A 55,363-nucleotide genomic window follows, 5' to 3' on the forward strand; every position below is an offset into this window, starting at 1 on the left:
GTAGTGTTTCGGTGGTTATAGCGTCAGGGAAACGCCCGGTCCCATTCCGAACCCGGAAGCTAAGCCTGACAGCGCCGATGGTACTGCAACCGAAGGGTTGTGGGAGAGTAGGACACCGCCGAACTTAATTCAGGAAAAGGGCCTGGGCCCGGTCGAGACCAACAGTCTCCCGGCCCAGGCCCTTTTCCTATCCGCAGAGCAAGCCGTGTCGACCCCCCAATCACAGGTGTCGACCCTTCAATCACAGGTGTCGACCTCCGGATCACGAGTGTCGTCCATCCGGGCACGCAAGTCGTCCACTCGGGTACGCGAGCAGACCATCGCGGTACGCGAGTTCCGCCCGCAACCACGCGAGTCACGGGCCCCGTCACGCGAACCCCGAATCGCCCGGCGCCGCGCCGGATCACGCGTCCGCTCGGGCCGGCCGCTGTGATGCCCGGCCAACCCACGTGATGCCCCCTGATCACAAGGGATGCTTTCGAGGCACGCGTGATGCCGCCTGGAGCACCCGAGATGCCTCGCCTCGCCGCGGCGGTGCTCCCGAGATCGCCCTCGCACGCGCCAAGGTGTACTAGGACTCGGCACCCGCGCAACCCAAGCCCGTTCTCGCGTGACTGAAGGCGAAACTTACGTTCCTCGACGGGCGACACGCGTACCCAGGCGGACGACACGCGTACCTGGATGGACGACACGGTGCCTGGAGGGTCGACACGCGTGATTGGAAGGTCAACTCGCGTGATTGAGGGGTCGACACGGGTGGTTGGAGGGGCGGAGGGCTGGCGGGGGTATGAGGAAGGGGGTCAGGAGCGGAGCTCCTGACCCCCGGACGAGGATTGGGGTTACTTGATTGCGGAGCCGGCTTGCCAGTCGGGCCAGGACTTGGACCAGTCGCCGTACAGGTCCCAGACCGGGAGCTGGGGGCCGCCCGAGTTGGTGACCTCCACGACGTCACCCAGGCCCATGTTCTGGAAGAACCACTGGGCGTTCGCGTCGTTCAGGTTGATGCACCCGTGCGACACGTTCGAACTGCCCTGCTGGCTCACGCTGTTCGGGTTCTCGTGGACGAACTCGCCGTCGTTCGAAATCCGCTCCGACCACTTCTCATTGGACCGGTACGCCTTCGGGTCCGGCGGGCAGACGCCGTACGTGCAGGAATCCATCGTGTAATTGGCCTGCTTGTCCGAAATCACGTGCGCGCCCAGGTGGGTCGGCGTCGCGTCCTTGCCCATCGAAATCGGCATGGACTTCACCATCTGGCCGTTGTGGAAGATCTGCATCTGCTCGCTGTTCCCGTCCGCCTTCGCGATCCAGGAATCGTGTACCTTGTACGTTTCCGTACGGTCCTCCGCGCCGAACACCCCGCCGCCGAAATCGACGCCGTAGATCTTCGCCGTCACCTTCAGCGTCGTGCCGGCCTTCCAATACTCCTTCGGCCGGTAGTGGACGTTCGAGTCGTCGATCCAGTACCAGCCGCCGTCCTGCTTCGGGGTCGACTCCACCGTCAGCGCCTTCTCGACCGCCGCCTTGTTCTTGACCGCGATCTTGCCGAAGCTGAACACGATCGGCTGGCCGACGCCCACGCCCGTGCTCGCCACCGCGGACGGTGCCGGGATCAGGTTGGCGTTCGCCTGCTTCTTCGGCGACAGCGTCGTGATCTGGTTTTCCTGCTCGATCGGCTTCCCGTTGCTGCCCTGGGCGTGCGCGACGATCTTGTACGTCGCGCCGTAGCCGAGCGGCTCGCTGGACGTCCAGCTTGACCCGTCGGCCGCCAGCTTGCCGGCGACCGTCTTCCCCTTGGCCGCGTTGGTCACCGTGACGTCGAGCAGTTTCCCGTTGGCGGCCTTGACGACGATCGGCGTCGCCGGGTTCACCGCCGTGCCGCCCGCGGGCTCGAACGTCACCGCGACCGGCGTTTCGGACGGCGAGGCGGAGCCCGATGCCGGGTCCCCGCCGGCGGGCGAACCGCCGTCGTCACCGGACGAGCAAGCGGAAAGCAGCAGTGCCCCGGCGAGGATTCCGGCCACCGAAAGTAAAATCTTCTTGGGGAGCATATTGTCTCTTTTTGGGAATTGGGATCGGCAGGCATTCGTCATCAAAACTACGCGATAGCGATGACGTTCTTGCCGGCGGATCGGTGCATCGGCGTGACGTGGATCACGTGATGACGAGCCCCGGTGCGCCGTACAGCCCCGGCCCGTTCACCGCAAGCGCGCCGAGGTACTCGCGCGCCGCCGTGTACGCCTCTTCCGCCAGTGCTTCCGTGTGCCCGAAATCCAGGGGGTTCACCCGGACCGGCGCCGGCCCCGGCAGGTAGACCACCGGGACCGAAGCCGCGGCCAGCGGCGCTTCCAGTACGGCCTGGTTCCGCATGCTGATCATCGCGGTGAACATCATCACCTCGGCGAACGTCCGCGGCGCGCCCGGCAGCTTCCCGGGGAACGCGCAATCCAGCACCACCAGCGAGGCCGCCCCCATGGCGAGGGCCTGCCGCATCGGCACGTTCGCGACGAGCCCGCCGTCGTACAGCAGCTGCCCGTCGTGCTCCACCGGCGGGAAGATCCCGGGGATCGCGCAGCTCGCCAGCAACGGCTCCAGCAGCCGCCCGGAGCGGATCAGCAGCGGCTCGGCCGTGTCGACCTGCGTGGTGACGACGCCGAGCGGCAGCGCCAGGTCCTCGAAGCGGGTGTCGGCGCCCAGGTGGTCGGCGATGATCCCGGCCAGGCCCGTGTTGGGGAACAGGTGCGTCCTGCTCTGGGTCAGCGTCCGGACGCGGCTCAGCATGCCGCCGGGGAACGCCTCGGCCCGCGTCATGTGCGCCCAGATGTCGTGCAGCCGGGCGAGCGCGTCGATGCCGGAGCGGGCCAGCACGGCGGCGTTGAGCGAGCCGACCGACGTCCCGGTCACGACGTCCGGCGTCAGCCCGGCCTCGGTCAGCGCGCGCAGCATGCCGACCTGCATGGCGCCGAGGCTGCCGCCCCCGCCGAGGACGAAACCGATCGGCCGGGGAAGATCCGCGAGACTCATGCCGCCGAATGTAGTACTCAGGGCACGCGTTCGGGCTCCGGCTCGGGCGCGGCCAGTGCCTTGCGCTTCTTCAGCCGCAGCAGGAAGAACACCGCGACCACGGCGAGCACGCCGACCACGATCAGCCCGCCGGTGTTCAACGCGCCTTCGATCCGCTTCGCGGCTTCACCGAGCGCCGCGCCGATGCTGATGTGGACCAGCGACCAGCAGAACGCGCCCGCCGCGGCGGCCGGCAGGAACTTGCGGAACGGCAGCCCGGACGTCCCGGCGGCGGCCGGCGTCAGCGTCCGGATCACCGGCAGGAAGCGGGCGAAGAACACCGCCCAGGCACCCCGGCGTTCGAGGACGCCGGTGGCCTTGTCCCAGGCCTCCAGGCCGTACTTGCGGATCAGCTTCGTGTCACGCAGGCGCGGCCCGAAGCGGCGGCCGATGCCGTAGCCGAGCGCGTCGCCCGCCGTTGCGCAGAGGGTCACGACCAGCCACAGGACCAGGAACCGGGGCACGGTGTTCGCCGTCGTCGCGGCGATGAGCAGTCCCGATTCGCCGGGGGCCAGGAAACCGAGCCCGATCGTGCACTCGGCGAACACCAGGCCGCCGGTCGCGGCGACGAGCCCCGGTTCCGGGAGTCCCTGCAGCCAGCTGAGGAGGTCCGAAACCAGGGCCATGTCCCCACTTTACCGATCCTTTAAGGATGGTGGGGTGACGTGCGTCACCGGGCCAGGAGCGACGCCGCTTCCTGGGCTGCGGGACCTTCGGCCGCCAGGTGCTGCAGGTTTTCGGGCAGGACCTCGCCGCGGTGGGCCTTGGTCTGGGCGTAGAGCCGTCCCGCGCGGTAGGACGAGCGCACCAGCGGCCCCGCCATCACACCGGCGAAGCCCATCGCCTCGGCCGCCTGGGAGTGCTCCACGAACTCCTCCGGCTTGACCCACCGATCCACCGGGTGATGCCGCGGCGACGGACGCAGATACTGCGTGATCGTCAGGATCTCGCACCCGGCGTCCACCAGATCCTGCATCGCCGGCGCGACCTCGTCCGGGGTCTCGCCCATGCCGAGGATCAGGTTCGACTTCGTCACCAAACCGGCCTCACGCGCCGCCGTGATGACCTCCAACGACCGCGCGTACCGGAACCCGGGACGGATGCGCTTGAAAATCCGCGGCACCGTCTCCACGTTGTGGGCCAGGACCTCCGGCCGCGACCCGAACACCTCCGCCAGCTGCACGGGGTCGGCGTTGAAGTCCGGGATCAGCAACTCCACACCGGTACCGGGATTCAACGCGTGAATCTGCCGGACCGTCTCGGCATACAGCCAGGCACCACCATCGGGAAGATCGTCACGAGCGACACCGGTGACGGTCGAGTACCGCAAGCCCATGGCCTGCACCGACTCGGCGACCTTCCGAGGCTCGGTACGGTCCAGCTCGGCGGGCTTACCGGTATCGATCTGACAGAAATCACACCGCCGGGTGCACTGATCGCCACCGATCAGGAACGTGGCCTCCCGGTCCTCCCAGCACTCGTAAATGTTGGGACAACCAGCCTCCTCACACACCGTGTGCAAACCCTCGCGACGCACCAGACCCTTGAGCTCGGTGAACTCCGGCCCCATCCGCACCCGCGTCTTGATCCACGACGGCTTCTTCTCGATCGGCGTCTCACTGTTGCGAACCTCGAGACGCAGCAGCTTCCGGCCTTCAGGCGCAGCACTCACGACTTCAACCGTACGCCCGTCCGGGCTACGCGGGATCGGGGGTGACGCCGGTCAGCTTCGCCGTCAGCTCCCACAACGCCGACCCCAGGCGTTCGCTGCGCGCGGCGGCCACGGGCGGCACCGCCGCGGGGTAGCCGCGCAGGTTGCCGAGGCCGCGGGGGCCGAAGTAGGTGCCGCCTTCGACGCCGTCGGCCGTGGCCGCGTAGAGCTGCGGGAGAGCGCCGATGCGGGTGTTCTGGGCGAACAGGACCTCGCCGAGGCGGTGACCGCCGGCGATCAGGGACCGCAGCACCGGGTTCGAGTACGACCGCGCCATGCCGCTGCCGAGCCCCGTGGCGGTGTAGCCCGGGTGGGCGGCGACGCTGAGCACGCCGGAGCCGGCCGCGCGCAGGCGGCGGTCCAGTTCGAGCGCGAACACCTGGTCGGCGAGCTTCGACTGCCCGTACGCGGCGGCGGGGTTGTAGCGGCGGTGCTCGGCGTTCGGGTCGTCGAGGTGGATGCGGGCGCCGACGGCGGCCAGGCTCGACAGCGTGACGACCCGGCCGCGCAGGGCGGGCATGAGCAGCCACGTCAGCGCCGCGTGGCCGAGGTAGTTGGTGCCGAACTGCAGCTCGAAGCCGTCGGCGGTGCGGCCGCGGGCGGTGGCCATCACGCCGGCGTTGTTGACCAGCACGTCGAGCGCGTCGCCGGTGCGTTCCCGCACCGACGCGGCCGCCGCGCGCACCGAGGCGAGCTCGCTCAGGTCCAATGGGACGAGCTCGGGTTCGGCGCCCGCGGCGGCGGCTTTCACGGCGTCGAGTGCCTTCGCACCGCGTTCGGCGGAGCGGCAGGCGAGGAGCACGCGGGCCCCCTTGCCCGCGAGTACCAGCGACGTGCGCAGGCCGAGCCCGGAATTCGCCCCGGTGACCAGGACGGTCCGGCCGCTCTGGTCGGCGATGTCGGCTTCGGTCCAGCGCTGCGTCATGCGCTCACTTAACTCCATCCATGCCCCCGCCACCGCCCTCAACGGAGGCGCTTCGCGCCGCTGTACTGATTCGTTACGCACTGGGCGCGAGCAGTCGGCGCAGATGTCCGATCACCGGACGGCGGCGTTCCTCGCGGTTCGCCCGCAGCAGCGCTTCGAGCGCGTGACCCACCTTGACGATCTCGTCGGCCGGCTCGCGCGGGTCGGCCAGGCCGGCGGTGACGGCGAGCATCCGCAGCTCGCCTTCGTGCATCCGGCGCAGCGACGCGTGCCGCTCGTAGGCGCCGTCGAGGACCGCGCGCAGGTCGGTGTGCTCGTCGACGGCGGCGCGCCAGGCGCGGGTGACGGCGTCGACGTGGTCGCCGAGGCCGTCCGCGTCGTCCGGGTCGACGACCTCGGACCGCAGACGGCCGCTCAGCGTGCGCGTCCACTGGTACTGCAGGGCGGTGAGGACGTTTTCCTCGGTGCCGAAGTGCTCTTCGGCACCGGGCACCTCCTCGAGCGGCAGCGGCTCGCCCGGGTTGCGGGCGGCCAGGCGGACGGTCGCTTCGAGGATTTCCTGACGTCGGTAGAAGTCGGTCCAGCTCATGGTGTGGCTCCCCTTCCGTGGCCCGGGTCATACCGCGGGTCTGCGGCATACTCCCGGTACGGACCTGACGCGCCGAACATACCATGAGTATGGAGAGCGGTTCCCGGCGTAAAGTTGTGAAGGTGGCGACAATGAGGTCCAGACGACTCGACTACTCCGAGTCGACGCGGTCCGCGCTGGTCGACAGCGCGGTCGAACTGTTCACCAAACGGGGTTACGCAGGGACCTCGCTCGACGAGATCGCCAAACGCGCCCGGGTGACCAAGGGGGCGCTGTACCACCACTTCAGCGGCAAGCAGGCGCTCTTCGAAGCCGCGTTCGACCAGGTCGAGAGCCTCGTCTACGACCGGCTCGACAAGATCATGACCGGCGAGGGCACGCCGTGGGAGCGGGCGCTCGCCGGGCTCAACGCGTTCTTCCGCGCCTGCCTCGACCCGGCGTACCAGCGGATCGCCATCCACGAGGCGCCGGTCGTGATGGGCTGGGAGCGCTGGCGCGAAGCCGAGGAGCGGTGCAGCTTCGGGCTCGTGCGGTCCGGCCTGCAGGCGCTGATCGACGCGGGCGAGGTCGAGCCGGTGCCGGTCGAGGTCACCGCGCGCCTGCTGTTCGGCGCCCTGTCGAGCGCGGCGACCGAAATCGCCAGTTCGCCCGACCCGAAGAAGGTCCGCGCCGAGATCGAGGACGTCATCGTCCGCATGCTGGTACGGCTGCGGCGCACGGAGCCCGACGTCTCTATAGGCTGATCTTCGTGGACTTGAGGATCTTCACCGAGCCCCAGCAGGGGGCCAGCTACGACGACCAGCTGCGCGTCGCCAAGGCGACCGAAGCCGCCGGGTACGACGCCTTCTTCCGCAGCGACCACTACCTGAAGATGGGCTCGGCCGACGGCCTGCCCGGCCCGACCGACGCGTGGATCACGCTGGCCGGCCTGGCCCGCGAGACCAGCCGCATCCGGCTGGGCACGCTCGTCACCGCGGCGACGTTCCGCCACCCGGGACCCCTTGCCATCTCGGTCGCGCAGGTCGACCAGATGTCCGGTGGCCGGGTCGAATTCGGCCTGGGTGCGGGCTGGTACGACGCCGAGCACGACGCGTACGGCCTGACGCTGCCGCCGCTGAAGGAGCGCTTCGACCGCTACGCCGAGCAGCTCGAGGTCATCACCGGGCTGTGGAAGACGCCTCCGGGTTCGACGTATTCGTTCGACGGTCAGTATTACAAGCTGACGGAGTCGCCGGCGTTGCCGAAGCCGGCCCAGTCGCCGGCGCCCCCGGTGATCATCGGAGGCGGCGGGAAGAAGCGCACGCCGGCCCTGGCGGCGAGGTTCGCGGACGAGTTCAACCTCCCGTTCACCGACGCCGAGACGGCGGTGGCCCAGTTCGCCCGCGTCGAGGCGGCCGCGGCGGAGATCGGCCGGGACCCGAAGGAGATCCTGCGCTCGGTGGCGTTGGTGATCGCGGTCGGCCGTTCCGAGGCGGAGGTCGTGCAGCGGGCTTCGGTGATCGGCCGGGACGTGAGCGAACTGCGGGCCAACGGGCTGGCGGGGTCCCCCGCGGAGGTCGTCGACCGGATCGGGGAGTGGCGGGAGAAGACCGGGATCACCCGGGTCTACCTGCAGCTGCTGGACCTGTCGGACCTGGACCAGATCGATCTGGTGGCCGCCGAGGTCGCGCCGCAGCTGGACTGAGCAGCCGCGGCCCGGCAAGGTCCAAGCGCCTTTTGCAGCTGCTGCCTCACCGGCGCGAACGGCACGCGGACGCCGGACTTGCACCCCGCCCAGACCTGCCCCGCCACCCCGATCCGAAGCCCGCACGCGGACGGTGGTGCCGGGTCAAGGCACGCTTTCCCGCCTTGACGCGGTACCACCGGCCGTAGTGACAATCCCGGCTTCGGGGTGGTGGGCACCGAGCGCTTCCACCACGCAGCGACCCTCCCGCTCTTCTGGCAGGGGCCGGCAAAAGTTCTGCCGCTGTGGGTGCCGGCGCTCCTCCAAGGTCGCGAATGACTCATTCGGGACCTCGGACGTCCCGAATGAGTCATTCGCGACACCACAGGCCCGCCGCCGCGCGCGAGTCGCCCGACTTTGCCGGCGGGGATGGCTCGATCCGGGCGGCGGAGGCGATTCCGTGGCCGCCGAGGTCGCGCCGCAGCTGGACTGAGCAGCCGCGGCCCGGCGAAGCCGGAGCCCTGCCGAAGAGACCTCACCGGCGCGAACGGCACGCGGACGCCGGACTCGCACCCCGCCCAGACCTGCCCCGCCACCCCGATCCGAAGCCAGCACGCGGACGGTGGTGCCGGGTCAAGGCACGCTTTCCCGCCTTGACGCGGTACCACCGTCCGTAGTGACAATCGCGGCTTCGGGGTGGTGGGCACCGAAATCCGTGGCCCCCACCGCACTGAGCAGCCCCCGATTTCCACGCTAGCGCAAGGCACCGACAATTCCGCCCGCCGAAGCAAGGCCGGCCCCCTGTTATCCACAGAGAGCCGGCCGGGAGCGTCTCAGTTCTGGAGCGCGAAGGTGACGCCGGCGGCTTCGGGAGCGGCCGGGCGGGGGAGCCAGCGGTCCTCGCTCACCGGCAGCTCACCCTCGAGGGCCGCCAGCACCGCGTCCCGCGCCAAGGGGAGGACCGCCTCCACCGTCACGTCCCGCTGCAGCTCGTACGACAGGGACGTCACCCCCGCGTCGCGGATGCCGCACGGGACGATGTTGTCGAACGCCGCCAGGTCCGCGTTGCAGTTCAGCTCGAAGCCGTGCATCGTCACGCCTCGCTGGACGCGGATGCCGATCGCCGCGATCTTGCGCTCGATTCCGCGGTCGTCCGCCGGGATCCAGACGCCGCTGCGGCCTTCGACGCGGCCGGAGTGCACGCCCAGCTGGTCGCACACGTGGATCAGGGCCTCTTCCAGGCGCCGCACGTAGTGGACCACGTCGATCGGGTCCGCCAGCTTGACGATCGGGTAGCCGACCAGCTGGCCCGGGCCGTGCCAGGTGATCTTGCCGCCGCGGTCGACGTCGATCACCGGGGTGCCGTCCGTGGGGCGGTCGGCCTCCTCCGTGCGCTTGCCCGCCGTGTACACCGACGGGTGCTGCAGCAGGAGCATCGTGTCCGGCGCGGTGCCGTCCGCCCGGGCCGTCAGGAAGCTCCGCTGGAGCTCCCAGGCTTCGGTGTAGTCGATCGTGCCGAGCTCGCGGACGTCGACGGGCTCGGTGCTGGCGCGGCAGGTGCGGGAAGAACTCACCCGTCGAGGCTACGCCCGTCACCCGGGGGAAGCAGCCGCAAGGCGCACGCTGAGAGCAGCCCGACACCGGTCACCGCCAGCACTGCGCCGATCGTGTCGCTCACCCAGTGCACGCCCAGCAGAACCCGGCAGGCGGCGCTGAGCACGACCGCCACCGCGGAGATCAGCAGGATGCGTTTCACCAGCCGCGGCCACAGCCACGCGCCGAGCAGCACCAGCACGAACCCGACGCTCGCCACCGACGTCACGTGCCCGCTCGGGTAGCTCAGGTCGGGGTAGTCGCGCGGGCGCTCGCGCAGGAAGATCGGCTTGGCCGTCAGGCTGGTCAGCCGGCACAGCAGCAGCACGACGGCGAGCCGCACGCACAGCCCCGTGTGCTGCCGGTGCCGCAGCGCCAGCGCGAGCAGCGCCACCCCGAGCACGTACGGCAGCACCGGGCCGAGGATGTCGCTGCCGATCTCCGCCACCCGGCCGAGCGGCTGCGTGTAGACGCCGTGGAGGGCGTTCGCCACCTGTGAGTCGAGGGTCAGCGGGTGCCGCGCGACGCCGAGCCCGAGCGCCACGAAAGCCGCCGTCAGCGCGACACCGACGACGAGCCAGCGCTTGAGCGGGACCGTCATGCCGCGGCGAGCGCGCTGTCCAGGGTCCGGTGCCGGAACTCGTACCCCGACCGCTCCAGCGCCGCCGGGACGGCCCGCTGCCCGAACAGCGCCATCTCCTCCCCGGCCTGGCCGAGCACGGCCTTGAGCGCGATCCCCGGCACCCACCACGGCGCCGGCCGGTGCAGCGCGCGGCCGACGGCGCGGGTGAACTCGGCGTTGGTCACCGGCGCCGGGCCGGTCAGGTTCACCGGCCCGGACACGTCGTGCGTCAGGACGTGGACGATCGCGCCGACCTCGTCCTCCAGGGAGATCCACGGCATGTACTGGCTCCCGTCCCCGAGCCGCCCGCCCAGGCACAAGGCGAACAACGGGCGCAGCGTCCCGTACAGCCCGCCCTTCGCCGACAGGACCAGCCCGGTCCGGATCTTCACGACCCGCGCATCCCCGGCACCCGCCGTCGCCGCTTCCCAGGCTTCGCAAAGCTCGGCGAGGAAACCCCGGCCGCGCGGCGCTGACTCGTCCACTGTGGACGCCCCGGTGTCGCCGTAGTACCCGACGGCGGAGGCGTTGACGAGCACGCCGACCCCGTGTTCGGCGACGGCTTCGGCGAGCACCTCGGTCGGCTCGACCCGGCTGTCGGTGAGCTGCTGCTTGCGCATCGCGCTCCACCGGCCGGGGAACAGCCGCTGACCACCCAGGTTCACGACGGCGTCGACGCCTTCGAAGGCACCGCTCGCGATGGTCCCCGACGGCGGATCCCAGCGGAATTCGCCGCCTTCGCGCGCCTCACGCCGCACCAGCCGGCGGACCTCGTGGCCCTCACGCCGCAGACGTTCGCCCAGCGCCGACCCGATCAAGCCGCTCGCTCCGGCGATCAGTACTCGCATGCTTCGATCGTGGCCCATCAGGGTCCGGGCCGCACGCCCAGGTCCTCCGCGAAAGCCGTGAGGTCGGACAGGATCGCCAGGCCGAGCGGCGCGAGCGGGACGTCCGGGAAACCCGTTCCGGTGTAGCACATCGCGATGGTCGCCCCGCCCGTGGACAGGCCGAACCCCCGGCTGCGCGGCAGCGAGCCACCCTTGTACAGCACGGTGCCGCCGAGCTTCCGGCGCGCGAGCTCGGCGGCGGGGGTCTCCGCGACGGCGAGGTGGCGGTGGAAGGCGAACAGTTCCGCGGCCGTGCCCCGCGCAGTCCCCTGCGTCCACTCCCATTCCGCCTCGTCGGAAACCGGCTCGCCCCGGACGCGGTCGAGGGCCGCCCGCCGGAACGCCGGGTCCCCGGTGAAGCGCGCGGTCAGGTCGGGTTCGGCGGGGAAGAACGAGCGCAGGGTTTCGCCGCAGAACCAGCGCAGATCGGCGTCCGGCCAGCCGCCGTCCGCCGCTGCGGCCCGCAGCGCGTCGTCACCGAGTCTGGCCCTCAGGTAGTCGGGGGCCGCGTTGTCGCTTACCGAGATCATCGCCGTGGCGATCGCGTCGAGCGGGACGAGCTGCTCCGGGTCGCGGGCGACGCCGTACTCGTCGCAGGCGATGCCCAGGGAGGTCAAGGCCCGGTGGTGCGCACCGGCGCCGAGCGGGCCGTCGCCGTCGAAGGGGTGGAACGCGTCCCAGTCGCCGACCCGGACCGGCTCGTCCGGGTCGAGCCCGCCGGCCACCGCTGTCGTGTAGGCGAGCAGCGGGACGACTTTGATCGTCGAGGCCAGGACGCGCGGCACGTCCGGGAGGTGGCTCAGCCGGAGCCCGGCGCCGTCCTCGACGACCACCGAAACATCGCCGCGGTGGTCGGCGAGCCAGGCCCGGAACGCCGCGAAGGGCTCCCCACCGGCTGGTGCGGAGCCCTTCGCGGTCATGCGGTCAGAGACCGAGTTCGCTCTCGAAGTTGCCCTCTTCCAGGCGCTGCTTGATCGTCGTCAGGAAGCGGCCCGCGTCGGCCCCGTCCACCAGGCGGTGGTCGTAGGTCAGCGGCAGGTACGCCATCGAGCGAACGGCGATCGTGTCGTTGCCGTCGGCGTCCGCGATCACGACCGGGCGCTTGACGACCGCGCCGGTGCCGAGGATGCCCGACTGCGGCTGCACGATGATCGGCGTGTCGAACAGCGCGCCGACGCTGCCGATGTTCGTGATCGAGAAGGTGCCGCCCGACAGCTCGTCCGGCTTGATCTGGCCCGACCGCGCGCGGCCCGCCAGGTCGGCGATCCGGTGCGCGAGACCGGCCAGGCTCAGCTCGCCCGCGTCGTGGATCACGACCGAGAGCAGCCCGCGCTCGGTGTCCACCGCGATGCCCAGGTGCACGGCGCCGTGGTAGGTGATCTCCTTCGTGTCCTCGTTGTAGGACGCGTTGACGTTCGGGTGCTGCTTGAGCGCCTCGACCGTGGCCTTCGCGAAGAACGGCAGGAACGTCAGGTTGACGCCCTCGCGCTCCTTGAAGCCCGCCTTCGCGCGCTGGCGCAGCTTGGCGATCTTCGTGACGTCGACCTCCTGGACCTGCGTGAGCTGCGCGGCGATCTGCAGCGACTCACGGGTCTTGGTGGCCGTGATCTGGCGGATCCGGCTGGCCTTCTGCACGGTGCCGCGCAGCGCCGCGAGCTCCGGCGACACCGCGGCCGCGGGACGCGCGGCGGGCGCCGACGGGGCGGCGGCGGGAGCGGCGGCCGCGGCCGGAGCCGGCGCGGCGGCGGCCTTCTGCTTCTCCTCGGCCGCGGCCAGGACGTCCTGCTTGCGGATCCGGCCGCCGACGCCGCTGCCGGTCAGCGACGCGAGGTCGATGCCGTGCTCGGACGCGAGCTTGCGGACCAGCGGGGTGACGTACGGGCCGTCCGCCGAGCCGTCCTTCGCCGCGGCGGCCGGGGCCGACTGCGTGGCGGCCGAGGCCGGGGCGGCCTGCGGCTTCGGTTCCGGCTTGGGCTCGGGCTTCGACTCCTGGACCGGCTCGGGCTTGGGCTCCGGCTTGGGTTCCGGCTTCGGCTCGGGCTTGGGTTCCGGCTTCGGTTCCGGCTTGGCCTCGGCCTTCGGCGCCGCACCGGCGTCCCCGATCACGGCCAGGACGCCGCCGACCTCGACGGTCTCGTCCTCGCCCGCGCGGATCTCCAGCACCGTGCCGGCGACCGGCGACGGCACCTCGGTGTCGACCTTGTCGGTGGAGATCTCGAGCAGCGGCTCGTCGACCTCGACCGAGTCGCCGACCGCCTTCAGCCAGCGGGTGACGGTGCCCTCGGTGACGCTCTCGCCCAGCTCGGGCAGCTTCACCTCGGTGCCTTCGCCACCGGCGGCCGGCGCGGTGTCCGGCTTGCTCGGCGCTTCGTCGGAGGCCTGCGGCGCGGGCTCCTCCTGCTGCGGCTCGGGCTGCGAGGGCGCCTCTTCCTGCGCCGGGGCCGACGACCCGGACGACTCCGGCACGCCGCCGGTGCCGTCGTCGATGACGGCGAGCTCGCCGCCGACCTCGACGGTCTCGTCTTCCTGGGCGCTGATCTTCACGACCGTGCCCGCGACCGGGGAGGGCACCTCGGTGTCGACCTTGTCGGTCGAGATCTCGAGCAACGGCTCGTCGACCTCGACGGTGTCGCCCTCCTGCTTAAGCCACCGGGTGACGGTGCCTTCGGTGACGCTCTCCCCGAGCTCCGGCAATGTGACGGAGTAGGCCATCGTTCGCTGACTCCTCTTCCAAGTTCTGCGTGGTCTGGATTCTGCTGGTGGGACGTCAGCTGTGCACGTGCAGCGGCTTCCCCGCGAGGGCGAGGAACGCTTCACCGAGGGCCTCGGTCTGGGTGGGGTGCGCGTGGATCAGCGGGGCGACGTCCTCGGGGAACGCCTCCCAGCTGTAGATCAGCTGCGCTTCGCCGATCAGCTCGCCGACGCGGTCGCCGACCATGTGCACGCCGACGACCGGGCCGTCCGGGGCCTTGACCAGCTTGACCCCGCCGGAGGTCTTGAGGATCTGGCTCTTGCCGTTGCCGCCCAGGTCGTAGGTGAACGTCGTGACGTCCGAGCCGTACTTGTCCTTCGCCTGCGACTCGGTCAGCCCGACCGACGCGACCTCCGGGTGCGAGTAGGTGACCCGCGGGATGCCGCTCTCGTCGATCACGCGCGGGTTCTGCCCGGCGATCTCCTCGGCGACGAAGATGCCCTGCTGGAAGCCGCGGTGCGCGAGCTGCAGGCCGGGGACGATGTCGCCGACGGCGTAGACGTTCGGCAGGTTCGTGCGCAGCCGCTCGTCGGTGAGGACGAAGCCGCGCTCGATCTTGACGCCGGCCTCCTCGTAGCCGTGGCCCGCCGAGTTCGGCCCGCGGCCGACGGCGACGAGCAGCAGGTCGGCCTCGATGGTCTCGCCGGACTCCAGCGAAACGCTCACGCCGTTGTCGTCCTGCTTCGCGCCGGTGAACTTCACGCCGGTCTTGAAGGCGATCTTGCGGCGGCGGAAGGCGCGCTCGAGCTGCTTGGACGCGAACTCGTCCTCGTTCGGGACCAGCCGCGGCAGGGCCTCGACGATGGTGACGTCGACGCCGAAGGAAGCCCAGACGCTGGCGAACTCGACACCGATGACGCCGCCGCCGAGCACCACGACCTTCTTAGGGACGTAGTCGAGGGCGAGGGCCTGCTCGCTGGCGATGATGCGGCCGCCGAGCTCCAGGCCGGGCAGCGTGCGCGAGTACGAGCCGGTGGCGAGGATGACGTTCTTGCCGGTGTAGCGGGTGCCGTCCACCTCGACGGTCGTGCCGCCGACGAACGTGCCCGCACCCTCGACGAGGTTCACCTTGTGCGCCTTGGCCAGGCCCTGCAGGCCCTTGTACAGGCGGGCGACGATGCCGTCCTTGTACTTGTTGACCCCGGCGATGTCGATGCCCTCGAAGGCGGCCTTGACGCCGACCGCTTCGGCTTCACGGGTCTCGTCGGCGACCTCGGCGGCGTGCAGCAGGGCCTTGGTCGGGATGCAGCCCCGGTGGAGGCACGTCCCGCCCAGCTTGTCCTTCTCGATCAGCGTGACGGAAAGGCCCAGCTCGGCCGCGCGGAACGCCGCGGCGTAGCCGCCCGATCCGCCTCCCAGGATCACGAGGTCGGCGGAGGTGTCGGTCACTTCATTAACTCCTCGGCAAGCAGTGGGGTGATGCTCTGTCGTCGCGCCAGCGCCCGGTATAACCGCGCGCGCGACACCGCCATCTTGTCACTACGCCGGACGGGGCTGCGAGCTAGCCGGGTGTGCGACGCCGACCACACGCGGAGTCCGGGATAATGAGTGGCGTAGGTCTCGGGAGGAGAGGTGGTCGAGGTGGGGCTCTTCGACTCGCTGCGCAGGCGGGCCAAGGGTGGGCAACGGGCCGGTACGCTGCGGAAAGCCAGCTCCGAGGACACCCGCCACCTCGACGAGTGGGCGGCCACGAGGCGGGGTGTCGAGGCGTTCGTGGAGCCGAAGACCAACGTCACGGAGACCACTGTGGTGTTGATCGCCCATGACGGAGAGTGGACGCGGCGGCGCATCGGCAGCCTCGAGGCGGCGCAGCAGTTCGGCCACCGCCGGTCGATCCCGGTGTACGAGGTCGCCCGGGTGGGCTACCCGAAGCGGATGCGCGAGTACACCGAGCGGAAGAAGCGCGGCCAGGTCTAGATGTGATGTCCAGGGACGTTGTTCCGAGTCGAGGTGACCCGGTGTCGGCCTGTCGTGCTGACAGGTGAAGGCCTCCGGCTGTGAAGTGGAGCTGTCGAGGAACCACATCACGCCTCCGGAGGCCTTCGTGTCCCACCCTAACGCCACCCTGACCCCACGCACCCGGCTACGACTGGCACGCCTGATCGTCGAACAAGGCTGGACCTGCGCCGAAGCAGCGAAGATGTTCATGGTCGCGGCAAAGACCGCGGCGAAGTGGGCCAAGCGCTACCGCGATGAGGGCGCGGCCGGGATGGCTGATCGCAGCAGCCGGCCCCACCACAGCCCGGCCCGCACACCCGGGCCGGTGGTCCGGGCGATCGTGAAGCTGCGGTGGCGGCAGCGGCTGGGCCCGGTCCAGATCGGCGGCCGGCTCGGCCTGCCCGCATCCACCGTGCACGCGGTCCTGGTGCGCTGCCGGATCAACCGCCTGTCCCGCATCGACCGGGTCACCGGCGAACCGCTGCGCCGCTACGAACACGACCACCCCGGCTCGCTGATCCACGTCGATGTCACCAAGTTCGGCAACATCCCCGACGGCGGCGGCCACCGCTACGTCGGCCGGCAACAGGGCGAGATCAACAAACGCGCCACCCCCGGCCTGGCCCGCGGCGCGGACTACAAGCCCCGCACCGGGACCGCGTTCGTGCACACCGTCATCGACGACCATTCCCGCGTCGCCTACGCCGAAATCCACACCGACGAAACCGCCGCCACCACCACGGCGGTCCTGCGCCGGGCGGTGTCCTGGTTCGCCGACCTCGGCGTCACCGTCGAGCGCGTGTTATCGGACAACGGCTCGGCCTACCGCTCCCATGCTTGGCGGGACACGTGCGCCGAGCTGGGCGTTAGCCCGAAACGGACCCGGCCTTACCGGCCGCAGACCAATGGCAAGATAGAACGGTTCCACCGGACGCTGGCCGACGGGTGGGCCTACGCCTGCTTCTACCCGACGGAGACACTGCGGCGGGCGGCGCTGCCAGGGTGGCTGCACTTCTACAATCACCATCGACCCCACAGCTCAACCGGCGGCAAGCCGCCGGTCACCCGGCTGACCAACCTCCCTGGACATCACATCTAGAGGTCGATCCGGCCGACGACCTCGCCGTTGAAGGTCTGGCCGGTGGGCCGGAAGCCCAGCTTGAGGTAGAAGTCCTCCGGGCCGCCCTCGGCCGGGATCCACAGCACGGTCGCGGTGGTGTTGCCCCGTCTTCGGGCTTCTTCGAGGACGGTCTCGACGGCGAACCGGCCGTAGCCGCGGCCCTGGACACCCGCGCCGACGTTGAGCCGCCAGATCCCGCAGCGGAAGAAGTCGAGCTCGGCGCCCGGGTCGAAGGCCCCCATCACGAAGGCCACCGGTTCGCCGTCGTCGCGGATCAGGCGGGGCCAGGCGATTTCCGGCTGGGTGTAGGCCTCGGCGAGCGAGACGGCGACGGGCGCGACGAAGTCCTTCTGGTGGGGTTCGACGGCCAGCTGGCACGCCGCGGCGACGTTCCCGGGGGTGATCTTCTCCACGGTGAGGGTGGTCACCGGGTCCAACCTAGCCTGCCTGGGCGAGCAGCGTGGCGTGCCGGACCAGCGCCGCGCGGAACGACGGGTGGACGGTGGTGCCGAGCACCGGGTCGACCTCGACGACGTGCCCGGCCGAGAGGAGCAGCACCGCGGGGTCGGACAGGATCACGACGCCGTCCTCGGCCCGCAGGTCCGCCGTGCCGAGGAGGCGGGGGAAGACCACGTCGGCGGGGAGGCCGTCGCAGGTGCGGAGGAACTCGCGGTGGTCGGCGGGGAGGTCGGCGTCCAGACGGAGTTCGGCCGAGCGGATCGCCGCTTCCGACGCCGGGGGCGGGGCCGTCGCGCCACCACGCAGGCGCAGGATCTCCGCGACCAGCTCCGGCCAAGTGCCGAGGTCCCGCGGGTACCGCTCGTGCAGTGCCGCGACCAGCGCACCCGCGCACGCCGATGCCCCATCACCCAGCTGGAGCGGGTCCGCGCCCGCCACCAGCGCCGGCGCCAACGCCCGCGTCGCCGCCAGCGTGGCGACGTCCGGGTGCGGCCCGGCGAGCGAAGCCCACCGCGCCAGGTCGCCCTCGGCGAGCGCCGTGCGAACCCGGTCCGGGCGGGCCGGCGCCACCCGCTTGACCACCTCGGCGACCGGGCCCGGCGGCAGCACACCCTCCACGTCGGAAACCGGACGGCGCAGCGAAGCCGCGTGCGCGCGCTCCTCGGCATCGAGATCGAGCGGCGCCAACCCCTCGGCCCAAGCCGGACGCGCGCCCCGGGCCTCGAACAGCATCGCCCACGCCCGCGCTCGCACCGGGTCCGCGGCCAGCGCGGTCACCGGCCGTTCGGTCCGGGCCTGCCACTGCGTGACCAGCCGATCGGCCTCGTCGAGGGCGCCGGAGGCCGCGAGCAGGAGGGCCGCGTACCCCACCTGGTCGTCGACGCGTGCCTCGGGCGCCGTCAGGACGTCGCGGACCGCCGCTTCGAGGTAGTCCTGCACCCCGCCGACCCTAGCCGAGGGCTTGCTTCGCCCCCGGGTGCAGCGGGACCGGGTCGGTCTGGGCCGCCAGTTGCTTCGAAATCTCCTTCGCCGCCGGGTGCACCTTCGCCAGCTCCGCCTGCTTGTCGAAGATCAGCTTGGTGATCGCGCACGCGTTGCCCGCCGGGAAGTCGTCGCGCACCAGCAGCAGGTTCGGCACCACGACCGTCGGCACGTCCGCGGGCTGCCCGTACGCCGCCGCAGGGATCACGGCCTGGTCGTAGACCGGGTTGACCTTCTTCAGCGCGGGCAGCAGTGGCGTGATGTCGAGGAACTTCACCTTGTCCTTCAACGCCGTGGTGATGTCGGTGATCTGCGCGGTCGGCAGGCCGCCGGACCAGACGAGCCCGTCGAGCGTCCCCGCCTTCATGCCGTCCGCGGTCTTGGCCAGGTCGAGCCGTTGCGCCTGGACGTCGCTGTCGGGCTTGAGGCCGGCCGCCTGGAGGAGGCGGTTCGCGATCACTTCGGTGCCGGACTTCGGGGAGCCGGTCGAGATCCGCTTGCCCTTCATGTCCGCGACGCTGTCGATCCCGGCGTCCGTGCGCACCAGCACCTGCGTGGAGTTCGGGTAGATCCGGGACAGGGCCTGGATCTTCTGCGGCTTGCCGTCGAAGGAGCCCTTGCCGTTGACGGCGTCCGCCGCGGTGTCGGCCAGCGAGAACGCGACGTCGTAGTTGCCGGCCACCAGCTGCTGGATGTTCTGCACCGACGCGCCGGTTTCCGCGGCTGTCGCGCGCAGCTTCGTGGTGTTGCTGATCAGCTGGGCCAGCCCGCCGCCCAGCACGTAGTACACGCCGCCGCTGTTGCCGGTGGCGATGGTGATCCGGCCTTCGCCCGCCTCGCAGGACTGCGATCCCCCGGGAGCGGACTGGTCGGTCTGCTGTTTCCCGCCGCAGCCGGTGACGGCCAGAGCGAGCACCGCCACGGCGGCAACTGCGCGTTTCATGCTGTCCTCCTCTTGATCACGGCATGGGTGAGCAGCGCGGCGGCCCCGCACGCGGCACCGATCGCGATCGGCACCGGCTCCAGGTAGAGCAGGCACAGGGCGGCGGGCACGAACAGGAGCCGCACCGGCAGGCTGACCGGGCCGAAGAGCCAGCCGCCGGTGACCACCGCCAGCGCGGCGACGGCGAGCGCGGACACCGCCGCCACCCACAGCACGGTGAGCACGTCGGACTCCAGCAGCAGCGCCGCGCCGTTGTCGGTGAGCACGAAGGCGATCGGCACCAGGAACGCCGGGAGCGTGTACTTCCAGCACTGCCACATGGTGCCGAGCACCGAGCCGCCGGTGATCGCCGCCGAAGCGACCGCGGCGAGCGCGGTCGGCGGCGTGACCTCCGACAGCACGGCGTAGTAGAAGATGAACATCGCGCGCTCGGCGTCGGCCACGCCGAGCGTCTCCAAGGCCGGGCCGATCACCACCCACGCGATGATGAAACTGGCGGTGACCGGCACCGCGAGCCCCAGCACGCCGACGGCGATCGCCGAGAGCAGCACGGTCAGGATGAGGATCACCGTGCCGTTGTCGGTGAGCACGCCGGCCAGTTCCACCAGCGCGTCGGCGAGTTCGAGGCCCAGCCCGGTCTTGGTGATGGTCGAGGTGATCACGCCGGCCGCCGCGCACACCGCGATCACCGGCAGCGCACCCCGCACGCCGGCCGACAGCGCGTCGACCATGTCCTTCGCCCAGCCGCGCACGTCCCGGCGCCGGGCGATCAACGCGAACAGCGCGGCGACCCCGGTGGCGTAGACGACCGCGGCGAACGGCGGGATGTCGAGGGCGAGGAACACGACGATGATCGCCAGCGACAGGAAGTGGTAACCGCCGCGCAGCAACAGTTTCCAGGGATCGTCGTGCGGCACGTCGACGGCTTCGGCCTGGAACCGCCGCGCGTCGGCCTCCATCGCGAACACGATGCCGAGGTAGTAGAGCAGCGTCGGGACGGTCGCCCAGATCAGCACCTTCAGGTACGACGTCTGCAGGTATTCGGCGATGATGAACGCGGCCGCGCCCAGCGTCGGCGGCGAGAGGATGGCGCCGATGCCGGACGCCGCGAGCAGCCCGCCCGCGTTTTCCTTGGGGTAACGCGCTTTCTTGAGGATCGGCCAGGTGATCGAGCCGAGGCTGACGGCGGTCGCGGTGCCCGAACCCGACACCGTGCCGAGCAGGAAGCCCGAGAGAACGGTGGTCCTCCCCGGCGCCGTCCGCGACTTCCGGAACGCGGCGAAGGAGATGTCCACGAAGAACTGCCCGGCGCCGGAGGCGTTGAGCACCGCGCCGTAGAGGGTGAACAGCACGATGTAGCTCGCCGCGACGTCCAGGGGAGTGCCGTAGAACCCGCTGGCGTCGTTGAAGAGCGCGTTGACGATCTGGCTGAAGTCGATGCCCGCGTGGGCGATGCCCCAGTTCTGCGGGAGGAAGCCGCCGTAGTAGGCGTAGGCGAGGAACAGCAGGCAGACGATCGGCAGGACCAGCCCGGTCGTGCGGCGGGTGGCTTCGAGGACCAGGAGCAGCAGGAGCGCACCGGCGACGATGTCGAGCGGGGAAAGGATGCCCTGGCGGTTCAGGAAGTCGTCGTAGCCCACGAGCACCGGGTAGAGGCCGACGGCGAGAGCCAGGACGGCGAGCGCCCAGTCGGTCCAGCCGGGATCGTCGCGGCCGCGCAGCCGCGGGCGATAGCACAGGAAGACCAGCGGGAGCGTCACGCCGAGGAACAGTACGAGGTAGAACTGGTTGCCCTTGGCGAACGGGAAGAACACCTGCTTGAGCACCAGGACCGCGACCGCGAGGGCGACGAAGTAGACCACCCGGTCCGGGACCCGGGAGAGCGTGCGCGCCGGCCGTTCCTCGTCGTGCTCGGCGGCGATCGCGGCGGACGTGTCCTGTTCGACCGGTTGCGTCATCACCGCCCCCTTCGCGATGGTGACAACTTACGGTGTCCCGGATCACATCGAAAGGGATCTTCCGGCGGAAAACGCCGGAGGGGCCCCCGCCGTGGCGGGAGCCCCTCCGGGGAAAGCGCGGTCAGCCGTTGGCGGCGATGTCCGCGAGCACCGCGGCGATCGAGCGGACCGGGACGCCGGTGCCGCCCTTGCCGGTGTAGCCCCACGGGCCGCTGGTGTTGAACGACGGGCCCGCGATGTCGATGTGGACCCAGTCGAGGCCGTCGGCGACGAACTCGCGCAGGAAGATCCCGGCGGCGAGCATGCCGCCCCAGCGGTGGCCGGTCACGTTGGCCAGGTCGGCCAGGCGCGAGTCGAGGTCGGCGCGCAGTTCCTCCGGCAGCGGCATGGCCCAGCCGTTCTCGCCGGTGGCCTGCATGATCGCGGCGACGCGGTCGCGGAACTCGTCCGAGCCCATCACGCCGGCGGTGCGGTTGCCGAGCGCGACGACCTGGGCGCCGGTCAGCGTCGAGGTCTCGATCAGGTAGTCCGGGTTCTCCTCGGCCGCGCGGACCATCGCGTCGACCAGGACCAGCCGGCCCTCGGCGTCGGTGTTGAGGACCTCGACGGTCTTGCCGCCGTACATGGTCAGCACGTCACCCGGGCGGTACGACGTCCCGGACGGCAGGTTCTCCGCCAGCGGGATGTGCGCGACGACCTCGAGCGGGTACTTCAGCTTCGCGGCCAGCACGACCGAGGCGAGCACGCCGGCCGCGCCGGACATGTCCGAGGTCATGTGGTCCATGTTCGCGGCGGGCTTGAGCGAGATGCCGCCCGAGTCGAACGTGATGCCCTTGCCGACCAGCGCGACCTTCTTGGCGGCCTTGGCCGGCTTGTAGCCGACGCGCACCAGGCGCGGCTGGCGGGACGAGCCGCCGCCGACGCCGAGGATGCCGCCGAACCCCTTGCGCTTGAGGGCCTTCTCGTCGAGCACCTCGAACTCGAGGCCGTTGTCCTCGGCCAGCTTCTTCGCGCGGTCGGCGAAGGAGGCCGGGTAGAGGTCGTTCGGCGGGGTGTTGATCAGGTCGCGGGCGACGATCACGGCCTCGGCGATGGTGCCGGCCGCCTTCAGGGTCGCCTTGTGCTCGCGGGCGGTGCCGCCGGCCGGGCTCGCGAAGTCGGCCTTGGCCAGCGGGGCGTCGCCCTTCTCCGAGCGGTAGTCGGTGAAGACGTAGGAGCCGAGGACGATGCCCTCGACGGCGGCCTGCAGGTCCAGTTCGGACAGCGTCACGAACGCGCGGTCGGTGCCGGCCAGCGCGCGGCCGGCGGCACCCGCGGCGCGGCGGACCTGCTCGGGGGTGACGGCGTCGCCCGCCTTGCCCAGGCCGACGGCGAGCACCACGCCGGCCGGGAGCTTGCCCAGGGTCGGGACCTTGACGACCTCTTCGGCCTTGCCGCTCGCGCCGAGCGTGGCCAGCAGGCCGGCGAGCCGGCCGTCGAAGGCGGCGTCCACGGCGGCGGCGCCGGGGGCGAGCACGGGACCGTCCTCGCCGGCCACGGTGCCGATGACGACCACGTCGGCGCGCGTCTTGGCCAGTGCCTCCCCGGTGTTGTCGGACAGGGCGAGCTTAGGCACGGTCACTTCTGGCTCCTCGCGCGTTCTCGTGTGGCACCGGGCACCGGCCCGGCCGGGATCGTGAGCCATGCTAATGACGACCTGACCACGGGTGAACACAGGGCGAGGGAGGGCCGCGTGCGGCTGGGTGGTGGGCTGCTGGTGGCGCTGGCGGCGGCAGCGGCGGGCGCGGGCTGGTGGCTGCTCGCCGGGCTGGGGCTGGCCGCGATCGCCGCGGGCGTGACGGCGGGGGTGCCGGAACCGGGCGATGCCCTGGTCGACCGGGTGGTGGTCGCCGTCGCGCGACTGTCCGAAGTGGCCGTCTACGCGATCGCGTTCGGCGCCTACGTCGTCCCGGCGCACCGCGAACTCGCGGCCGCGGCGTTCGTGGTGGCCGTCGCCGGGGTCGGGTTCGCCGGCCTGAAGATCCCGACGATCGTCGTACGGATCACCGGCGGGCTGCTGCTCGCCGCGGGCCTCGTGCTGGTCGCGGTCTGCGTGGCCGTGCCGCCGGTGGGGACGGCGGACGCCCTCCGGCCGCCGGACTTCGCGGGCGTGCTCGTCGCCGCGGTGCTGGTGCTGCCGTTCCTGCGCCCGCGCGGACGGGAGAACGCGGGCCTGCGCGTACTGCTGCTGGGCGCGCTCGCCGTCCTGGCCGCCTTCGCCGCGCTCTACCAGCTCGGCGCGGTGCGGCTGGGGCTGTCGCTCACCTCGCTGCGCGACCTGCTGTCCGCCGCCGACGCGGACGCGCTGCAGCCGATGCTCACGGTCGTCGCCGTGGTCGCCGCCGTGGTACCCGCGCTCGCCGCCGGGACCGACGTCCGGGCGCGGCTCGGGGTGCCGGGGATCGCCGGGCTCGTCGTCGCCGCGGCGGCCGCGTACCTGCTGCCGGTGCTGCCCGTGCTGGTGATCGCGGGGCTGGTGACCGTGTTCGAGCTGCTACTGGGCGTACGCGCGCGCAGGTACAGTGAGACCCGTGAGTGATCGACGCTGGCGGCCGGGGGAGACCGTGGTCGAGCGGTTCCACCGGCCCGACGGCTCGATCGGCCAGGTGCACCCGCTGCGCGTCCTCGAGGACGACGGCCGCGTCCTGCGCGCCTGGCTGCCGGCCGGCACGCCGATCGTCGGCAGCCGGCTCGCCGACGGCCGCCTGATGCGGGACGCCCCCTTGGAGCAGCGGTTCCGCATCCCGCGGGTGCCGGTCGCCGACTCCTGGCACGGCGCGTCGACGCTGCGCCGGATCGCCGAAGACGAGTGGTCGTCGGTCTGGTGGTTCTTCGACCTCGAAGGCCGGTTCAAGAACTGGTACGTGAACCTGGAGATCCCGCTGGGGCGCACGGCGGGCGCGGTCGACCGGATCGACGGCGTGCTCGACGTCGTCGTCGAGGCCGACGGCCGCTGGCGCTGGGACGACGAGGACGAAGCCGAGGCCGCCCTGGAGGTCGGCCGCCTGACGCTCGAGCAGTTCGACCGGCTGCGCGCCGAAGGCGAGCGGATCGGCGCGCTGGCCGACCGCGGCACCTACCCGTTCGACGGCACGGACACCGACTTCCGCCCGGACCCGGGCTGGCCGGCGCCGGAGCTGCCGGCCGGCCTCAGCCCGCGGTCAGGAGAAGGATCAGCGCCAGCACGGCGTTGACGACCGCGAGGATGACGACCGACTTCGTCGGCAGCACCTTCGGGAACGCCTTGCCGTGGATCTTCCGCCACCACACGACGCCGAAGACGCCGGCGACCAGGCCGAGGAAGCCGCCGAACCCGCTGTCCAGCACGGCCCAGCCGACCATGCCGAGCAGGCCGACGCCGAAGGTCAGCAGCACCGCGGCGACGAACGTCTTGATGTCGGCGCCGGTGGTCTTGGGCCGGGGGACCGGCTCAGTGGAGTGGTAGGTCACGGCGTCATCCTAGAGCCGTCACGCCGGGAGCGCGGGGAACCCGCAAACAGATGGACATCCGACTAACGCGCGTCCGAGCAAGCGGTATCGTCTAGCCATGACGACCACGACACAGTTCGCCCATCTCCCGCACCCGAGTCCTGCGAGCGCGGACCGTGTCGCGGAGGTACTCGAAACGCCCGGTTTCGGGTTGTACTTCACCGATCACATGGTCACCGTCAAGTGGTCGAAGGCCGAAGGCTGGCACGAAGCCCAGGTCGGCCCCTACGCCCCGTTCACCCTCGACCCGGCGACGTCGGTGCTGCACTACGGCCAGGCCATCTTCGAGGGTCTCAAGGCCTACCGCCAGCCGGACGGCACGATCGCGTCGTTCCGCCCGGACGCCAACGCCGCCCGGTTCCGCCAGTCGGCCGAGCGGCTCGCCATGCCGCAGCTGCCCGAAGAGGTCTTCGTGGACTCGCTGCGGGAGCTCATCGCCGTCGACGGCCGGTGGGTGCCCACCCGGCAGGGTGATTCGCTGTACCTGCGGCCGTTCATGATCTCGACGTCCACCGGGCTCGGCGTCAACAGCCCGGCCGCCGACTACGTGTACACGGTCATCGCTTCGCCGGCCGGGTCGTACTTCTCCGGCGGTGTGAAGCCGGTCAGCGTCTGGCTGTCCACCGAGTACGTCCGGGCGGCGCCCGGCGGCACCGGCGCGGCCAAGTGCGCCGGCAACTACGCGGCGTCGTTCGTGGCGCAGGCGCAGGCCGTCGAGAAGGGCTGCGACCAGGTGGTGTGGCTCGACGCGGTCGAGCGGCGCTGGGTCGAGGAGATGGGCGGGATGAACCTGTTCTTCGTCTTCGGCTCGGGCGAGAACGCCCGCCTGGTGACCCCGGAGCTGACCGGGTCGCTGCTGCCGGGTGTCACCCGCAAGTCGCTGCTGCAGCTGGCTTCGCGGCTCGGCTACAAGATCGAGGAGCGCCGCATCTCCACCGAGGAGTGGGAGAAGGCGTCGGCGTCCGGCGAGCTGACCGAGACGTTCGCCTGCGGCACCGCCGCGGTGATCACCCCGGTCGGGCACGTCAAGCACGCGAACGGCGAGTTCACTATCGCCGACGGGCAGCCGGGCACGCTGACGATGAAGCTGCGTGAGGAGCTGACCGGGATCCAGGAGGGCACCCGGCCCGACCCGGACCACTGGATGGTCGAGCTCGGTTGATCCCGACGCCCTACGCGTATCTGCCTCATCGATGAGGCAGATACGCGTAGGGTCGGCGAACCGGCCTCCCGGCGATGGCCGGGAGCCGCTTTTCGTGGTTCAGGAAGCCGGTGCGGCGACGAGCGGGCCCGACACGCCGGCCTGCTCGTGGGTGGCCGTCTCGGCGAGGACGCGGGCGGCCATCATCAGCAGCGGCAGGGCGGTCACCGCGCCGGTGCCTTCGCCGAGCCGGACGTCCAGTTCCAGCAGCGGGCCCAGGTCCAGGTGCTCCAGCGCCAGGGCGTGCGCCGGCTCGGCCGTCCGCTGGCCGGCGACCCACCAGCGGCGGGCGCCCGGGGCGAGGTCCTCGGCGACGAGCGCCGCGGCGCAGGCGACCAGGCCGTCCAGCACCACCGGCGTCCGGCGGACCGCGGCCTGGGCGAGGAACCCGGCCATCGCGGCGATGTCCGCGCCGGCCGTGGTGCGCAGCAGGTCGACCGGGTCGGCCAGCACCGCGCGGGCCCGGCGCAGGGCGTCGCGCACGGCGGAGGCCTTGCGCATCCACGCGTCGTCGTCGATGCCGGAGCCGCGCCCGACGACGGCCACCGGCTCGCTGCCGGTCAGCGCCGCCACCAGCACCGACGCCGGCGTGCTGTTGCCGATCCCGAGGTCGCCGGGGATGAGCAGGTCGGCCCCGCCGTCGACCTCGGCGTCGGCGATCGCGATCCCGGCGCGGATCGCCTTCTTCGCCTCGTCGGCGGTCAGCGCGTCTTCGACGTCGATGGAGCCGGAGCCGCGGCGGACCTTGAACTCGCCGATCGCGCGGGTCGCCGGGGCCTCGGTGTCGACCGCGAGGTCGACCACGCGCACGCTCGCGCCCGCGGCGGCGGCCAGGACGTTGATCGCGGCGCCGCCGGTGAGCATGGTGCCCAGCAGCTGCGCGGTGACCTCGGCGGGATAGGCGGAAACACCCTTGGCGGCGATGCCGTGATCCCCGGCGAAGACGACGACCCGCGGCCGCGTGAACGGCCGCGGCGGCGACTGTCCCTGGCAGGCCGCGATCCAGACGCCCAGCTCTTCGAGCCGCCCGAGCGAACCGGCGGGCTTGACGAGCTTGTCGTGCAAGGCGATCGCCGCGGACCGGGCGTGGTCGTCGGGCGGGGTGATCTCGGGGAACTCGATGTTTTCCGGCTCCACACCAGGCCCTTCCTGTTCCACGGCAACGCTGTGGCCAACCTACCGGGCCGGGCCTCCCCGAGAACCCGCGGCTCTGCGCCGGGTCGCCGATGTCGCGAATGACTCATTCGGGACCTCGGACGTCCCGAATGAGTCATTCGCGACGTTCCGCCGTGCCTGGTGGCCGGTAGTCTCGCGGCTCGTGGAGACGACGGCGGCCGCGGTGGTACTGGCCAGCGGCGCGGGGACCCGCGTCGGCGCGAAGCTGAACAAGGTCTACCTGCCCCTGGCCGGGCGGCGGGTGGTCGCCTGGTCGCTCGACGCCTTCCGGGAGGTGCCCGGCATCGGCGTGCTCGTGCTCGTCATCCGGCCGCAGGACCGGGAGCTCGCCGAAGAGGTCGCGGGTGACGGCGTCGAGATCGTGCACGGCGGCGACACCCGCCAGGCTTCCGAGCTCAACGCGCTGCGCCACCTCGCCCCGCGCATAGCGGGCGGCCGGGTCGACGCCGTGCTGCTGCACGACGCGGCCCGGCCGCTGGTCCACCCCGAGCTGGTCGGTGCGGTGTTGGCCCGGACACGCGAGGACGGGGGGGCTGTGCCGGGCCTGGCCGCGGACGACGTCGTCGAGGTGGATGCCGGGCACCTGGTCGCCCAGGTGCCCGGCGCGATCCGCGTCCAGACGCCTCAGGGCTTCCGGGCCGGACCGCTGCTCGAGGCCTACGAGAAGGCCGAGCGCGAAGGTTTCTCGGGTACGGACACTTCGTCGTGCATGGAGCGGTTCTCCTCCCTGCCGATCCGCTGGGTCCCGGGTGCTCCCGAGAACCTCAAGATCACCTATCCCCACGACCTCGTCGTCGCGGAGCGGCTGCTCGCCCGCTAGGCGCACGCGGGCGGGCCGCCGCCGTCGTCCCCCTCCCGGGGCGTCCCCGTCGGCCGGATCGTGACGTCGTGGCGCAGTTCCGGCGGGATCCGGCAGTCCGGCTGTGGCCGGAGCGCCTGCAGCGGAGCGCCCGGGGTGCCGGGCTCCGCCAGGGTGAGCACCGCTCGCAGCGTCCACACCGGGGTGGCGTGGTACTGCCAGGTGACGACCCGCGGGCTGAACACGTCCGTGCCCGGGAAGGTCGGCACCCGGTAGGCGCTGGCCCGGTGCTCGTCGCGGAGGATGATGACGTCCGCGCAGGTCGGCCAGCGGTGCACGGCCGCGTAGATCTCCGGGGCCTCGCGGCCGCCGAACAGGTGCAGCACCCAGTTGCGGCGCCGGAGCTCCTCGAGGAGTTCCTCGAGGCCCTGGCCGCTGGATCCGGAGTGTGGTGTGGGCGGGGACACACTTTCGAGGGTAACTTGCGTACTAGAGCACAGTCCAGTGCGTGTACTAGTACACCTGGGTGGTTCTGAACAGGCCTTTGTGGGACACCCCCCGGCGTGCTAGAACACTTGTGCGTGTTGTCCTCGTGAGGAGCCGCCTTGCCCACCCTCGATCGCCCTGAGCCGCCGTACCTGCAGATCGCGGGCCGGATCCGTGACGACATCCTGTCCGGCCGGCTGCAGGAGGGCGACGCGGTGCCGTCCGCCCGCGAGATCGCGCGCACCTGGACCGTCGCCATGGCGACGGCCACCAAGGTGCTGGCCACGCTGCGCTCGCAGGGCCTGGTCCGGCCCGTGCGCGGCGTCGGCACGGTCGTCGACCGCGGCGGCCTGCACCGCACGGCCCGCGACCGCAGCGCCGCTTCGGCGCGCACCGGCCGGATCTACCCGCCGGGCCACTACGCGGTGATCCGCTCGGCCGGTCTCGAGGCGGCGTCCGAGCGCGCCGCGGCCGCCCTCGGCCTGGAGGAGGGCGCCCCGGTGATCCGCCGTCGCCGGACCACCTACGGCCCGGACTCGCGGCCGCTGTCGACGTCGACCTCGTGGTTCGACGGCGCGCTGTCGGCCAAGGCGCCGGCGCTGCTGGTGGCGGAGCGGATCGTCGAGGGCACCGCGGCCCACGCGGCCGCCCGGCTGGGCACGAAGATCGCGACGACGCAGGAACGGCACGCGGCGGGCCGCGCGAGCGAGGAGGAGGCGGCCGAGCTGGGGCTGCCCGCCGGGTCGCCGGTGCTGCTCGGCCGGAGCACCTTCCTGGCGGCCGACGGGACGGTCGTCGAGTACGGTGAATCCGCCGCCTTGCCCGACCACTGGGTTTTCTACGAGTACACGACTGAGGACGGCGAATGAAGCACATCCACGCGGGCAAGGTCCGTGACCTGTACGAACTCGACGGCGGGGACATCCTGCTCGTCGCGTCCGACCGCGTCTCGGTCTACGACGTCTCGCTGCCGACGCCGATCCCGGACAAGGGCAAGCTGCTCAACCAGCTCTCGGCCTGGTGGTTCGACCGGATGGCCGGCGTGGTCCCGAACCACGTCGTGTCGACCACCGACGTCCCGGAGGAGTTCGCCGGGCGCGCGATGCGCTGCAAGCCGCTGAAGATGGTCCAGGTCGAGTGCATCGCCCGCGGCTACCTGGCCGGCCTGGGCCTGCGCGAGTACCAGCGCGACGGCAAGATCTCCGGCGTCGCGCTGCCGCCGGGCCTGGTCGAGGGCGACAAGCTGCCGGAGCCGATCTTCACGCCGACGACGAAGATCTCCGACACCGGCCACGACGAGTTCATGACCTTCGACGAGGTCCTGAACGAGATCGGCGAGGACACCGCGAAGCGGCTGCGCGAGCTGACCCTGGAGATCTACACGAAGGGCGCCGAGCACGCGGCGGAGCAGGGCGTCATCATCGCCGACACGAAGCTGGAGTTCGGCTTCGACGCCGACGGCACGCTGACCCTGGGCGACGAGGTCCTCACGTCGGATTCGTCGCGGTTCTGGCCGGCCGACGAGTGGGAGCCGGGCCGTCCGCAGCACGCGTTCGACAAGCAGTTCGTCCGCGACTGGTCGCGGTCGACGGGCTGGGACCAGACCCCGCCCGGGCCGGAGATCCCGGCGGACATCGTCGAGCAGACGCGGCAGCGCTACACCGAGGTCTACGAGCGGATCACCGGGAAGACCTGGGTCCGTGGGTGAGTACGACCCGTACCGCCTGATCGACGACGTCGAAAGCCTGCTCGTCTCGCACGGTCTCGCGCCTTCGCGGGTGCCCGGCCGTGGTGGAGACCGGCTGGCCGGGGCGAGCCGGCTGCTGCGCGGGTTCGGCCTGGAGCCCCGGATGGCCCCCGAGGACGCGTTCGACCTCGGGGTGCCGTTCCAGGGGCGGATCAACCAGGACTAGGGGCTCTTGGTCAGGCTGGGGTCGCGCTCGACGACGTCGCCGAGGACGTCGTCGATGGCCTGCAGGAGGTCGGCGTCGAGCTTCCGGCCGGCGGCCTTGACGTTCTCGTGCACCTGCTCCGGCCGGGAGGCCCCGATGATCGCGGAGGCGACGTTCGGGTTCTGCAGCACCCAGGCGACGGCCAGCTGCGCCAGGCTGAGGCCCGCCTGCTCGGCGAGCGGTTCGAGCTGGGCGACGCGCTTGAGGACGTCTTCGTCGAGGAACCGGGCGACCATGTCGGCGCCGCCCTTTTCGTCGGTGGCGCGCGAGCCTTCGGGGTAGGCCTGGCCGGGCTTGTACTTGCCGGTGAGCACGCCCTGGGCGATCGGCGACCAGACGATCTGGCTCAGGCCTTCGCGCTCGGAGGCCGGGATGACCTGCTCCTCGATGACGCGCCAGAGCATGTTGTACTGCGGCTGGTTCGACACGAGCGGGACGTGCAGCTCGCGGGCGAGGGCGGCCCCGCGGGAGATCTCCTCGGCGGTCCATTCCGAGACGCCGACGTAGAGCACCTTGCCCTGGCGCACGAGGTCGGCGAAGGCGAGCATGGTCTCTTCGAGCGGGGTGTGCCGGTCGAAGCGGTGCGCCTGGTAGAGGTCGACGTAGTCGGTGCCGAGCCTGGTCAGTGAGGCGTTGGCCGACTCCATGATGTGCTTGCGGGACAGGCCGCGGTCGTTGGGCCCCTTGGGGCCGGTGGGCCAGAAGACCTTGGTGAAGATCTCGAGGCTCTCCCGCCGCTGGTCCTTGAGGCCCCGCCCGAGCACGGCCTCGGCGGCGGTGTTGGCGTAGGCGTCGGCGGTGTCGAAGGTGGTGATGCCGACGTCGAGGGCAGCCTGGATGCAGGCCCGGGCCTGGTCCTCCTCGACCTGGGAACCGTGGGTGAGCCAGTTCCCGTACGAGATCTCACTGACGTTGAGGCCACTGCGGCCGAGACGACGAAACTCCATGGCCGCGAGCTTAGGCGGTAATCGTTTGCTTTGCTAACGACCTGGAGTGACTCCAGCCACGGCCGGGGTCACCGGGAGGTCGCGAATGACTCATTCGGGACCTCCGACGTCCCGAATGAGTCATTCGCGGCACCGGCCGGCGCGGTCCCGCGGTCCCGGACAGCAAGAAGCCGGGTCGAGCAGCGCTCGACCCGGCTTCTCGAAAACCGGCTCAGTTCGGGATCGGGTCCCCCGGCTTCAGCCGCGGCTTCGGCATCCGCAGCCGCCGGATCTGGGACGCCCGGACGAACGCGTACCACCCGATCGACCGGCCGTTCACCGCTTCCTTCGGGAACTTCTCCCGCACCAGCTTCGCGATCTTCCGGCCGTTCACGAAACCCTCGATCGCCATCACCAGCAGCATCGCCGTGCACAGCAGCGTGATGTACGACTGGACCTGGGGCAGCGGCACCAGCAGCGCCAGGAACACCACGATCGCCAGCGGCATGAACAGGCCGAGGAGGTTGCGCCGGCTGTCGACCAGGTCGCGGACGTACCGCTTGACCGGCCCCCGGTCGCGCGGGAGCAGGGCGTTGTCGTCGCCGCGCATCATCGCGTCGCGGCGGGCCTTGGCCGCCGCGCGGCGGTCCTCCTTGGTCTGCGGGTTCGCCTTGCGCAGCTCCTTGTTGCGCTTCATCGCCTCACGCATGGTCGTGGGCGGCGGCGCCACCGGGCCGCGCTTCTTCGCCTCGGCGTCGCGGCGCTTCGGCGTGGCCTTGCCCTTACCGGGCGTGTACGCCTTGCCGGCGACGTCGACGGCTTCGCCCGCCTCCGGCTCTTCGGCGGCGGTGTCTGTGGTGCTTCGGCGCAGGAACCTCACCTCACCAGGGTATTGCAGGCGTCACGCCGCCGTTCACCAGGTCGATCCATGTGCGACCATGGTGGGGGAACAGATCGGACGCCCCCGGTGTTGAACAGCTCAGCACGAGGAGTATCCGCAGCGAGTTCGACTTTGATGAGGGAGTGCCATGACGACCGCTGAGCACGCCGGCGCGACGCAGGCCGAGACCGCCGAGGAGACCCACGGCGTCACGTTGACCGACGCCGCGGCTTCCAAGGCGAAGGCCCTGCTCGAGCAGGAGGGCCGCGACGACATGCACCTGCGCATCGCCGTCCAGCCCGGTGGCTGCGCCGGCCTGCGTTACCAGCTGTTCTTCGACGAGCGCACGCTCGACGGCGACCTGTTCCGCGACTTCGACGGCCTCAAGGTCGCCGTGGACCGGATGAGCGCGCCGTACGTGTCGGAAGCCGTCATCGACTTCGTGGATTCGATCGAGAAGCAGGGCTTCACGATCGACAACCCGAACGCCACCGGCTCCTGCGCCTGCGGCGACTCGTTCCACTGAGCCGGTTTGCCCGAAGCCACCGCACGTGGAAAGGCCCCGTCTCCCGGAAGGGAGGCGGGGCCTTCTCCGTCTCTGCGGACTACACGTAGGCGTCGAGCTCCGCGACCTGGGCGTGGCACACCTCGTCGACCTCCCACGGACTGGCCGTGGCGGGGGCGGGCGGACGGCTCTCGGCCTGCAGGGTCGCCGGGATGAGCGCACAGTCGGCGATCAGCTCGGACAGGGTCTCGGGTTCGGTGACGGCGTTCACGATTCGTAACGCTATTGATCCGCTCTCGACTGGAGAAGGAGTACCAGCCGGTAGTGTCGGTTGGGCGCGCGCGAACTACCCGGATGGGTCATGACCCGGGGGTAACTTCGCGCCTTTTGCCGTGAGGTCGAACACGAAGGAGCAGCCGGTGGCAGACAGGGCCAGGATCGCGGTGTCCGGCAGTATCGCGACCGACCACCTCATGCATTTCCCGGGCAGGTTCGCCGAGCAGCTGGTCGCCGAGCAGCTGCACCGCGTCTCGCTGAGCTTCCTCGCCGACGACCTGGTGGTCCGGCGCGGCGGCATCGGCGCGAACATCGCCTTCGGCCTGGGGGTGCTCGGCGTCAAGCCGGTCCTGGTGGGCGCGGTCGGCGCCGACTTCGCCGACTACCGCTCCTGGCTGGAGCGGCACGGCGTGGACACCTCGGGTGTGCACGTGTCGGAGGTCGCGCACACCGCGCGGTTCGTCTGCACCACGGACGAGGACCTCTGCCAGATCGCGACGTTCTACGCCGGCGCGATGGCCGAGTCCCGCAACATCGAGCTGCTGCCGATCGCCGAGCGCGTCGGCGAGCTGAGCCTGGTGCTGATCAGCCCGGACGACCCGGAGGGCATGATCCGCCACGCCGAGGAGTGCCGGCAGCGCGGGTACGCCTTCGCGGTCGACCCGTCGCAGCAGCTGGCCCGGATGACCGGCGAGCAGGCGCGCGCGTTCGTCGCCGGCGCGAAGTACCTGTTCAGCAACGACTACGAGTGGGAGCTGCTGCTCCAGAAGACCGGCTGGACCGAGGCCGACGTCCTCGACCAGGTCGGCGTCCGGATCACGACGCTGGGGGAGAAGGGCGTCGAGATCGTCGGCAAGGACGGCGTCGCCTTCCAGATCGGCGCGGTCCCGGAGCGCGCGAAGGCCGACCCGACCGGCGTCGGCGACGGCTTCCGCGCGGGCTTCCTGGCCGGTCTCGACGGCGGCCTCGGCGTCGAGCGCGCGGCCCAGCTCGGCTCGCTGATCGCGGTGCTGGTCCTGGAGACGGTCGGCACCCAGGAGTGGACGTTCGACCGAGCGGAGGCCCTGGCCCGCATCGGCGAGGCGTTCGGCCCGGACGCGGCGGAGGAGATCTCGGCGGTCCTGCCCGCCGCCTGACCCGCGTGGTCGTGAGTGGTAAGGCGGGTTAGAACCCGTTACCACTCACGACCGGCCGCGGCAGACCTCAGAGCTTCACCGGGTAGACCGGCTCCGGGATCTCCGGCTTGATCCGGTGCTCGACGAAGATGCCGTGCCACAGCATGAACACGATCAGCGCCCACAGCTGGCGGCTGCGGTCGAGCTGGCCGGCCTTGTGCTCCTCCAGCAGCGCGAGGATCGCCTTCTTGTCCAGCAGCTCCTCGGTCTTCGAGTCCGAGATGATGCCCTTCGCCCAGTCGTACATCTCGTTGCGCAGCCACAGCCGGATCGGGACCGGGAAACCGAGCTTGCGGCGGTTGAGCACGTGCGCCGGGATGATCTTGGCCAGGGCCTGGCGCAGCGCGTACTTCGTCGTGCCGTGGGCGAGCTTCTGGTCCAGCGGGATCGACGCCGCGACCTTGAACACCTCGGCGTCCAGGAACGGCACCCGCAGCTCCAGGGAGTTCGCCATGGTCACCTTGTCGGCCTTGACCAGGATGTCGCCGCGCAGCCACGTGTAGAGGTCGACGTGCTGCATGCGGGCCACCGGGTCCCAGCCGCGCGAGACGTCGTACCAGGGCGCCGTGACGTCCTTGAAGCCCACGCCCTCCTGGTACGTGCGGAGAACGTTCCGCAGCTGGTCGTCGCGGAAGTTGCGGGCGTTGCCGTAGTAGCGGTCCTCCAGCGGGAGCGCGCCGCGGCGCAGCAGGTCCTTGCCGCGGGTGCCCTCGGGGATCTTCGTCGACACCTTGCCGATGAGCTTCCGCATGCCGCCCGGGATCTTCTCGAACGGCGCCAGCGAGATCGGCTCGTTGTAGATCGTGTAGCCGCCGAACAGCTCGTCCGCGCCCTCACCCGACAGCACCGCCTTGACGTGCTTGCGGGCCTCGCGGGCGATGAACCACAGCGGGACCAGCGCCGGGTCGGCGACCGGGTCGTCGAGGTACCAGACGATGAGCGGCAGCGCCTCCATCATCTCGTCCGCCGAGACCGTGCGGACCACGTGCTTGACGCCGATCGCGGCGGCCGATTCGGCGGCGACGTCGACCTCGGAGTAGCCCTCGCGCTCGAAGCCGGTGGTGAACGCGATCAGGTTCGGGTTGTGCTCCTTGGCCAGGGTCGCGGTGGCCGTGGAGTCGATGCCGCCCGAGAGGAACGCGCCGACCGTGACGTCCGGGTCGGAGATCATGTGCTTGCCGACCGAGTCGCGCATCACATCGGCGATGCGCTGGTACAGCTCCTCGGCCTCGGCGGGGCCGTTGACCGGCTTGGCGCTGAACTGCGGGTGGAAGTAGCGGGTGAACTTCACCTCACCGCCGGGCACCACCTGGAACGACGTCCCGGACTCGACGCGCCGGATCGCCGTGTGCAGCGACTCGGGCTCGGGCACGTACTGCAGGACCAGGTAGTGCTGGAGGGCCGTGCGGTCCAGCTCCTGCGCGACGCCAAGGACGTCCGACAGCTCCAGCAGGCTCTTCTTCTCGCTGGAGAACGCCACGCCGTCGGGGCCGGCCGAGTAGAACAGCGGCTTGATCCCGAACGGGTCGCGCGCGCCGAAGACCCGCTTCTCCTGCGAGTCCCAGATCATGAAGGCGAACATGCCGCGCAGGCGCTTCACCCATTCCGCGCCGAGGTAGTGGAAGCCGGCGACGATGGCCTCGCCGTCACCCTCGGTCTCGAACTTCGCGCCGTGCCGCTCGGCGAGCTCCGCCCGCAGCTCCAGGTAGTTGTAGATCTCGCCGTTGAAGTTCATGGTGTAGCGGCCCGGCGCCTCGGGCGGGCCCCAGACCAGCGGCTGGTGCGCGTGCTCGACGTCGATGAAGGCGAGCCGGTTGAAGCCGTAGACGACCTCGGCGTCGGCCCAGGTGTCCTGCTCGTCGGGGCCGCGGTGGCGCTGGCAGCGCATGGCCGCCCCGACGGCGTCACGCGCGTTCGCCGCGCCGGTCTCGGTCGCGCAGATCAGTCCAAGCAGGCCGCACACGGGTACTCACACACCTTCAGGGTCTTCACCGGGCTGGGGGAAGGCCCCAGTATGCCGGGGCGGTCGTGGCGAGTACCACGCGCGTCGATGGTTACCCCTTGGTCAGCAGGATGGGCCAACTCGGCTAGAGTCCGGCTGTCACAAAGATCTGTCGTAGGAGGCTCTGGGTGAAAGGGCGAGGCGCAGTGGGACAACCCGAGCGCACCCTGGGGAAGCGGACCGTGCGCGTCGCCGCGCTGGCCGTGCTGGTCGCGCTGACCGCGACGGGCTGCTCCGGCGACGAGATCCTGCGGTTCGGCTGGCCGGTCGGTGTCACCGAGCAGGCGAACCAGATGCGGACGCTCTGGACCTGGACCGTGGTCGCCGCGCTGGTCGTCGGCGTCATCGTGTGGGCGCTGATCTTCTGGACCGCGACGTTCCACCGCAAGAAGAAGACCACCGACGGCGAGCCGGAGGAGCTGCCCCGGCAGTTCCAGTACAACATCCCGCTCGAGCTGTTCACGGTCGTCGTCCCGACGATCATGGTCTGCGTCCTGTTCTTCTTCACCGCGACGACGGAGTCGAAGGTCCTGGACAAGGTGCCGAACCCGGACGTCAAGGTCCAGGTCGTGGCCTTCCAGTGGAACTGGGAGTTCAAGTACGAGGACGAGAACGCGAAGAAGGCGGACGGCCAGCAGGTCAGCACCGTCGGCTCGTCCGGCGAGATCCCGCTGCTGGTGCTCCCGGTCGGCAAGACCATCCAGTACGACCTGGTCTCCACCGACGTCATCCACTCCTTCTGGGTGCCGGAGTTCCACTTCAAGCGGGACGTCATGCCGAACCCGGAGAAGAACAACCAGGACAGCTCCTTCCAGAACAAGATCGACCGCGAAGGCTCCTTCGTCGGCCGGTGCGCGGAGCTGTGCGGCACCTACCACTCGGTGATGAACTTCGAGGTCCGCGCGCTGTCGGCGGACAAGTACGACCAGTACATCGCGCTGCGCAAGCAGACGAACCCGGCGACGGGCCAGTCGTTCACGGCGGCCGAGGCGCTGGCGAAGATGAACTGCGGCGAGCTGTGCACCCCGCACGCGGTCACCACCCAGCCGTTCAACACCGACCGCACCGCGCGGACCGCGTCGAACTGACGCCGCACGCACACAAGGAGTAGGAAAAGACCATGAAGGTCGAAGCCCGCATCTTCTTCATCGTGGCGATCTTCGCCGTGTTCATGGCGGCCGTGTACTGGGTGTGGACCGCGCTGGCCGCGACCCACGGCCCGGAGCCGGTCGGCATCGTCGCGCTGTTCCTCACCGGTGGTCTCGCGTTCCTGGCCGGCAGCTACATGCAGTTCGTCGCCCGCCGCATCGAGCCGCGCCCGGAGGACCGCGAGGACGCCGAAATCAGCGACGGCGCGGGCGAACTGGGCTTCTTCAGCCCGGGCAGCTACTGGCCGATCGGCATGGCGGCCACCGCGGCGCTCGCGGCCGTGGCGCTGGCGTTCTTCCACATCTGGCTGCTGGTCATCGCCCTGGTCGCGCTGCTCATCACGATCGGCGGCCTGGTGTTCGAGTATCACACCGGCCCGTCGCACGACTGAGTTCTCTTCGCAACCGGCCGTCACGCTTTCGAAGCGTGGCGGCCGGTTTCGTTTTCAGCCGCGGAACGCCGTCCGGTAGGACGACGGGCTCGTGCCCCGCAGGCGGCTGAACTGGTGCCGCAGCGCCGCTGCCGAGGCATAGCCGCACGCCGCCGCGATGTCCTCCACCGACAGCCCGCCCTCCTCCAGGAGAGCCTGGGCCCGGTCCAGGCGGCGCTCGGTCAGCCAGCGGTGCGGTGTCGTGCCCGTCGCGGCCGAGAAGCGGCGCAGGAACGTCCGCTCGCCCAGGCCGCTGCGGCGGGCGAGCTCCGCCACCGTGAACGGCTGGTCCAGGCGCCGCTCCACCCACTCCAGAGCCTCCGCGACCACGGCGTCGTCGCCCGCCGCCGTCGCCGGGACCGGCGCCTGGACGAACTGGGCCTGACCGCCCGCGCGGTGCGGCGCCGCCACCATCCGCCGGGCCAGCGTCGTGGCCGCCGCGACACCGCGCAGCCGGCGGACCAGGTGCAGGCACAGATCGACCGCCGCGACCGTGCCCGCGCTGGTCAGGATGCCGCCGTCGTCGGCGTACAGCGCCTGCGGGTCCACTTCGGCCGCCGGGAACCGCTGCCGGAACTCCGCCTCGTACACCCAGTGGACCGTGCAGCGGCGGCCGTCCAGCAAGCCCGCGTAACCCAGCGAGAACACGCCCGCGCAGAACCCCGCCACCCACGCTCCGCGCCCGGCGGCGTCGCGCAGGACGTCCAGCACCGGCTCCGGCGGTGGCGCGGTCCGCGGCGCGCACGTCGGCACGATCAGCAGGTCCGCCGCCGCCGCGAAGTCCAGGTCCCGCAGGCCGGCCAGCCCGAAGCCGGACCAGCTCTCGACCGCGGTCCCGCCCGGGGAGCAGACGGCGAAGTCCCAGCCCTCGATGCCGTCGGCGGTGCGGTCGGTGCCGAACACCTCGCACGCGACGCCCAGCTCGAACGGCGAAACGCGGTCGGCGAGCACCACCGCGACCCGTTTGACGTCCATGCCGGCCAGTGTGTCACAAGTTTTGCGGCCGTTGTCATCTCTGACACTGGTTGGCGCGGCCGATCGCGACGAATCTGGTCGGCATGACGAACTCCGAAACCCGCCCGCTGCTCCAGTGGTCCGCGGCGATGGCGATGTCCGGCACGATCGGCGCCGTCGTCCTCGAGAGCGGTGCGGCCGCCCCGGCCGTGGCCTTCGCCCGCTGCTTCGTCGGCGGCGCGCTGCTCGTGCTCTGGTGCCTCTCCCGCGGCTGGCTGCAGGCTTGGCGGCCGTCCCGCCGCGACCTCGGCCTCGCCGTGCTGGGCGGGCTGTTCCTGGTCGGCAACTGGGTGCTGCTGTTCGCCTCGTACGCGCTGTCGTCGATCTCGGTCAGCACGGTCGTCTACCACACCCAGCCGCTGATCCTGGTCGGCCTGGCCGCGGCGTTCCTCGGCGAGACGGTCGCCAAGAGCCACCTGGCCCGGGCCGGCATCGCGTTCGGCGGCGTGGCGTTGATCTCGCTGTCCGCCCACGGCGAGGACGGCAAACCCGTGCAGCTGGCCGGCATCGGCCTCGCCCTCGGCGCGGCCGTGCTGTACGCGGGCGCGTCCTTCTTGGCGAAGCAGCTGAAGCACATCCGCCCGCACCTCCTGGCCGCCGTGCAGACGACGGTGGGCGCGCTGGTGCTGGCACCCCTGCTGCTCGTCACGCCCCTGCCCACGACGACCTCGGGGCTGTTGTGGCTGGTCCTGCTCGGGACCGTCCACACGGCACTGATGTACGTGCTGATGTACGCGAGCATCGGCAAGCTGCCGACCACGACGGTGGCGCTGCTGTCCTACCTGTACCCGGTGGTGGCGGTGCTGGTGGACATCGCGTTCTACGGCCACCGCCCGAGCTGGCCCGAGGCGCTGGGCATGCTCGCGGTCCTGGCGGCCGCGCTGGCCCCGCAGCGCGGCCGCAAGCCCGCCGCCGCACCGGAACAGGCGGCCGGCCCGGCGGCCGAGCCCACCGTCCGCTGCTGAGCGGGCGAGCGGGTCAGCGGGTCAGCTGAAGGCGATCCAGCGGTCCAGCAGCGCGGCCGCGGCGCCGGAATCGATGGCCTCGGCCGCCCGCGTCAGGCCCGCCCGCAGGTCGTCCTCCAGCGACTCCGAGAAGCCCGTGAAGGCCGCCAGCGCGGCCGCGGCGTTGATCAGGACGGCGTCGCGGACCGGGCCCGGCTTGCCGCCCACCAGGTCGCGGACCACCGCCGCGTTCGCCGCCGCGTCGCCGCCGCGCAGGTCCTCCGCCGTCGCGCGGGCGATGCCCACCGCTGCCGGGTCGAAGCTGCGCTCGGTGACCTCCCCGTCCGAAACGACCCACACGGTCGACGTCGTCGTCGTGGTGATCTCGTCGAGGCCGTCGTCACCCCGGACCACCAGGGCCCGGGTGCCGCGGCGGGCGAACGTCTCCGCCAGCACCCGGGTCTTGTCCGGGTACGCGCAGCCGATCAGCGCCGCGCCGGGCTGGGCCGGGTTGGTCAGCGGGCCGAGCAGGTTGAACGTCGTCGGGATGCCCAGCTCGCTGCGCACCGGGCCGGCGTGGCGCAGCGCCGGGTGGAACGCCGACGCCAGGAAGAACCCGATGCCGACCTCGTCGAGGCTGCGCCGGACGTCCTCCGGCGGCAGGCTGATCGTCACGCCGAGGGCTTCGAGGACGTCCGCCGCACCGGACTTCGACGACGCGCTGCGGTTGCCGTGCTTGGCCACCGGCGCGCCGGCCGCCGCCGTGACGATCGTCGCCATCGTCGAGATGTTCACCGAGTTGGAGCCGTCGCCCCCGGTGCCGACGATGTCGACCGCCGGGCCGTCCAGCTCGACCCGCTTGGCGTGCGCCAGCATCGTGGCCGCCATGCCGGCGATCTCCTCGGGCGTCTCGCCCTTGGCGCGCAGCGCGACCGCGAACCCGGCGATCCGGGCCGGGCTCGCCGCGCCGCTCATGATCTGGTCCATCGCCCACGCCGTGTCCTCCGCGGAGAGGTCGACGCCGGCGATGAGCTGCTTGAGCAGGGGTGGCCAGGTGCGGGGGACCGGGGTGGTCACCGGGCTCAGCCGTTCACGACGGGGACCCGTCGCGCGCGCAGCACGTCGGCGACGGTCTCCGCGGCGGTCAGCGGGTCCAGCGGGTGCACCAGCACGGCGTCCGCCTGCGACCAGGTGGCCAGCCACCGGTCGTCCTTGCGCCGGACGGCCACCACGATCGGGGGGCAGTCGGTGATTTCGCTCTTCAGCTGCCGGCAGAGGCCGATGCCGCCGGTCGGCTGCGCCTCGCCGTCGAGGATCGCCAGGTCGACGTTCCCCGCGTCCACCTCGGACAGCACGTCCGCGATGCCGGCCGCCTCGACGTAGTCCACGCGCGCCAAGTCCGCGGCGGGCCGGCGGCCGACCGCGTTCACGATCGCCTCGCGCACCTCCGGCTTGTGGCTGAACACCAGGACCCGCATCGACCGCTCGCCCATTGAGCACGCCTCCGTCTCGTCACCGCACGACTCGCACGCCGATCGTATCGGCCGAGACCGACATCACGCGGTCGGCTCCGGCTGTTGCGCGTCCCAGCCCAGCGCGTCGCCGCCCAATCGTTGCGCGAGACCGGCCATCCGGGACCTCTCCTGTGCGCAGTGCAGGGCGTCGAGCACCTGGACGCGCACGGCGAGCACCCGCGTCAGCTCCCCGTCCGGAGCCTGTTCTCGCAGCTCGTAGCCGTCCTGCGCGAGGATCGACGCCGCCTCGTCGACCCGGTCCGGCGGCAACAGCAGGTGGTGCCGCAGAACGGCCGGTGCCGTGCTGACCCAGTCGGGTGAAGCGGCGAGGACGGCGGAGTCCGCGACGGCCGGGTCGAAGGCCTCGGCGACGATCTCCAGCCCCGGCGTCTCAAGCGTCAGACCGGGCGTTTCCCGCTTCTTGACCAGGTCAAGCAGGCGGTCGAGTAAACCCATGAGTAGCTCTCACCTTCCCGGGCATCCGGTGTGATCGGTTACGCAGACGGCTCGCCGTGGACCCACCCGGCGGAGCGGCGGTGCGAGAGGACATAATGCGACGCGTGACAACGGCAGCTCCCACCATCAGTCAGCGGGTCCACTCGCTGAACCGGCCGAACATGGTCAGTGTCGGCACCATCGTGTGGCTTTCCAGCGAGCTGATGTTCTTCGCCGGACTGTTCGCGATGTTCTTCACCGTCAAGGCGCAGAACTCGTCCGGCCAGTGGCCGCCGCCGCTGCACGGCGAGGAGTTCCACCTCAACGTGGCGTACGCGATCCCGTTCACGGTGATCCTCGTGCTGTCCTCGCTGACCTGCCAGTTCGGCGTGTTCGCGGCCGAGCGCGGCGACGTCTACGGGCTGCGCCGCTGGTACATCATCACGTTGATCATGGGCGCGATCTTCGTCGGCGGCCAGGCCAACGAGTACCACAACCTGGTCGAAGAGGGGATGACGATCCCGTCCGGCCCGTTCGGCACGGTCTTCTACCTCGCCACCGGGTTCCACGGCCTGCACGTCATCGGCGGGCTCGTCGCCTTCGTGTACCTGCTCATCCGCACGAAACTGAGCAAGTTCACGCCCGCCCAGGCCACGTCGGCGATCGTCGTGTCCTACTACTGGCACTTCGTCGACATCGTGTGGGTCGGCCTCTTCGGTGTGATCTACCTCCTTCCGTAGGTCCACCCAGCCGCCACCACCTTCACCATCGGCCTGAACTGACAGCAAGGGTTGCCGCAAGATGACCACCAGCACGAAATCCTCGGAGCGCCGCTACCGCGCGCGGTCGAAGCTGCGGAGGCGGTTCGCCGGCCTGCTCGCGCTCGGCATCGCGCTGGTGGGTGCCGGCGCCGGCTACGCCCTGCTCGTGCCGGAGCCGCAGACCGCGCAGGCCCAGGGCACGCCGGCGCAGCTGCGCCTCGGCGAGCAGGTCTACAACAACACCTGCATCGCCTGCCACGGTGCGAACCTCGAGGGCGTGCAGGACCGCGGGCCGAGCCTGATCGGCATCGGCGACGCCGCGGTGTACTTCCAGACTTCTTCGGGCCGCATGCCCGCCGCGCGCCAGGAGGCGCAGGTCGAGCGGAAGCCGCCGAAGCTGACCGAGGCCGAGATCGACGCGGTCGGCGCCTACATCCAGGCGCACGGCGGCGGTGTCCAGCGTCCGGCCGAGAAGGGCGAGGCCCTGCGCGGCGACGACCCGGCCCGCGGTGGCGAGCTGTTCCGCCTCAACTGCGCGTCGTGCCACAACTTCACCGGCCGCGGCGGTGCGCTGTCGGCCGGCAAGTACGCGCCGAACCTGGACCCGGCCAGCGAAGAGCAGATCTACACGGCCATGCTCACCGGCCCGCAGAACATGCCGAAGTTCTCCGACCGGCAGCTGTCGCCGGAGGAGAAGAAGGACATCGTCGCCTACGTGAAGTCGGTGTCGGACGGCAACAATGACCCGGGTGGTAACGGCCTCGGCGGGGTCGGCCCCGCTTCGGAGGGCGTCATCGCCTTTATCGTCGGGATCGCCGCGCTGATCGGCGTGACGTTGTGGATTGGATCGAAGGCATGAGTGCCGAGGGGCCGAAGCCGCCGTCGGAGGCGGAACTGGCTGAGATGGACCGGGACCAGCTGGTCAAGCTGGGCGGGGCGCTCGACGGCGTCGAGATCGTCGAGTACCCGACCCCGTGGCCCGTGGAGGGCACCCGGGCGGAGCGGCGCGCCGAGCGCCTGGTCGCGTTCTGGTTCGGCCTGTCCGCGCTGGCCGGCATCGGGTTCGTCGTCTCGCTGATCTGGTGGCCGTGGCAGTACGAGGCGCCGGACAACGAGAGCGCCCACTTCTGGTACAGCCTCTACACCCCGATGCTCGGCCTCACGCTCGGCCTGGCCATCCTCGGCCTGGGCATCGGCGTGATCCTGTACACGAAGAAGTTCGTGCCCGCCGAGGTCGCGGTGCAGCAGCGCAGCGACGCCGGCGGCGAAGGGTCGGCCGAGGTCGACCGCGCGACGATCCTCGCGCACCTGGCCGACGCCGGGAACCGCAGCACCATCGCCCGCCGCTCGCTGATCAAGCGCTCGGCGATCGCCGGTGCGGGTGCGCTCGGCCTCGCGGCCGCCGCGCTGCCCGTCGCGTCCTTCATCAAGAACCCGTGGAAGGACAGCGAGTCCCGCGACTCGCTGTGGCACACCGGCTGGCAGCCGAACTTCCCCGGCGAGAAGGTCTACATGCGCCGGGCCACCGGCAAGCCGGTCGAGGTCGAGCACGGCAAGGAGACCGAGATCTCCCTGGTCAAGGCCGAGGACCTCGACGCCGGCGCGATGGAGACGGTCTTCCCGTTCCGCGAGTCCGAGCGCAACGACGCGGAGGCGCTGGCCAAGGCGCTGACCCGGGTCGACAACCCGGTCATGCTGATCCGCCTGCGCCCGACCGACGCCGCCAAGGTGGTCAAGCGGGCCGGCCAGGAGGACTTCAACTTCGGCGACTACTACGCGTACACGAAGATCTGCAGCCACGTCGGCTGCCCGACCTCCCTGTACGAGCAGCGGACCAACCGCATCCTGTGCCCGTGCCACCAGTCGCAGTTCGACGCCCTCCACTACGCCAAGCCGATCTTCGGCCCGGCGACCCGGCCGCTGGCCCAGCTACCGATCACGGTGGACGAAGAGGGATACTTGATCGCGCGAGGCGACTTCATCGAGGCCATCGGTCCGGCCTTTTGGGAGCGTAAGTCATGAGTTCACTCACCACGCCGACCAAGGGGTCGAGCCCGGTGGAGAAGGCGCTGGGCGAGGCCGCGAACAACGCCGACCAGCGGTATCACCTGGCCAAGGGTCTGCGGCACCAGATGAACAAGGTGTTCCCGACCCACTGGTCGTTCCTGCTGGGCGAGATCGCGCTGTACAGCTTCATCATCCTGTTGCTGACCGGGGTGTACTTGACGCTGTTCTTCGACCCCTCGATGCAGGAGGTCGTCTACCACGGCAGTTTCAAGAACATGCAGGGCCTGGAGATGTCGCAGGCGTTCCGCACGACGCTGGACATCTCGTTCGATGTCCGTGGTGGGCTGTTCATGCGGCAGCTGCACCACTGGGCGGCGTTGATCTTCGTGGCGTCGATGGCCGTGCACATGCTGCGGATCTTCTTCACGGGGGCGTTCCGGCGGCCGCGTGAGGCGAACTGGGTGATCGGTGGCCTGCTGCTGATCCTGGGTTGTTTCGAGGGTTTCTTCGGGTATTCGCTGCCGGATGACCTGCTGTCGGGGACCGGTATCCGGGCGACGCTGTCGGGGATCGTGCTGTCGGTGCCGGTGGCGGGGACCTGGATCCACTGGGCGTTGTTCGGTGGGGAGTTCCCGGGCGATCAGATCATCCCGCGGTTGTACACGCTGCACATCCTGTTGCTGCCGGGGATCATGCTGGCGCTGGTCGGGGCGCACCTGGCGCTGGTGTGGTATCAGAAGCACACGCAGTTCCCGGGGGTGCGGCGCAAGGAGACCAACGTCGTCGGGGTGCGGATCATGCCGTACTTCGCGCTCAAGGGCGGGGCGTTCTTCACCCTGGTCGTGGGGGTGCTGGCGCTGATGTCGGGGCTGTTCCAGATCAACCCGGTGTGGAACTTCGGCCCGTACAACCCGGCGCAGGTGTCGGCGGGCTCGCAGCCCGACTGGTACATGGCCTGGGCCGACGGCATGCTCCGGATCTGGCCGGCCTGGGAGGTCTACCTCGGGAACTACACGATCCCGGCGGTGTTCTTCCCCGGCGCGATCGGCATGCCGATCCTGTTCGGCCTGCTGCTGGGTTACCCGTTCATCGAGCGGAAGCTGTCCAAGGACACTGCGCACCACAACCTGCTCCAGCGGCCCCGGGACGTCCCGGTCCGCACGGCGCTGGGCGCGATGGCGCTGGGCTTCTTCATGGTCATCGAGCTGTCCGGCTTCAACGACATCATCGCCGACCAGTTCGACATCTCCCTGAACGCGACGACGTGGGCGGGCCGCATCGGCGTGCTGATCGTGCCGCCGCTGGCCTACTACTTCACCTACCGCATCTGCCTGGGCCTGCAGCGGGCCGACCGCGAGGTGTTGGAGCACGGCGTCGAGACGGGCATCATCAAGCGGCTGCCGCACGGTGAGTTCATCGAGATCCACCAGCCGCTGGCCGGTGTGGACAGCCACGGCCACGCGATCCCGCTCGAGTACCAGGGCGCGTCGGTGCCGAAGAAGATGAACAAGCTGGGTTCGGCCGGGCACGCGGTTCCGGGCACGTTCTGGTCGCCGGACCCGGCCGAGGAGACGGCGGCGCTGGAGCGGGCCAACGGCAACGGCCACTCCGGTGGCGAGAACGGCCAGCACGGCCAGCACGGCGAGTTCGACACCGCCGAGACGGCGTCGGCCGCGAAGCAGTCGGACCACTAGGTCCCAATACGACGAAGGCCACCTCCGCGCGGAGGTGGCCTTCGTCGTTCCCCGGATCGATCTCGGATCTAGCCCGCCGCATCGGCACAGCGCCAGCGCCCCAATGTGGCGTTGGGTGCGTTGGACGCACCGAACGCCACATTGGGGCGTTAGTCCTCCACGCCGATCGAGAAGGCCGATTCGGTGTCGGCGCGGCTGTAGGAGCGGAACGCGATGTGCGTGACGGTGCTCAGCACGCCGGGCACCTTCCCGATCTTGCCGGGGATCAGGTCGGCCAGCCCTTCGTGCGTGGACACCTGCACGGTGGCGATGAGGTCGACGTCCCCGGCGCACGAGTAGACCTCGCCGACACCCTCGATGTCGGCGATCGCCTGCGCCGCGTCCGGGATCGCGTCCGCCTCTGCCTGGATCAACACGATCGCGGTGATCACCTGGGTCCTCCAAGACTCGTCTGCGGGTGTCGCTCGCGATCCTAGCTACGCCGCGGCGTGGGCCAGCCAGTGCGCGGCGAGTGCTTCATCGCCGGTGACGGTGACGGTGACGCGGTCCAGGGGCAGGCGGCGGTAGAGCACGAGCAGGAGGTCGGTGACCGGGCCGGTCAGCGTGACGTCCGCGGGTTGGCTGTCCCGGGCCCACCGGACGCCTTCAGGGGTGCGGGTGATCAGCCAGCCGGGGCCGTCGCCGGGGTCGACGTGGAGGGTCTGGCCGGTGCCGCGGAGCTCGGCGAAGGCCGGGTTGAGGCTCGCCGTGACGGGGTCGGACAGCACGTCCAGCCACTCGCTGATCGCGTCGGCGGCGAGGTCCGGGGCCACGGTGAAGCCCCGGCCGGCGGCCAGGGCCGCGTCGGCGTGGTGGACGGTGGTGTCGTGCAGCATCCGGCGCAGCCAGAACCGGGCCGGCTGCGGGCCGAAGAAGGTCCACACCGGAGTGTCCCCGGCGGCCTGGACGGCGTCTTCGAGGTCCTCGGCGCCTTGGTGCAGCCAGGCGGACCACTTGTCCGGGGAGCCGGGGTCGGCGTCGAAGGGGTCGGGAACCGGTGACGGGCCGTCCCGGACGATGCCGGCGGCCCAGCGGTGGGCCTGGCCGATGTGGCCGACGAGCACCCGCAGCGGCCACTCCGGGCAGGTGGGCACGGTCCGGTCCGGATCGGCGTTCGCGACGGCGTCGGCGAACCCGGCGGTGTGGTGGTGGAGCCCTGCGGCGAGTCTGGCGTTGTCCATGGCCGTACCGTAGGAATTCCACCCGGCTGGAGGTTCGACGGAAGGTGACCGGAGACACACTCGGCATCGGCGAGCTGGCGCACCGGACGGGCGTGCCGGTCCGCACGATCCGGTTCTACTGCGACGAGGGCGTGCTGGAGCCGGTCCGCAGCGCGGGCGGCCACCGCCGGTTCGACAGCGCGGCGATCGACCGGCTGACGCTGGTGCGCCGGCTGCGCGGGCTCGGGCTGGGCCTGCGCCCGATCACGGACGTCCTGGCCGGCCGCAGGTCCCTCGACGAGGCGGTGGCGGCCGAGAGGTCGGCCCTCGACCGCGAGCTGGCCACGCTGAGCTGGCGGCGTTCGGTGCTCCGCGCGGTCGCGGAGGCGGCCCCGGCCGACCGCACGGCCCGGCTGGAGCTCCTGTCGGCGGTCCAGGATGGCTACGCGGCGCGCGAGACGCTGATCCGCCTGTGGCGCCCGATGACGACGGGCCCGATTCCCCCGGACACGGCCCGGATGTTCTTGGAGATGAGCGCCCCGGAGCCGCCCATGGCGCCATCGACGGCCCAGGTGGTGGCGTACGCCTCGCTGGTGGTGCTGGCGGCGGACGCCCGGTTGGCGTCCTCACTGGCGGAGAGCACGTTGGCGGGCCACGACCGGATCGCGGACCTGGGGGCGTTGCACGCCGAGGTGGGGGAGGCGTGCGTCGCGGCGGGGGCCTTGTTGGCGGCGGGGACCAGGCCGGCACCGGGACCGGAGCTGGACCGTTTCGTGGCGGCCCACGCGGCGGCGGTGGGGGAGGCGGACAGCCCGGCATTCCGCCGGTCCCTGAACCACCGCACGGCCCCGGACCGCCACCCGCGCTTGCGCCGGTACTGGCACCTGGCCGGGGAGGTCACGGGCGAGGTTTCGATGGGCCTCGCCCACACATGGCTCCTGGACGCGCTCAACGCCTCAGCCGCCTGACCCACCCGGCCGGCCCCTCGCCTGCGTGTCGACCCTTCAGTCACGCGTGTCGACCTTCCGATCACGCGTGTCGACCCCTCAATCACGTGTCGACCCTTCAATCACGCGTGTCGACCGCCCAGTCACGTGTCGACCCCTCAACCACGTGTGCCGACTCCCGGGTTAACGCGGGCCGATTCCCGCCCGGCCCGGTCAGTGGACGTGTTCCAGCGAGTGCGCGTCCGCGACCAGATCCAGCCACCCGCGCCACCCCGCGACCGCCGCCGGTTCCGCCCACGGGCGGGTCGTCCGCACCAGCCGGACGCCCGGGCGCGCCAGCCACCGCAGCAGCACGCCCACCTCCTCCGGCGGTGCTCCGTGCAACGGCCCCGGCTCCGGCAGGACCGTCTCCGCCGATGCCACCAGCGCCTCCACCACCGGCATCGGTGGCACGCCGCGCCGCGCCACGCCCGCCGAGGCCAGGCGGCCGTAGCGGATCACCGTCAGCTCCCAGCCTCCGCCGCCGTCCGGGGCCGCCGCGATCAGCTCGCCGATCGCGGCCAGCGATGCCTGCCGGTGTGCCCGGCCGAGCGCGCGGATCAGCCCTGCCAGCTCGTCGCGGTGGCGGGCTGCCTGCTCGTAGTGCTGGCCCGCCGCCAGGCGCTCCACGTGGGCCGCCGCCGTGTGCAGGGCGCCTCCGTCCACGCCCGCGATCAGGCCCGATACCGACTCGACCGCCGGGCCGTACGCCTCCACGCTCTGGCGGCCGGCGCACGGTGCCCCGCAGCGGCCCAGCTCCGCCAGCACGCACGGGGTCCCGTTCGCCGACCGCGGCGAGATCCGCTGCGTGCACGTCCGCAACCCCGACGCCCCGGCCAGCGTGTCCGCCGTGGTGCGGGCGTCCGCCTGGTTGCGGAACGGGCCCAGCACCCCCGGCCGCGGCAGGCGGACCACCGACAGCCTCGGGAACGCCTCCTCCGTCAAGCCGATCCACCAGCCCTGGTGCCGGTTCTTCGACCGGCGGTTGTACGCGGGCCGGTGCGCCGCGATCAGCCTGAGCTCGCGCACCTCCGCCTCCAGCGCGTGCGCGCACACCACGTGGTCGACGCGCTCGGCCAGCGCGACCATCTCCCGGATCCGGCTGCGGTTCTCCGAGCCCGTGAAGTACGACCGCACCCGCCGCCGCAGGTCCTTCGCCGTGCCGACGTACAGGACCTCCTCCTTCGGCCCCTTGAACAGGTAGACGCCCGGGGCCGACGGCAGGTCCGCCGCCAGGTGCCGCTTCGCCCGCTGGGCGACGGTCACCTCCGGCAGGTACCGCATCAGCTCCTCGAGCGAGTGGACGCCCAGGTTGCCCACCCGCTCCAGCAGCCCGTGCAGGACGTCGACCGTCGCCCGCGCGTCGTCCAGCGCGCGGTGGGTCGGGCGGGTCCTCGCCCCGAACAGCAGTGCCAGCGCCGTCAGGTTGTACCGCCCGACCTCGTCCCGCGGCACCACCCGCCGGGCCAGCCGGACCGTGCACACCACCGTCAGCTTCGGCCACACGTACCCGTGCCCCTCGCACGCCGCCCGCATGTGGGACGTGTCGAAGCCGGAGTTGTGCGCCACCAGCACCGCGCCCCCGATGAACTCCAGGAACGCCGGCAGCACCTCCTCGATCGGCGGCGCGTCGTAGACCATGGCCTGCGTGATCCCGGTCAGTGAGACGATCTGGGGCGGGATCGGTGTGCCCGGGTTCACCAGCGTGGCGAATTCGCCCAGCACCTCACCCCCGCGCACCTTCACCGCGCCGATCTCGGTGATCCCCGACGCCCCCGGCGGCGCCCCCGTCGTTTCGAGGTCGAAGACGACGAAGGTGGTGTCCCGCAAGGGAGTTCCGAGCTCGTCGAACGCGAGCTGAGCCTGGACCGAACGCATGGGCCGGACTTTAAGGGCGACCACCGACAGTTTCCGCGCGCCGCCGGTCCGTGTGGTGCGCGGCGCGGGATGCGGAGGCGGGGCCTACCCTGGACCAATGCACCCGCAGCCGCTCGTGCCGGAGCCGCCCGGGGACCCCGTCGGTCCCTCGGGTGTCGCGTCGCGCCCCGAGGCGGCCGAAGAGCCCGCTGACCAGGCCGGACACCCCGATCCCGCGACCTGGCCGGCGCTGCCCGAACCGGTGCGCGACCGCATCGCCGAGCTCGCCGCGGCCGCCGTCGCCAAGCTGCCCGCCACCGACGTGCCCCGCCAGCTGCGGCCGGTCGCGAAGTTCGCGCCGGCCAAGCGCGCCAAGCTCGGCGGCGCCGCCCTGCTCGCGGCCCTCGCCGACTCGTCCCAGTTCCGGACCGCCGTCATCGAGTGGCTGCGCGAGCACCGCACCGACGCGCTCGACCCGAACGCCGCCGAGTCCGTCGCCGCCGCGGCCGCGGCCGTCCTGCTCGGCGAGTCCGGGGCGACCGGGCGCGTCCGGCTGGTCGCCCGCAACGCCGAGGAAAACGCCCTGCGCGCCGAACGCGACGCCGCGCTCGCCCGCAGCCAGCGGCTGGAGGCCGAGCTCGCCCAGGTCCGCGCCGAGCTCGCCGAAGCGAAACAAGCCGCCGAAAACGCCCGCGGCGAGCGCGAAGGCGAAGTCGAGAAGCTCCTGAAGCGCCTTCGCGAGCAAGGCGTCCAGCTGCGCCAGGCCAGGGACGCGGCCGAAGCGGCGTCCGCGGACGCCGAGCGCGGTTCCGCCGCCCGCAACGACGAGATCGCCGCCCTCACCACGCAGCTCGAGCGCGAACGCCAGCGCGTCGCCGGGGAACGCGCCCGTGCCGAACGCGCGGTCGCCGACGCCGAGATCGCCCGCCAGTCCGCGCGCGAGGCCCGCCAGGCCGACGAGGTGCGGCTCGCCCTGCTCATCGACACCATCGACGGCGCCGTCACCGGCCTCCGCCGCGAGCTCGCCCTCGGCGCGCGCGGCGCCCGCCCGGCGGACATGGTCCGCGGCGCCAGCACCGGCACCGGCCAGGGCGGCAAGATCGCCGACGTGTCCACCCTGGACCGCTACCTCGCGCTGCCCAACGTGCACCTGATCGTCGACGGCTACAACGTCACCAAGACCGGCTACCCGGAACTCGCCCTCGCCGACCAGCGCGACCGGCTGATCCACCAGCTGTCCGCGCTGGCCGCGCGCACGTCCGCCGAGGTCACCGTGGTGTTCGACGGTGCCGGCGTGCTGTCGGTCCCCGCCTCGGTGCCCCGCGGTGTCCGGGTGCTGTTCTCCGACCGCGGGGTGCTGGCCGACGACGTCATCCGCAACCTCGTCGCGGCCGAGCCCGCGGGGCGGCCGATGGTCGTCGCGACATCCGACCGGGCGGTCGCGGACTCCGTGCGGGGTCGCGGCGCCCACCCGACGCCGTCATCGGTGCTGGTCAGCCGCCTGTCGAGGGTTTGACCACACCCTGGGGGTTCCGGGTGGCGAAGCCCCCGGCCCGGGGCGAAGCCCCGGCACGACACAGAAATTGTCGGTGGTGGCGCCTACCGTCGTCCTCAGTCAGTTCCGACGTGAGGAGGACCACATGAGCGACCGGCCCGAGCTGTCCGAAGTGGACGTCTCGCACATCGCCGTTTCGGACATCGAGAACCTGGTGGTCGACTGCGACCGCTGCGTGGTGCGCGGCATCTCGTGCCACGACTGCGTCGTGAGCGTGCTGCTCGGCGCGCCACCCGCGGTGGAGTGGGACGCCGACGAGCGGCGCGCGATCGACGCCCTGGCCGAGGCCGGGATGGTGCCACACCTGCGGCTGGTGGAGGAACCGATCCGGCGCACCGCCTGATTTCCACCGTTTCGTGACGGCGCGCCGAATGGTCGATTGAATCGGTGAACGGTCGGTAGTCGGAAAGCCCTCCGCAGAAACCCCAGCGTGTAACGCCCATCACATGTTTCCTCCCGCCCTGGTCCGATGGTGTTCAGCGGCGTCACGCACAGTTTTTGGCGGAGAGGTGGTGGACGTGGTGGCGGTCTTTTCGTAACCTGTCCGAGATCTCGTGGCCCCCGGCCGTCTGTGGAGGCGGCGACACGGGATCGCCGCCGGACGCAGCTTTGTCGGGAAGCTGGGAACCGGAACCACCACCGCGTGCTTCACCTGTTGCGGCTCGTGCATGGCAAAAGCGCACGGCCCGGGTGCGTGGTGGGTGGGACAGCGGTGAAGAGGAACACCCCGACCTCTTCGTGCCCCGGTCCCCGTCGGCGGCCGAGACCAAAGGAGACCCGCGCGACCGTGCAGTCGCATTCCCTCAGGCGCGTGGTTTCAGGTGCGCTCGCCGCGGCCTCGGTGATCACCCTCGTCACCGTGGCCCAGCCGACGGCCACCGCCGCCCCCGTCCCCGTTCTCCAGACCCCGCCCACCGGCTCCGACGCGCTCGCGCAGTACCGCGACCTCGCGGCCCAGGCCGAGAAGCTCAACGAAGACCTGCTGTCCGCCCAGGACGACCTGAAGAAGAAGCAGGGCGAGCTCGACAAGGCCACCGGCGACGTCAACGCGGCCAAGGAACAGGCCACCAAGGCGTCCGAGAGCCAGAAGAAGTACCAGACCGAGGTCGACAAGTTCGCCGGTGCGTCGTTCACCAGCGGTGTCCAGCTGAACAAGCTGTCGGCGCTGCTGGCGGGCACGTCCACGCAGGACTTCCTGGACCGCTCGTCGGCGCTCGAGGTCATCGCGACCGGCAAGAACGCCGCGATGGGCAACCTCACCGGCGCCGTCCAGCAGGCCACCGACGCGGCCGCCAAGGCCAGCGACGCCGCCAAGCGCGCGCAGGACGCGCGGGACGCCGCGGCCAAGCTGACCGAGGACATCAAGGCCAAGCAGAAGACGCTGAACGACCAGATCGATCAGCTGAAGGCGGCCAACAAGAACCTCAGCGCCTCGGACAAGGCCGCGCAGAAGGACCGCGGCGGGACGCCGCCCAGCAACATCAAGGCCCCCACCGCCGCCGCGCAGGCGGCCGTGGACGCCGCGCTGAGCAAGCTCGGCAGCGCCTACGTCTACGGCGCCACCGGCCCGACCAACTTCGACTGCTCCGGCCTTACGTCGTGGGCATACAAGCAGGCCGGGCTGACCATCCCGCGGACCAGCCGCGAGCAGTCGACCTTCGGCACCGCGGTGCCGCGGGACCAGCTCCAGCCGGGCGACCTCGTGTTCTTCTACTCGCCCGTTTCGCACGTCGGCATGTACATCGGCAACAACCAGATGGTGCACGCGCCCGACACCGGTGACGTCGTGAAGATCTCGCCGCTGCAGAGCCAGTACTCGGGAGCGCGCCGCCCGACGGCGTGACCCTCGAAGCAGCACCCCGGAGGGGCGGTACCGCACACGCGGTGCCGCCCCTTCGCCGTTAGCCTCTGGGGCGTGCTCAAGACCCTGCTCGTGACCAACGACTTCCCGCCGCGGCCCGGGGGGATCCAGAACTACCTGAACTCCCTCGCCACCCGGCTGCCGGCGGACGACCTGGTCGTCTACGCGCCGTCGTGGGAGTCGCGCACGGGGTCGCACGAGGAGTTCGACGCCGAAGCGCCGTTCGAGGTCGTCCGGCACCCGACGTCGCTGATGCTGCCGACGCCGGACGTGCTCCGCCGGGCGAAGCAGATCATGCGGGCGCGGGACTGCGAAGCCGTCTGGTTCGGCGCCGCCGCGCCGCTCGCGCTGCTGGGGCACCCGCTGCGCCGGGCCGGAGCGCGCCGCGTCGTCGCGTCGACGCACGGTCACGAGGTCGGCTGGTCCATGCTCCCGGCTTCGCGGCAGGCGCTGCGGCGCATCGGCGACACCGCCGACGTCGTCACCTACGTCAGCCGGTACACCCGCGGCCGCTTCGCCGCGGCGTTCGGCGCGATGGCCGGGCTGGAGCTGCTGCCGTCCGGGGTGGACACCGAGGTGTACCGGCCGGATCCGGCCGGGCGCGCGGAAATCCGGGCCCGGCACGGCCTCGGCGACCGGCCGACCGTCGTCTGCGTGTCGCGGCTGGTCCCGCGCAAGGGCCAGGACCAGCTGATCCGCGCGCTGCCGTCGATCCGCGAGCGCGTCCCGGACGCGGCGCTGCTGATCGTCGGCGGCGGCCCGTACCGCACGAAGCTCACCGAACTGGTCACCGGGCTGGGCCTGGAGCGCGACGTCGTGCTCACCGGGTCGGTGCCGTGGGCCGAGCTGCCCGCGCACTACGCCGCGGGTGACGTCTTCGCGATGCCCGCGCGCACCCGCGGCAAGGGCCTCGACGTCGAAGGGCTCGGCATCGTCTACCTGGAGGCTTCGGCGACCGGGCTGCCGGTGGTGGCCGGCAACTCCGGCGGGGCGCCCGAGGCGGTGCTCGACGAGGTCACCGGGCACGTCGTGGAGGGCCGGGACGTCGTGCAGCTGAGCGAGACCCTGGCCAGCCTCCTGGCCGACCCGGTGCGGGCGCGCCGGATGGGCCAGGCCGGCCGCGAGTGGGTGACGGCGAACTGGCGCTGGGACGTCATGGCGCGGCGGCTGTCCGGCCTGCTGGACGGCGATCCGGTGGCCGTGGTCCGCTAAGGCGTGTAGAGCGCCGGGTGCCGGGGATCGTCGACGCGCACGACGACGTCGGCGAGCGAACCCGGATCCACTTCTTCCTCGTAGCGTTCGTAGGCCGGGACGGCCCAGGCGTCCGGCACGCGGCGGCGCAGGGCGGCGGGGGAGAGCCACAGGTGCACGGCCAGGTCGAAGGCCAGCCCGGCGCCCAGCAGCAGTTCGCCGTCGAGGAGCACGACGGCGCCTTCGGGCAGCGGCACCCGTTCGGCGCGGGTCGCGCGGTCGCGCTCGGCGTCCCACAGCGACGGCAGGACCTCGCCGGACCCCTTCAGCGGCTCCAGGACTTCGCGGCGGAGCGCGCCGAGGTCGAGCCAGTCGGTGTAGCGGGCGTCGGGGTTCGTGCGGCCGTGTTCGAAGCGCAGGGACGCGGGCCGCAGGAAGTCCCGCGCCGACACGCGCAGGGTCGCGCGGCCGCGCAGGCGCAGCGGATCGACCAGGGCGTCCGCGAGGTCCGCGGTCCCGGTCGCGCCCGCCGCGCCGTCGACGGCCACCGCGAGCCGCGGCCCGGCGAGCGCGTCGATGCGATCGGTGAGCTCGGCGGCGAGGACGGCGGGGGAGATCGGGCGGTAGCGCACGGGTTCCCATCCTCCACCCGGGCC

57 protein-coding genes and 1 rRNA gene are annotated in these 55,363 nt (G+C 71.3%); 26 read left to right on the forward strand and 32 right to left on the reverse strand.

Annotated elements, in window-relative coordinates; genetic code table 11:
* The first annotated feature begins 7 nt into the window (after positions 1-7).
* A 5S ribosomal RNA gene (gene rrf, locus H5965_RS43185) occupies positions 8-124 on the forward strand.
* Positions 125-839: 715 nt separating this feature from the next.
* Here rrf and H5965_RS43190 read toward each other — a convergent pair.
* The 6 genes from H5965_RS43190 to H5965_RS43215 form a co-directional block, all read right to left on the reverse strand.
* Positions 840-2,051 carry an Ig-like domain-containing protein gene (locus tag H5965_RS43190; protein ID WP_310977098.1) on the reverse strand — a complete coding sequence of 404 codons (1,212 nt, stop codon included), beginning with the start codon at positions 2,049-2,051 and terminating at the stop codon, positions 840-842.
* A 103-nt stretch (positions 2,052-2,154) separates the two neighbouring features.
* Complete coding sequence (locus H5965_RS43195) at positions 2,155-3,024, reverse strand: patatin-like phospholipase family protein (RefSeq protein WP_310977099.1); 870 nt, start codon at positions 3,022-3,024, stop codon at positions 2,155-2,157.
* Positions 3,025-3,041: 17 nt separating this feature from the next.
* Positions 3,042-3,689, reverse strand: coding sequence for a DedA family protein (locus H5965_RS43200; protein WP_310977100.1), 648 nt, complete (start codon positions 3,687-3,689; stop codon positions 3,042-3,044).
* Between the two features lie 44 nt (positions 3,690-3,733).
* A complete protein-coding gene (gene lipA / locus H5965_RS43205) occupies positions 3,734-4,735 on the reverse strand; it encodes a lipoyl synthase (protein WP_310977101.1) in 1,002 nt (333 codons plus the stop codon).
* 25 nt (positions 4,736-4,760) lie between these two features.
* Positions 4,761-5,699, reverse strand: coding sequence for an oxidoreductase (locus tag H5965_RS43210; protein WP_310977102.1), 939 nt, complete (start codon positions 5,697-5,699; stop codon positions 4,761-4,763).
* Between the two features lie 73 nt (positions 5,700-5,772).
* Positions 5,773-6,288: a hypothetical protein gene (locus H5965_RS43215; RefSeq protein WP_310977103.1), complete on the reverse strand. Its 516-nt coding sequence runs from the start codon at positions 6,286-6,288 to the stop codon at positions 5,773-5,775.
* A gap of 131 nt (positions 6,289-6,419) precedes the next feature.
* On the opposite strand from H5965_RS43215, the gene H5965_RS43220 reads away from it, so the two are divergent.
* Together H5965_RS43220 and H5965_RS43225 are read left to right on the forward strand one after the other, a co-directional pair.
* Positions 6,420-7,031 (forward strand): TetR/AcrR family transcriptional regulator, encoded by a 612-nt coding sequence (locus H5965_RS43220; RefSeq protein WP_310977104.1) that lies wholly within the window; start codon positions 6,420-6,422, stop codon positions 7,029-7,031.
* Positions 7,032-7,036: 5 nt separating this feature from the next.
* Entirely contained in the window at positions 7,037-7,972 is a 936-nt protein-coding gene (locus H5965_RS43225; protein WP_310977105.1) for an LLM class F420-dependent oxidoreductase, read from the forward strand.
* Between the two features lie 812 nt (positions 7,973-8,784).
* Here H5965_RS43225 and lipB read toward each other — a convergent pair.
* The 6 genes from lipB to lpdA are packed head-to-tail and all read right to left on the reverse strand — an operon-like array spanning position 8,785 to position 15,194.
* Positions 8,785-9,525, reverse strand: a complete 741-nt coding sequence (gene lipB / locus H5965_RS43230; protein ID WP_310977106.1) for a lipoyl(octanoyl) transferase LipB — start codon at positions 9,523-9,525, stop codon at positions 8,785-8,787.
* On the reverse strand, positions 9,522-10,145 hold the full coding sequence (locus tag H5965_RS43235) for a phosphatase PAP2 family protein (RefSeq protein ID WP_310977107.1): 624 nt from the start codon (positions 10,143-10,145) through the stop codon (positions 9,522-9,524). The genes lipB and H5965_RS43235 overlap by 4 nt, the downstream gene beginning before the upstream one ends.
* Positions 10,142-11,014, reverse strand: a complete 873-nt coding sequence (locus H5965_RS43240; protein ID WP_310977108.1) for a TIGR01777 family oxidoreductase — start codon at positions 11,012-11,014, stop codon at positions 10,142-10,144. The genes H5965_RS43235 and H5965_RS43240 overlap by 4 nt, the downstream gene beginning before the upstream one ends.
* Positions 11,015-11,031: 17 nt before the next feature.
* Positions 11,032-11,973: a serine hydrolase gene (locus H5965_RS43245; RefSeq protein ID WP_310977109.1), complete on the reverse strand. Its 942-nt coding sequence runs from the start codon at positions 11,971-11,973 to the stop codon at positions 11,032-11,034.
* Positions 11,974-11,977: 4 nt separating this feature from the next.
* Positions 11,978-13,765, reverse strand: a complete 1,788-nt coding sequence (sucB, locus tag H5965_RS43250; RefSeq protein ID WP_310977110.1) for a 2-oxoglutarate dehydrogenase, E2 component, dihydrolipoamide succinyltransferase — start codon at positions 13,763-13,765, stop codon at positions 11,978-11,980.
* 55 nt (positions 13,766-13,820) lie between these two features.
* The gene (lpdA, locus tag H5965_RS43255; RefSeq protein ID WP_310977111.1) at positions 13,821-15,194 is read right to left on the reverse strand and encodes a dihydrolipoyl dehydrogenase; all 1,374 of its coding nucleotides are present in this window, start codon (positions 15,192-15,194) and stop codon (positions 13,821-13,823) included.
* Between the two features lie 183 nt (positions 15,195-15,377).
* Between lpdA and H5965_RS43260 the strand changes: the two genes are divergently transcribed.
* A complete protein-coding gene (locus tag H5965_RS43260) occupies positions 15,378-15,722 on the forward strand; it encodes a hypothetical protein (RefSeq protein WP_003071911.1) in 345 nt (114 codons plus the stop codon).
* 127 nt (positions 15,723-15,849) lie between these two features.
* Positions 15,850-16,842, forward strand: coding sequence for an IS481 family transposase (locus tag H5965_RS43265; protein ID WP_310977112.1), 993 nt, complete (start codon positions 15,850-15,852; stop codon positions 16,840-16,842).
* Here the strand turns inward: H5965_RS43265 and H5965_RS43270 are convergent.
* The 5 genes from H5965_RS43270 to H5965_RS43290 form a co-directional block, all read right to left on the reverse strand.
* Entirely contained in the window at positions 16,839-17,291 is a 453-nt protein-coding gene (locus tag H5965_RS43270) for a GNAT family N-acetyltransferase (protein ID WP_310977113.1), read from the reverse strand. The two genes, H5965_RS43265 and H5965_RS43270, sit on opposite strands and share 4 nt — an antisense overlap.
* A gap of 10 nt (positions 17,292-17,301) precedes the next feature.
* Positions 17,302-18,261, reverse strand: a complete 960-nt coding sequence (locus H5965_RS43275; RefSeq protein WP_310977114.1) for an SMI1/KNR4 family protein — start codon at positions 18,259-18,261, stop codon at positions 17,302-17,304.
* A gap of 10 nt (positions 18,262-18,271) precedes the next feature.
* On the reverse strand, positions 18,272-19,246 hold the full coding sequence (locus H5965_RS43280; protein ID WP_310977115.1) for a TAXI family TRAP transporter solute-binding subunit: 975 nt from the start codon (positions 19,244-19,246) through the stop codon (positions 18,272-18,274).
* Complete coding sequence (locus H5965_RS43285) at positions 19,243-21,204, reverse strand: TRAP transporter fused permease subunit (RefSeq protein WP_310977116.1); 1,962 nt, start codon at positions 21,202-21,204, stop codon at positions 19,243-19,245. The genes H5965_RS43280 and H5965_RS43285 overlap by 4 nt, the downstream gene beginning before the upstream one ends.
* Positions 21,205-21,325: 121 nt before the next feature.
* Positions 21,326-22,825 (reverse strand): leucyl aminopeptidase, encoded by a 1,500-nt coding sequence (locus H5965_RS43290; RefSeq protein WP_310977117.1) that lies wholly within the window; start codon positions 22,823-22,825, stop codon positions 21,326-21,328.
* 111 nt (positions 22,826-22,936) lie between these two features.
* On the opposite strand from H5965_RS43290, the gene H5965_RS43295 reads away from it, so the two are divergent.
* Complete coding sequence (locus H5965_RS43295; RefSeq protein WP_310977118.1) at positions 22,937-23,782, forward strand: hypothetical protein; 846 nt, start codon at positions 22,937-22,939, stop codon at positions 23,780-23,782.
* Positions 23,775-24,437 carry a DUF402 domain-containing protein gene (locus H5965_RS43300; protein WP_310977119.1) on the forward strand — a complete coding sequence of 221 codons (663 nt, stop codon included), beginning with the start codon at positions 23,775-23,777 and terminating at the stop codon, positions 24,435-24,437. The genes H5965_RS43295 and H5965_RS43300 overlap by 8 nt, the downstream gene beginning before the upstream one ends.
* On the opposite strand, the gene H5965_RS43305 is transcribed toward H5965_RS43300, so the two are convergent.
* Entirely contained in the window at positions 24,394-24,693 is a 300-nt protein-coding gene (locus H5965_RS43305) for a hypothetical protein (protein WP_310977120.1), read from the reverse strand. The genes H5965_RS43300 and H5965_RS43305 overlap by 44 nt on opposite strands.
* Before the next feature lie 97 nt (positions 24,694-24,790).
* Here H5965_RS43305 and H5965_RS43310 point away from each other — a divergent pair, with 97 nt between their 5' ends.
* The gene (locus H5965_RS43310; RefSeq protein WP_310977121.1) at positions 24,791-25,894 is read left to right on the forward strand and encodes a branched-chain amino acid aminotransferase; all 1,104 of its coding nucleotides are present in this window, start codon (positions 24,791-24,793) and stop codon (positions 25,892-25,894) included.
* A gap of 99 nt (positions 25,895-25,993) precedes the next feature.
* Here H5965_RS43310 and cobT read toward each other — a convergent pair whose 3' ends face one another.
* Complete coding sequence (gene cobT / locus H5965_RS43315) at positions 25,994-27,070, reverse strand: nicotinate-nucleotide--dimethylbenzimidazole phosphoribosyltransferase (RefSeq protein WP_310977122.1); 1,077 nt, start codon at positions 27,068-27,070, stop codon at positions 25,994-25,996.
* A 181-nt stretch (positions 27,071-27,251) separates the two neighbouring features.
* On the opposite strand from cobT, the gene H5965_RS43320 reads away from it, so the two are divergent.
* Positions 27,252-27,929, forward strand: coding sequence for an IspD/TarI family cytidylyltransferase (locus tag H5965_RS43320; RefSeq protein WP_310977123.1), 678 nt, complete (start codon positions 27,252-27,254; stop codon positions 27,927-27,929).
* Here the strand turns inward: H5965_RS43320 and H5965_RS43325 are convergent.
* A complete protein-coding gene (locus H5965_RS43325) occupies positions 27,926-28,375 on the reverse strand; it encodes a hypothetical protein (protein ID WP_310977124.1) in 450 nt (149 codons plus the stop codon). The genes H5965_RS43320 and H5965_RS43325 overlap by 4 nt on opposite strands.
* Positions 28,376-28,513: 138 nt before the next feature.
* Between H5965_RS43325 and H5965_RS43330 the strand changes: the two genes are divergently transcribed.
* From H5965_RS43330 to H5965_RS43340, 3 genes are read left to right on the forward strand one after another with little or no spacing between them, the layout of a single operon-like run.
* Positions 28,514-29,263 (forward strand): GntR family transcriptional regulator, encoded by a 750-nt coding sequence (locus H5965_RS43330; protein ID WP_310977125.1) that lies wholly within the window; start codon positions 28,514-28,516, stop codon positions 29,261-29,263.
* Positions 29,260-30,102 carry a phosphoribosylaminoimidazolesuccinocarboxamide synthase gene (locus tag H5965_RS43335; RefSeq protein WP_310977126.1) on the forward strand — a complete coding sequence of 281 codons (843 nt, stop codon included), beginning with the start codon at positions 29,260-29,262 and terminating at the stop codon, positions 30,100-30,102. Before H5965_RS43330 ends, H5965_RS43335 begins: the two co-directional genes overlap by 4 nt.
* Positions 30,095-30,307 (forward strand): hypothetical protein, encoded by a 213-nt coding sequence (locus tag H5965_RS43340; RefSeq protein WP_310977127.1) that lies wholly within the window; start codon positions 30,095-30,097, stop codon positions 30,305-30,307. Before H5965_RS43335 ends, H5965_RS43340 begins: the two co-directional genes overlap by 8 nt.
* Here H5965_RS43340 and H5965_RS43345 read toward each other — a convergent pair.
* Complete coding sequence (locus H5965_RS43345; protein ID WP_310977128.1) at positions 30,304-31,293, reverse strand: aldo/keto reductase family protein; 990 nt, start codon at positions 31,291-31,293, stop codon at positions 30,304-30,306. The genes H5965_RS43340 and H5965_RS43345 overlap by 4 nt on opposite strands.
* Positions 31,294-31,504: 211 nt before the next feature.
* On the reverse strand, positions 31,505-32,152 hold the full coding sequence (locus tag H5965_RS43350) for a DUF3043 domain-containing protein (protein ID WP_310977129.1): 648 nt from the start codon (positions 32,150-32,152) through the stop codon (positions 31,505-31,507).
* A gap of 148 nt (positions 32,153-32,300) precedes the next feature.
* Here H5965_RS43350 and H5965_RS43355 point away from each other — a divergent pair, with 148 nt between their 5' ends.
* Positions 32,301-32,678, forward strand: a complete 378-nt coding sequence (locus tag H5965_RS43355; protein ID WP_086845389.1) for an iron-sulfur cluster assembly accessory protein — start codon at positions 32,301-32,303, stop codon at positions 32,676-32,678.
* 79 nt (positions 32,679-32,757) lie between these two features.
* On the opposite strand, the gene H5965_RS43360 is transcribed toward H5965_RS43355, so the two are convergent.
* Positions 32,758-32,928, reverse strand: coding sequence for a hypothetical protein (locus tag H5965_RS43360; protein ID WP_310977130.1), 171 nt, complete (start codon positions 32,926-32,928; stop codon positions 32,758-32,760).
* Positions 32,929-33,076: 148 nt separating this feature from the next.
* Between H5965_RS43360 and H5965_RS43365 the strand changes: the two genes are divergently transcribed.
* Positions 33,077-34,069: a carbohydrate kinase family protein gene (locus tag H5965_RS43365; protein WP_310977131.1), complete on the forward strand. Its 993-nt coding sequence runs from the start codon at positions 33,077-33,079 to the stop codon at positions 34,067-34,069.
* Positions 34,070-34,136: 67 nt separating this feature from the next.
* Here H5965_RS43365 and asnB read toward each other — a convergent pair whose 3' ends face one another.
* On the reverse strand, positions 34,137-36,071 hold the full coding sequence (asnB, locus tag H5965_RS43370) for an asparagine synthase (glutamine-hydrolyzing) (RefSeq protein WP_310977132.1): 1,935 nt from the start codon (positions 36,069-36,071) through the stop codon (positions 34,137-34,139).
* A 185-nt stretch (positions 36,072-36,256) separates the two neighbouring features.
* Here asnB and coxB point away from each other — a divergent pair, with 185 nt between their 5' ends.
* Both coxB and H5965_RS43380 read left to right on the forward strand, forming a co-directional pair.
* A complete protein-coding gene (coxB, locus tag H5965_RS43375; protein WP_310977133.1) occupies positions 36,257-37,198 on the forward strand; it encodes a cytochrome c oxidase subunit II in 942 nt (313 codons plus the stop codon).
* A 32-nt stretch (positions 37,199-37,230) separates the two neighbouring features.
* Positions 37,231-37,650 carry a cytochrome c oxidase subunit 4 gene (locus H5965_RS43380; protein ID WP_086845398.1) on the forward strand — a complete coding sequence of 140 codons (420 nt, stop codon included), beginning with the start codon at positions 37,231-37,233 and terminating at the stop codon, positions 37,648-37,650.
* A 54-nt stretch (positions 37,651-37,704) separates the two neighbouring features.
* On the opposite strand, the gene H5965_RS43385 is transcribed toward H5965_RS43380, so the two are convergent.
* Positions 37,705-38,664, reverse strand: coding sequence for a helix-turn-helix domain-containing protein (locus H5965_RS43385; RefSeq protein WP_310977134.1), 960 nt, complete (start codon positions 38,662-38,664; stop codon positions 37,705-37,707).
* 83 nt (positions 38,665-38,747) lie between these two features.
* Between H5965_RS43385 and H5965_RS43390 the strand changes: the two genes are divergently transcribed.
* Positions 38,748-39,668: a DMT family transporter gene (locus H5965_RS43390; protein WP_310977135.1), complete on the forward strand. Its 921-nt coding sequence runs from the start codon at positions 38,748-38,750 to the stop codon at positions 39,666-39,668.
* 21 nt (positions 39,669-39,689) lie between these two features.
* Here the strand turns inward: H5965_RS43390 and trpD are convergent, their stop codons facing one another.
* The 3 genes from trpD to H5965_RS43405 form a co-directional block, all read right to left on the reverse strand.
* On the reverse strand, positions 39,690-40,724 hold the full coding sequence (gene trpD, locus H5965_RS43395) for an anthranilate phosphoribosyltransferase (RefSeq protein WP_310977136.1): 1,035 nt from the start codon (positions 40,722-40,724) through the stop codon (positions 39,690-39,692).
* Between the two features lie 5 nt (positions 40,725-40,729).
* Positions 40,730-41,140 (reverse strand): hypothetical protein, encoded by a 411-nt coding sequence (locus H5965_RS43400; protein ID WP_310977137.1) that lies wholly within the window; start codon positions 41,138-41,140, stop codon positions 40,730-40,732.
* A gap of 63 nt (positions 41,141-41,203) precedes the next feature.
* A complete protein-coding gene (locus H5965_RS43405) occupies positions 41,204-41,617 on the reverse strand; it encodes a hypothetical protein (protein ID WP_310977138.1) in 414 nt (137 codons plus the stop codon).
* A 95-nt stretch (positions 41,618-41,712) separates the two neighbouring features.
* Here H5965_RS43405 and H5965_RS43410 point away from each other — a divergent pair, with 95 nt between their 5' ends.
* The 4 genes from H5965_RS43410 to H5965_RS43425 all read left to right on the forward strand — a co-directional run bounded on the left by H5965_RS43410 (position 41,713) and on the right by H5965_RS43425 (position 46,058).
* Positions 41,713-42,336 carry a heme-copper oxidase subunit III gene (locus H5965_RS43410; protein ID WP_063749462.1) on the forward strand — a complete coding sequence of 208 codons (624 nt, stop codon included), beginning with the start codon at positions 41,713-41,715 and terminating at the stop codon, positions 42,334-42,336.
* Positions 42,337-42,397: 61 nt separating this feature from the next.
* Positions 42,398-43,216, forward strand: coding sequence for a c-type cytochrome (locus tag H5965_RS43415; protein WP_310977139.1), 819 nt, complete (start codon positions 42,398-42,400; stop codon positions 43,214-43,216).
* Positions 43,213-44,379, forward strand: coding sequence for a ubiquinol-cytochrome c reductase iron-sulfur subunit (locus H5965_RS43420; RefSeq protein WP_310977140.1), 1,167 nt, complete (start codon positions 43,213-43,215; stop codon positions 44,377-44,379). The genes H5965_RS43415 and H5965_RS43420 overlap by 4 nt, the downstream gene beginning before the upstream one ends.
* Positions 44,376-46,058: a cytochrome bc complex cytochrome b subunit gene (locus tag H5965_RS43425; RefSeq protein WP_310977141.1), complete on the forward strand. Its 1,683-nt coding sequence runs from the start codon at positions 44,376-44,378 to the stop codon at positions 46,056-46,058. The genes H5965_RS43420 and H5965_RS43425 overlap by 4 nt, the downstream gene beginning before the upstream one ends.
* A gap of 149 nt (positions 46,059-46,207) precedes the next feature.
* Here the strand turns inward: H5965_RS43425 and H5965_RS43430 are convergent, their stop codons facing one another.
* A complete protein-coding gene (locus H5965_RS43430; RefSeq protein ID WP_310977142.1) occupies positions 46,208-46,489 on the reverse strand; it encodes an Lrp/AsnC ligand binding domain-containing protein in 282 nt (93 codons plus the stop codon).
* Between the two features lie 45 nt (positions 46,490-46,534).
* The gene (locus H5965_RS43435) at positions 46,535-47,278 is read right to left on the reverse strand and encodes a maleylpyruvate isomerase family mycothiol-dependent enzyme (protein ID WP_310977143.1); all 744 of its coding nucleotides are present in this window, start codon (positions 47,276-47,278) and stop codon (positions 46,535-46,537) included.
* A 44-nt stretch (positions 47,279-47,322) separates the two neighbouring features.
* Between H5965_RS43435 and H5965_RS43440 the strand changes: the two genes are divergently transcribed.
* Positions 47,323-48,225 (forward strand): MerR family transcriptional regulator, encoded by a 903-nt coding sequence (locus H5965_RS43440; RefSeq protein WP_310977144.1) that lies wholly within the window; start codon positions 47,323-47,325, stop codon positions 48,223-48,225.
* 192 nt (positions 48,226-48,417) lie between these two features.
* On the opposite strand, the gene H5965_RS43445 is transcribed toward H5965_RS43440, so the two are convergent.
* Positions 48,418-50,121 carry a DEDD exonuclease domain-containing protein gene (locus H5965_RS43445; protein ID WP_310977145.1) on the reverse strand — a complete coding sequence of 568 codons (1,704 nt, stop codon included), beginning with the start codon at positions 50,119-50,121 and terminating at the stop codon, positions 48,418-48,420.
* 97 nt (positions 50,122-50,218) lie between these two features.
* On the opposite strand from H5965_RS43445, the gene H5965_RS43450 reads away from it, so the two are divergent.
* The 4 genes from H5965_RS43450 to H5965_RS43465 all read left to right on the forward strand — a co-directional run bounded on the left by H5965_RS43450 (position 50,219) and on the right by H5965_RS43465 (position 54,728).
* Entirely contained in the window at positions 50,219-51,616 is a 1,398-nt protein-coding gene (locus H5965_RS43450; protein WP_310977146.1) for an NYN domain-containing protein, read from the forward strand.
* Positions 51,617-51,740: 124 nt separating this feature from the next.
* Positions 51,741-51,998 (forward strand): hypothetical protein, encoded by a 258-nt coding sequence (locus H5965_RS43455; RefSeq protein ID WP_310977147.1) that lies wholly within the window; start codon positions 51,741-51,743, stop codon positions 51,996-51,998.
* 444 nt (positions 51,999-52,442) lie between these two features.
* On the forward strand, positions 52,443-53,498 hold the full coding sequence (locus H5965_RS43460; RefSeq protein ID WP_310977148.1) for an NlpC/P60 family protein: 1,056 nt from the start codon (positions 52,443-52,445) through the stop codon (positions 53,496-53,498).
* Between the two features lie 72 nt (positions 53,499-53,570).
* Entirely contained in the window at positions 53,571-54,728 is a 1,158-nt protein-coding gene (locus H5965_RS43465; RefSeq protein WP_310977149.1) for a glycosyltransferase family 4 protein, read from the forward strand.
* On the opposite strand, the gene H5965_RS43470 is transcribed toward H5965_RS43465, so the two are convergent.
* The gene (locus tag H5965_RS43470) at positions 54,725-55,339 is read right to left on the reverse strand and encodes a uridine kinase (protein WP_310977150.1); all 615 of its coding nucleotides are present in this window, start codon (positions 55,337-55,339) and stop codon (positions 54,725-54,727) included. The genes H5965_RS43465 and H5965_RS43470 overlap by 4 nt on opposite strands.
* Between the last annotated feature and the right edge of the window lie 24 nt (positions 55,340-55,363).

It is taken from the genome of Amycolatopsis sp. 505, from assembly GCF_031625235.1.
In the GTDB taxonomy this organism is placed as follows: domain Bacteria; phylum Actinomycetota; class Actinomycetes; order Mycobacteriales; family Pseudonocardiaceae; genus Amycolatopsis.

What these genes read in the sequence shown, in the direction of transcription:
- H5965_RS43285 (WP_310977116.1), bottom strand. Translation starts at nt 21,204, where the DNA reads ATGACGCAACCGGTCGAACAGGACACGTCCGCCGCGATCGCCGCCGAG.
- H5965_RS43335 (WP_310977126.1), top strand. Translation starts at nt 29,260, where the DNA reads ATGAAGCACATCCACGCGGGCAAGGTCCGTGACCTGTACGAACTCGAC.
- H5965_RS43405 (WP_310977138.1), bottom strand. Translation starts at nt 41,617, where the DNA reads ATGGGTTTACTCGACCGCCTGCTTGACCTGGTCAAGAAGCGGGAAACG.
- H5965_RS43400 (WP_310977137.1), bottom strand. Translation starts at nt 41,140, where the DNA reads ATGGGCGAGCGGTCGATGCGGGTCCTGGTGTTCAGCCACAAGCCGGAG.
- H5965_RS43210 (WP_310977102.1), bottom strand. Translation starts at nt 5,699, where the DNA reads ATGACGCAGCGCTGGACCGAAGCCGACATCGCCGACCAGAGCGGCCGG.
- H5965_RS43380 (WP_086845398.1), top strand. Translation starts at nt 37,231, where the DNA reads ATGAAGGTCGAAGCCCGCATCTTCTTCATCGTGGCGATCTTCGCCGTG.
- H5965_RS43235 (WP_310977107.1), bottom strand. Translation starts at nt 10,145, where the DNA reads ATGACGGTCCCGCTCAAGCGCTGGCTCGTCGTCGGTGTCGCGCTGACG.
- H5965_RS43190 (WP_310977098.1), bottom strand. Translation starts at nt 2,051, where the DNA reads ATGCTCCCCAAGAAGATTTTACTTTCGGTGGCCGGAATCCTCGCCGGG.
- H5965_RS43435 (WP_310977143.1), bottom strand. Translation starts at nt 47,278, where the DNA reads ATGGACAACGCCAGACTCGCCGCAGGGCTCCACCACCACACCGCCGGG.
- H5965_RS43240 (WP_310977108.1), bottom strand. Translation starts at nt 11,014, where the DNA reads ATGCGAGTACTGATCGCCGGAGCGAGCGGCTTGATCGGGTCGGCGCTG.
- H5965_RS43280 (WP_310977115.1), bottom strand. Translation starts at nt 19,246, where the DNA reads ATGAAACGCGCAGTTGCCGCCGTGGCGGTGCTCGCTCTGGCCGTCACC.
- H5965_RS43200 (WP_310977100.1), bottom strand. Translation starts at nt 3,689, where the DNA reads ATGGCCCTGGTTTCGGACCTCCTCAGCTGGCTGCAGGGACTCCCGGAA.
- H5965_RS43310 (WP_310977121.1), top strand. Translation starts at nt 24,791, where the DNA reads ATGACGACCACGACACAGTTCGCCCATCTCCCGCACCCGAGTCCTGCG.
- H5965_RS43385 (WP_310977134.1), bottom strand. Translation starts at nt 38,664, where the DNA reads ATGGACGTCAAACGGGTCGCGGTGGTGCTCGCCGACCGCGTTTCGCCG.
- H5965_RS43390 (WP_310977135.1), top strand. Translation starts at nt 38,748, where the DNA reads ATGACGAACTCCGAAACCCGCCCGCTGCTCCAGTGGTCCGCGGCGATG.
- H5965_RS43420 (WP_310977140.1), top strand. Translation starts at nt 43,213, where the DNA reads ATGAGTGCCGAGGGGCCGAAGCCGCCGTCGGAGGCGGAACTGGCTGAG.
- H5965_RS43410 (WP_063749462.1), top strand. Translation starts at nt 41,713, where the DNA reads ATGCGACGCGTGACAACGGCAGCTCCCACCATCAGTCAGCGGGTCCAC.
- H5965_RS43355 (WP_086845389.1), top strand. Translation starts at nt 32,301, where the DNA reads ATGACGACCGCTGAGCACGCCGGCGCGACGCAGGCCGAGACCGCCGAG.
- H5965_RS43215 (WP_310977103.1), bottom strand. Translation starts at nt 6,288, where the DNA reads ATGAGCTGGACCGACTTCTACCGACGTCAGGAAATCCTCGAAGCGACC.
- H5965_RS43195 (WP_310977099.1), bottom strand. Translation starts at nt 3,024, where the DNA reads ATGAGTCTCGCGGATCTTCCCCGGCCGATCGGTTTCGTCCTCGGCGGG.
- H5965_RS43425 (WP_310977141.1), top strand. Translation starts at nt 44,376, where the DNA reads ATGAGTTCACTCACCACGCCGACCAAGGGGTCGAGCCCGGTGGAGAAG.
- H5965_RS43445 (WP_310977145.1), bottom strand. Translation starts at nt 50,121, where the DNA reads ATGCGTTCGGTCCAGGCTCAGCTCGCGTTCGACGAGCTCGGAACTCCC.
- H5965_RS43455 (WP_310977147.1), top strand. Translation starts at nt 51,741, where the DNA reads ATGAGCGACCGGCCCGAGCTGTCCGAAGTGGACGTCTCGCACATCGCC.
- H5965_RS43415 (WP_310977139.1), top strand. Translation starts at nt 42,398, where the DNA reads ATGACCACCAGCACGAAATCCTCGGAGCGCCGCTACCGCGCGCGGTCG.
- H5965_RS43345 (WP_310977128.1), bottom strand. Translation starts at nt 31,293, where the DNA reads ATGGAGTTTCGTCGTCTCGGCCGCAGTGGCCTCAACGTCAGTGAGATC.
- H5965_RS43450 (WP_310977146.1), top strand. Translation starts at nt 50,219, where the DNA reads ATGCACCCGCAGCCGCTCGTGCCGGAGCCGCCCGGGGACCCCGTCGGT.
- H5965_RS43245 (WP_310977109.1), bottom strand. Translation starts at nt 11,973, where the DNA reads ATGACCGCGAAGGGCTCCGCACCAGCCGGTGGGGAGCCCTTCGCGGCG.
- H5965_RS43220 (WP_310977104.1), top strand. Translation starts at nt 6,420, where the DNA reads ATGAGGTCCAGACGACTCGACTACTCCGAGTCGACGCGGTCCGCGCTG.
- sucB (WP_310977110.1), bottom strand. Translation starts at nt 13,765, where the DNA reads ATGGCCTACTCCGTCACATTGCCGGAGCTCGGGGAGAGCGTCACCGAA.